The 42,396-nt window shown below is 63.3% G+C and carries 39 protein-coding genes and 1 pseudogene; 18 read left to right on the top strand and 22 right to left on the bottom strand.

All coding sequences use genetic code 11. The features are described from left to right. Nucleotides 1-174: 174 nt before the first annotated feature. Together QZY07_RS25750 and QZY07_RS25745 are read right to left on the bottom strand one after the other, a co-directional pair. The gene (locus QZY07_RS25750; RefSeq protein ID WP_295409016.1) at nt 175-1,434 is read right to left on the bottom strand and encodes a VWA-like domain-containing protein; all 1,260 of its coding nucleotides are present in this window, start codon (nt 1,432-1,434) and stop codon (nt 175-177) included. 8 nt (nt 1,435-1,442) lie between these two features. Beyond that, a complete protein-coding gene (locus QZY07_RS25745; protein WP_295409014.1) occupies nt 1,443-2,486 on the bottom strand; it encodes a MoxR family ATPase in 1,044 nt (347 codons plus the stop codon). A 369-nt stretch (nt 2,487-2,855) separates the two neighbouring features. Here QZY07_RS25745 and QZY07_RS25740 point away from each other — a divergent pair, with 369 nt between their 5' ends. Beyond that, nucleotides 2,856-3,053 (top strand): hypothetical protein, encoded by a 198-nt coding sequence (locus QZY07_RS25740; protein WP_014779424.1) that lies wholly within the window; start codon nt 2,856-2,858, stop codon nt 3,051-3,053. A gap of 55 nt (nt 3,054-3,108) precedes the next feature. On the opposite strand, the gene QZY07_RS27610 is transcribed toward QZY07_RS25740, so the two are convergent. The 5 genes and pseudogenes from QZY07_RS27610 to QZY07_RS25720 form a co-directional block, all read right to left on the bottom strand. Then, entirely contained in the window at nt 3,109-3,384 is a 276-nt protein-coding gene (locus tag QZY07_RS27610) for a DUF4351 domain-containing protein (protein WP_363184874.1), read from the bottom strand. A 244-nt stretch (nt 3,385-3,628) separates the two neighbouring features. After that, nucleotides 3,629-3,913, bottom strand: a pseudogene (locus tag QZY07_RS27605) (Rpn family recombination-promoting nuclease/putative transposase); the annotation flags it as partial. A 29-nt stretch (nt 3,914-3,942) separates the two neighbouring features. Next, complete coding sequence (locus tag QZY07_RS25730; RefSeq protein ID WP_295409011.1) at nt 3,943-6,438, bottom strand: FtsX-like permease family protein; 2,496 nt, start codon at nt 6,436-6,438, stop codon at nt 3,943-3,945. A gap of 30 nt (nt 6,439-6,468) precedes the next feature. Beyond that, a complete protein-coding gene (locus QZY07_RS25725; protein WP_295409009.1) occupies nt 6,469-6,930 on the bottom strand; it encodes a DUF29 domain-containing protein in 462 nt (153 codons plus the stop codon). Between the two features lie 98 nt (nt 6,931-7,028). Further along, complete coding sequence (locus tag QZY07_RS25720) at nt 7,029-7,715, bottom strand: ABC transporter ATP-binding protein (protein WP_295409007.1); 687 nt, start codon at nt 7,713-7,715, stop codon at nt 7,029-7,031. Here QZY07_RS25720 and QZY07_RS25715 point away from each other — a divergent pair. The 3 genes from QZY07_RS25715 to QZY07_RS25705 all read left to right on the top strand — a co-directional run bounded on the left by QZY07_RS25715 (nt 7,714) and on the right by QZY07_RS25705 (nt 10,456). Then, nucleotides 7,714-8,340 carry an arylesterase gene (locus QZY07_RS25715; protein ID WP_295409006.1) on the top strand — a complete coding sequence of 209 codons (627 nt, stop codon included), beginning with the start codon at nt 7,714-7,716 and terminating at the stop codon, nt 8,338-8,340. The two genes, QZY07_RS25720 and QZY07_RS25715, sit on opposite strands and share 2 nt — an antisense overlap. 73 nt (nt 8,341-8,413) lie before the next feature. Next, nucleotides 8,414-9,253, top strand: coding sequence for a DUF3782 domain-containing protein (locus tag QZY07_RS25710; protein ID WP_295409004.1), 840 nt, complete (start codon nt 8,414-8,416; stop codon nt 9,251-9,253). 75 nt (nt 9,254-9,328) lie between these two features. Beyond that, entirely contained in the window at nt 9,329-10,456 is a 1,128-nt protein-coding gene (locus tag QZY07_RS25705) for an FAD/NAD(P)-binding oxidoreductase (RefSeq protein ID WP_295409003.1), read from the top strand. Nucleotides 10,457-10,653: 197 nt separating this feature from the next. On the opposite strand, the gene secF is transcribed toward QZY07_RS25705, so the two are convergent. From secF to QZY07_RS25655, 10 genes are all read right to left on the bottom strand, one after another. Then, nucleotides 10,654-11,586 (bottom strand): protein translocase subunit SecF, encoded by a 933-nt coding sequence (gene secF / locus QZY07_RS25700; protein ID WP_295409001.1) that lies wholly within the window; start codon nt 11,584-11,586, stop codon nt 10,654-10,656. Nucleotides 11,587-11,598: 12 nt separating this feature from the next. Continuing rightward, entirely contained in the window at nt 11,599-13,455 is a 1,857-nt protein-coding gene (secD, locus tag QZY07_RS25695; RefSeq protein WP_295408999.1) for a protein translocase subunit SecD, read from the bottom strand. Between the two features lie 162 nt (nt 13,456-13,617). Next, complete coding sequence (gene yajC, locus QZY07_RS25690) at nt 13,618-13,950, bottom strand: preprotein translocase subunit YajC (RefSeq protein WP_295408997.1); 333 nt, start codon at nt 13,948-13,950, stop codon at nt 13,618-13,620. 143 nt (nt 13,951-14,093) lie between these two features. Beyond that, the gene (locus QZY07_RS25685; RefSeq protein WP_295408995.1) at nt 14,094-15,230 is read right to left on the bottom strand and encodes a RuBisCO large subunit C-terminal-like domain-containing protein; all 1,137 of its coding nucleotides are present in this window, start codon (nt 15,228-15,230) and stop codon (nt 14,094-14,096) included. A 15-nt stretch (nt 15,231-15,245) separates the two neighbouring features. Continuing rightward, nucleotides 15,246-15,818 carry a Uma2 family endonuclease gene (locus QZY07_RS25680; protein WP_295408993.1) on the bottom strand — a complete coding sequence of 191 codons (573 nt, stop codon included), beginning with the start codon at nt 15,816-15,818 and terminating at the stop codon, nt 15,246-15,248. Nucleotides 15,819-15,921: 103 nt separating this feature from the next. Further along, nucleotides 15,922-16,929: a transketolase C-terminal domain-containing protein gene (locus QZY07_RS25675; RefSeq protein ID WP_295408990.1), complete on the bottom strand. Its 1,008-nt coding sequence runs from the start codon at nt 16,927-16,929 to the stop codon at nt 15,922-15,924. Beyond that, the gene (locus QZY07_RS25670) at nt 16,929-17,873 is read right to left on the bottom strand and encodes a 1-deoxy-D-xylulose-5-phosphate synthase N-terminal domain-containing protein (RefSeq protein ID WP_295408988.1); all 945 of its coding nucleotides are present in this window, start codon (nt 17,871-17,873) and stop codon (nt 16,929-16,931) included. The genes QZY07_RS25675 and QZY07_RS25670 overlap by 1 nt, the downstream gene beginning before the upstream one ends. A 43-nt stretch (nt 17,874-17,916) precedes the next feature. Further along, nucleotides 17,917-18,330, bottom strand: coding sequence for a flagellar assembly protein FliW (locus tag QZY07_RS25665; RefSeq protein WP_295408986.1), 414 nt, complete (start codon nt 18,328-18,330; stop codon nt 17,917-17,919). A 199-nt stretch (nt 18,331-18,529) separates the two neighbouring features. Beyond that, the gene (locus QZY07_RS25660; RefSeq protein ID WP_363184868.1) at nt 18,530-21,430 is read right to left on the bottom strand and encodes a ribonucleoside-diphosphate reductase subunit alpha; all 2,901 of its coding nucleotides are present in this window, start codon (nt 21,428-21,430) and stop codon (nt 18,530-18,532) included. A 286-nt stretch (nt 21,431-21,716) separates the two neighbouring features. After that, entirely contained in the window at nt 21,717-21,923 is a 207-nt protein-coding gene (locus QZY07_RS25655; RefSeq protein ID WP_295408984.1) for a CopG family transcriptional regulator, read from the bottom strand. A 134-nt stretch (nt 21,924-22,057) separates the two neighbouring features. On the opposite strand from QZY07_RS25655, the gene QZY07_RS25650 reads away from it, so the two are divergent. The 9 genes from QZY07_RS25650 (at nt 22,058) to QZY07_RS25610 (ending at nt 31,787) form a co-directional block, all read left to right on the top strand. Continuing rightward, nucleotides 22,058-22,939 (top strand): spermidine synthase, encoded by an 882-nt coding sequence (locus tag QZY07_RS25650; protein ID WP_295408982.1) that lies wholly within the window; start codon nt 22,058-22,060, stop codon nt 22,937-22,939. Between the two features lie 36 nt (nt 22,940-22,975). Then, entirely contained in the window at nt 22,976-23,233 is a 258-nt protein-coding gene (locus QZY07_RS25645) for an ArsR family transcriptional regulator (RefSeq protein ID WP_295408980.1), read from the top strand. Nucleotides 23,234-23,254: 21 nt separating this feature from the next. After that, nucleotides 23,255-25,267 (top strand): hydrogenase 4 subunit B, encoded by a 2,013-nt coding sequence (hyfB, locus tag QZY07_RS25640; RefSeq protein ID WP_295409019.1) that lies wholly within the window; start codon nt 23,255-23,257, stop codon nt 25,265-25,267. After that, the gene (locus QZY07_RS25635; protein ID WP_295409017.1) at nt 25,267-26,232 is read left to right on the top strand and encodes an NADH-quinone oxidoreductase subunit H; all 966 of its coding nucleotides are present in this window, start codon (nt 25,267-25,269) and stop codon (nt 26,230-26,232) included. Before hyfB ends, QZY07_RS25635 begins: the two co-directional genes overlap by 1 nt. Further along, nucleotides 26,229-26,951, top strand: a complete 723-nt coding sequence (locus QZY07_RS25630; protein ID WP_295408978.1) for a formate hydrogenlyase — start codon at nt 26,229-26,231, stop codon at nt 26,949-26,951. The genes QZY07_RS25635 and QZY07_RS25630 overlap by 4 nt, the downstream gene beginning before the upstream one ends. After that, nucleotides 26,948-28,420 (top strand): hydrogenase 4 subunit F, encoded by a 1,473-nt coding sequence (locus QZY07_RS25625; protein ID WP_295408976.1) that lies wholly within the window; start codon nt 26,948-26,950, stop codon nt 28,418-28,420. The genes QZY07_RS25630 and QZY07_RS25625 overlap by 4 nt, the downstream gene beginning before the upstream one ends. After that, a complete protein-coding gene (locus QZY07_RS25620; RefSeq protein WP_295408974.1) occupies nt 28,417-30,177 on the top strand; it encodes an NADH-quinone oxidoreductase subunit C in 1,761 nt (586 codons plus the stop codon). Before QZY07_RS25625 ends, QZY07_RS25620 begins: the two co-directional genes overlap by 4 nt. 83 nt (nt 30,178-30,260) lie before the next feature. Beyond that, nucleotides 30,261-30,773 (top strand): NADH-quinone oxidoreductase subunit B family protein, encoded by a 513-nt coding sequence (locus tag QZY07_RS25615; protein ID WP_295408971.1) that lies wholly within the window; start codon nt 30,261-30,263, stop codon nt 30,771-30,773. A 174-nt stretch (nt 30,774-30,947) separates the two neighbouring features. After that, nucleotides 30,948-31,787, top strand: coding sequence for a c-type cytochrome (locus QZY07_RS25610; RefSeq protein WP_295408969.1), 840 nt, complete (start codon nt 30,948-30,950; stop codon nt 31,785-31,787). Here the strand turns inward: QZY07_RS25610 and QZY07_RS25605 are convergent. From QZY07_RS25605 to QZY07_RS25590, 4 genes are all read right to left on the bottom strand, one after another. Then, nucleotides 31,760-33,607: a diguanylate cyclase gene (locus QZY07_RS25605; RefSeq protein ID WP_295408967.1), complete on the bottom strand. Its 1,848-nt coding sequence runs from the start codon at nt 33,605-33,607 to the stop codon at nt 31,760-31,762. The two genes, QZY07_RS25610 and QZY07_RS25605, sit on opposite strands and share 28 nt — an antisense overlap. A 129-nt stretch (nt 33,608-33,736) precedes the next feature. Next, on the bottom strand, nt 33,737-34,345 hold the full coding sequence (locus tag QZY07_RS25600; RefSeq protein ID WP_295408965.1) for a hypothetical protein: 609 nt from the start codon (nt 34,343-34,345) through the stop codon (nt 33,737-33,739). Next, nucleotides 34,342-34,692: a S24 family peptidase gene (locus QZY07_RS25595; RefSeq protein WP_295408963.1), complete on the bottom strand. Its 351-nt coding sequence runs from the start codon at nt 34,690-34,692 to the stop codon at nt 34,342-34,344. Before QZY07_RS25595 ends, QZY07_RS25600 begins: the two co-directional genes overlap by 4 nt. A 99-nt stretch (nt 34,693-34,791) precedes the next feature. Continuing rightward, nucleotides 34,792-35,097, bottom strand: coding sequence for a hypothetical protein (locus QZY07_RS25590; RefSeq protein ID WP_295408961.1), 306 nt, complete (start codon nt 35,095-35,097; stop codon nt 34,792-34,794). Nucleotides 35,098-35,311: 214 nt separating this feature from the next. On the opposite strand from QZY07_RS25590, the gene QZY07_RS25585 reads away from it, so the two are divergent. From QZY07_RS25585 to QZY07_RS25570, 4 genes are all read left to right on the top strand, one after another. Beyond that, the gene (locus QZY07_RS25585) at nt 35,312-37,144 is read left to right on the top strand and encodes an ABC transporter ATP-binding protein/permease (protein ID WP_295408959.1); all 1,833 of its coding nucleotides are present in this window, start codon (nt 35,312-35,314) and stop codon (nt 37,142-37,144) included. 166 nt (nt 37,145-37,310) lie between these two features. Continuing rightward, on the top strand, nt 37,311-37,826 hold the full coding sequence (locus QZY07_RS25580) for an SCP2 sterol-binding domain-containing protein (RefSeq protein ID WP_295408957.1): 516 nt from the start codon (nt 37,311-37,313) through the stop codon (nt 37,824-37,826). Between the two features lie 191 nt (nt 37,827-38,017). Beyond that, nucleotides 38,018-39,643, top strand: a complete 1,626-nt coding sequence (locus QZY07_RS25575) for a histidine kinase (protein ID WP_295408955.1) — start codon at nt 38,018-38,020, stop codon at nt 39,641-39,643. Beyond that, nucleotides 39,631-40,284 carry a response regulator transcription factor gene (locus QZY07_RS25570; RefSeq protein WP_295408953.1) on the top strand — a complete coding sequence of 218 codons (654 nt, stop codon included), beginning with the start codon at nt 39,631-39,633 and terminating at the stop codon, nt 40,282-40,284. Before QZY07_RS25575 ends, QZY07_RS25570 begins: the two co-directional genes overlap by 13 nt. Before the next feature lie 65 nt (nt 40,285-40,349). Here the strand turns inward: QZY07_RS25570 and QZY07_RS25565 are convergent, their stop codons facing one another. Beyond that, entirely contained in the window at nt 40,350-41,588 is a 1,239-nt protein-coding gene (locus QZY07_RS25565; protein ID WP_295408952.1) for a hypothetical protein, read from the bottom strand. A gap of 165 nt (nt 41,589-41,753) precedes the next feature. Here QZY07_RS25565 and QZY07_RS25560 point away from each other — a divergent pair, with 165 nt between their 5' ends. Continuing rightward, on the top strand, nt 41,754-42,203 hold the full coding sequence (locus QZY07_RS25560) for an IS3 family transposase (RefSeq protein ID WP_295408951.1): 450 nt from the start codon (nt 41,754-41,756) through the stop codon (nt 42,201-42,203). The last annotated feature ends 193 nt before the right edge of the window (nt 42,204-42,396 follow it).

Genomic DNA, 42,396 nt, shown 5'->3' with positions numbered 1-42,396 from the left:
TGCCGCAAGCTCGGGATTTCCTTCTGGGACTACCTCAATGACCGCATCGGGCAAATCGGAGACATCCCGCCCTTGCCGGAAATCGTGCGCGAACGGATCTTGGCCGCTCAGGCTGTGCCGTGAGTTATTGAGAAGTTACCATGGGAGTTGATGATCTGTCCCAGAGTTCCTGCATTAATTGAGTTGAATTCGCTGGCCCCAAGGCACCCCGGCGCGTCCCTTCACCAGCCAGATGACTGGAAAATGCGGCTCCAGCGCCGGGAACGGGCCATTGGCATCGGTGAAATAGATCAGCAGATCGGGCGGCGCGCCAGTCTGGTCGATCCAGCGAAACACCGGCAGAAAGCTGGTTCCGCCGCCGCCTGCGATCTTTTCCGGGCGCCGAAACTCCTCCCAGGGTTCGTAGCGAAACGGTGCGCCATCGCAGAGATTGACATCGCACGGCAGCAAAGTCACGCGCGCGCGCACCTGGCCTTTGAGCGCGTCGATTTCACCGATGAATTCGTCCAGCTCGGCATCCTTGATGGAGCCGGAGGTATCGATGGCGACCGCCAGATCGAGTTGATGACCGCGCCAACTGGGCAGGATGAAATCGCCCTCGCGGCGGGAGGGCCGCTGATAACTGTAATCGTCGCGCGCGACGGCGGACAGATAGCGCGCCAGCAGCATGCGCCACGGCAGCCGGGGCTGGAGCAGATGATCGACCAGACGCGCCAGTTCGCCGCCGAGCTTACCCGACTGCAATGCCTGCTGGGCCGCGCCGGCCAGACGCTGCTGCCACTGGACCGCGAGCGTTTCCTGTTCGTCCGGGTTCAGCGGACGCGGCGCGGCCGCCGTGCCGCTGGTCCGGTCGTCCCCGTCGGCATTCGCTGACCGCCCCTCGCCCTCCCCGCCGCTGTCCGGTGGAGTCCGCGGGCGCTCGCGCCGGTCGAGATTCGGTTCGGTCATCCCGGACTGGCTGCCGCCGCGCCGGTTGTCGCGATCATAGGCGTGGGTGTCCAGGGTCTCCGAATCATCCTGCTCGTCGAGCAGCGGATAGATTTCCTCGGCGGTCAGCCCCTTGAACTGCGACAGCGACAAGGCGTTGGACGGGGGCGTGAGTCCGTCATCGATCAGCAGCGGGTTGATCGCGTGATCGCAGGCCAGATCCCAGCGATGCCTGACGCGATGCTGACGCCGCGCGAAATGCGAGAGCGCGCAATGCAGCGCCTCGTGCGCCAGCATGAACTGGGTCTGATCCAGGCTCAACGACTGAATGTAATCGGGGTTGTAATAGAAGGCACGGGCATCGGTGGCGGTCGTTGGGCACCAATCGGAATTGGCCGCGCGCAGCGGCAGACGCAGCACCAGCGCGCCCAGAAAGGGCTTGTCCAGGATCAGCCGGGTGCGCGCCGCGGCCAGTTTGGTCTCGATCGCCGTGGGGTGGGGAGCCATGATCGTGGTCACTCGTAGAGCATGACATCCGACACGACCTGCGCCCAGTCGGCGAAGGCCGGTATCTCGAAGAGTCGGTTGCCGACCGCGCGCTGCAGATCGGAGACCAGCATCACGCCCATTTCGCGCTGGGGAAAGCGTCCGGCATAGCGCAGGATATGGCCGATCGTTTCGGGGCCATTGGCGTCGGACTGGGCGCGAATCGCCCGACCGACCAGCGCGGCGGCAACCGCGTACTGGAGATCGATCTCGCGCGGCACCGGCACGGTGTCGCCGCGCGCGATGGCATCCAGGTCCGGCATCTGTTCCAGGCTGTTGACGAAGGCGGTCAGTTCGATCCCCGCCGCCGGTCCGACGCAGGCTTGCAGGGCGCCTTGCAGCAGATCCGGCTGATCCTCGAATTTTCGTAGGCCGCGATGGGCAAACTCCCAGGAGCGCGGCGAGGGGAAGGCGACCGGATGGTGGGCCGGATCGAAGTCGAACAGAAGTTCCGGGCGAAACCGCAGGAAGGCAATGACCCGCTCGTCGATGGCATTGGCATAGGCCCAGGCGACCCAGTCGTCCAGATTGACGTCCAGCTCGAAATGGGAGAACCGATTGGCCAGCGGCGCCGGCATACTGTAGGTCACGCCGCGGTCGCCCTGACGGTTGCCCGCGGCGAAAATGGCCCAATGTTCCGGAACGCGATACTCGCCAAGGCGTCGATCCAGGATCAACTGATAGGCGGCGGCGGAGACCGAGGGCGGCGCCGAGGTGATTTCGTCGAGAAACAGAATCCCGTCCGGACCGTGACGTTGCGTGTCCGGCAACATGGCGGGAATCGCCCACTCCACCCGCTCGCCGTCGCGGAAGGGAATGCCGCGCAGATCGCTCGGTTCCATCTGCGACAGCCGGATATCGATCACGGGGGCATGATGACGCTCGGCGATCCGGACCACGATCTGGGACTTACCGACACCCGGCGGTCCCCACAGCATGACCGGGGTATGATGGCCCTCGGCGGTGCTCGAAAATTCGCGATCCAGGACACGAAGCAACTGGGCTGGACGCATGATGTAACAGGATCCTCGGGGCGATGGGGCGACGACGGAGCATGGTCGTCATTTCCAATGTCAGGACTGTGGGTATCCGCCGGGCGATTCACAAGCGGTTCGCATTGATCATTGTCATGGCAATCTGACCCACAAGGCAATTGCCTAACCTTATTGTCACCTATTAGAAAAACGCTGTATTCTTATACCCCTTCTCGTCACCGTGATCGCACCAGCCATGTGGAGACGATTCGTCCGAGAACCGAGTTTCGCACGATGAGGACTGGCATGGAGCAGGGCCAATGGTTTTGCATCCGTCCAGACAATAATATGACGGCCAAGTCCTAACCGACGATGCCTTCAACAATCGACCTTTCCCGGAGACCGAACATGAACCAGTTTTACTACGATGCCGTCACCAAAATGGAACAACTCGGTGTCGACGACGAATACATCCAAGGCTGGCAATGCGGCTTCCTGCAGAACCCCAAGCGCGAGGAGCAGCGTCTGACCGAAGCCTACGAGGCGGGTTACGGCGATGGCGAAGAAAAAAATACCGACAATTTCGGCGACTGGGTCAAGGGCTAAAACCGCTCCGAGCGGGTCTCGAAAAAAGGCGGCGTGATCGCCTTTTTTGTGCGTGTCACGACTGCGGATTTTCCCCGAACAGTTCATCGAGAGTTTGGACATCGAGAAGACGATCGGCCCAGGTTTCGAGTTGCTCCAGCGTTGCCCGTTCGAACCGGGCCTGGGCCTGTGGCGATAAGGGTCCGAAGCGACGGGGACAGAGGCGCAAGAGCAGCGCGCGCTTCCTGCTGGCGACCCTCCTGACGCCCTTCCTGACGCCCTTCCTGCAAACCCTGCTGAAGGCCCTGCCGCAAGCCTTGCTGCTTCCAGTTTTCGGTCCATTGTTCAACATGTTCGGCGAGCATGGTTTCGATCTCCTGCAAATTCTGCATTTCGGGGAGTTGTTCGCCTGGCAGCAGACGTTTCAAAAGAACGCGCGAAATCCACACCGTCAGCGCCCGACGCAGGCTGTCATGAGCGGGTTGATACAGCCGTTCGACGAGCCGGCCGAGGATTGGACACAAGGCATCCGGACCGGTGTACACCATGATCCGCAGCGCCATCCAGGGATCGACCCGGCTCTGGAACTCAATGAGCAGATAGACGTACATCCAGCCCCCAGCCGTGTGCACCCGTCAGACGCTGTCATCCTCCCGCGCGCGCAGATCGTCGCTCACGTAACTCCCGTTTTGCCGCTCCAGCGTGGAAAAATCGACCGTCGACAGCCAATCCTCATCCACGAAGTCGCGCAGCAGACCCTCGACCATCTCGGGATGGGAGAAAATGTGTTTATAGAAACCGTCGTGCGGCGGATGCGACCGCGCCTGCTTCGCTGGCTTGCGGGGTCGACTGGTTCGGCCGTGACGTGTTTTCTTGCTCATACCCTCTCGCGCGAGTGTTTCATGCGCTTCTACCCTGCTCGCCTGAGCGTCTGTAACGGCGGGCGGATCAGCAGCGGATAGGTGGCGAGCGTGCCCGCCAGTCCAATCGACAGTCCCGAACCGAAGACTCCGATCACCCACAGTGTCGGATTGAAGCTGAATTCCAGTCCGAACAACTGTTCGGCCAGCAGCCAGCCAGTCGCCTCGGCGAAGACCGACGCCAGCAGACCCGCCAAGAGACCGGCGGCGGTGAACTCGACGGCCAGACTGCCCAGCAGCGCGCGGCGTCCGGCGCCCAGGGTGCGCAGAATGCCGTGTTCGACCCGACGATCCTCCAGGCTTGCCTGAATCCCCGCGTACATGACCAGCAGACCTGCGGCCAACGTGAACAGAAATACATATTCCACCGCGAGCACGCCCCGGTCGACTACCTGACGCACCTGCTTGAGGATGGCGTCCACGTCCAACGGGGTGACACTGGGGAAGCGTCGCGCCAGTTCCGGGATGACCGCCTCGCGGTCGGCGGACAGATAAAAGCTGGTGATGAAGGTCGCCGCCTCGCCGCCCAGCAGCGCGGGCGAGGCGGTGACGAAGAAATTGACGTTGAAACTGTCCCACTGCACCTCGCGCAGACTGGTGACGGGACCGCTGACCTCGTGACCGGAGACCCAGAAGGCCAGTTCGTCGCCCAGTTTGATCCCGAGCGTCTCGGCGATCCCCTCTTCGACCGAAAATTGCGGCGGGGCGGTGGCGTCCGTCCACCAGGCTCCGGCGACGATCCGGTTGTCCGGTTGGGGCTTGTCTCCATAGCTCAGATTGAACTCGCGGGTCGCGAGCTGTTCGGCGCGCGGATTCTCATAGTCGGACGGCTTGACCTCGTTCGCATTGATGCGGACCAGACGGCCGCGAATCATGGGGTAGAGTTCCGCCGTTTCGATCCCCGATGCGCTCAGAAATTGCTTGAGCGGCGCGACCTCCTGAGGCTGGATATTGATCAGAAAGGTGTTCGGCGCGCCCGCTGGCAGACTGTCCTGCCAGGTTCGCAGCAGATCCACCCGCACCACGGCGAGCAGCAGAAGGGCCAGGATGCCGATCCCGAAGCCGGAAATCTGCAACACCGCGCCGCTCGGACGCCGCGCCAGGGCGGCCAGTCCGAGCCGCCAGATTCCCCGCGCCCGACCCGCCAGACCGCCGGCCAGACGCACCAGCATGAGCACCACGAGGATCAGGCTCGCCAGAGCGCCGAGCACGCCGACCAGCAGCTTCCAGGCGAGCGCGAAGTCATTGGCCTGCCAGACGATCAGCAGGGACAGCGCCAGTCCAGCCGCCGCGAGGGTGAGCGCGGCGGAGGCGCGGGGTGTCCCCAGATCCCGGCGCAGCGCGCGCAATGGCGGCACCTTGGCGAGCTGGACCAGCGGCGGGAGCGCGAACCCGAGCAATGCGATCATGCCGGTTGCGATCCCGACCGCGACCGGCGCGAGCGACGCTGGAGGCAGATCGGTGGGGAACCAGTCCGAGAGCGCCGCGGCCAATCCCAGTTGTCCAAGCCAGCCGAGCAGACAGCCAAGCAGACTGGTGGCCAGCCCGAACAGCACCAGTCGCAGGACGAAGATCCGGATCAGCAGATGGCGCGGCGCGCCCAGACAACGCATGACGGCCACCGCGTCGGTTTGACGCTCCACCAGCCGATGACTGGCCAGGGCGATGGCCGCACCCGCGACCAACAGGGTGACCAGTGTCGCCAGACGGAGGAAGCGCGAGGCACGGTCGACGGCGGACGCGAATTCGGGCCGCGCGTCGCTGGCGTCGTTGAGCGAGGTGTTGGGCGAACGTCGCGGTTCCGCCCAACGTTTGAAACCGTCCACCGTGACGGCATCGCCGGCCAGCAACAATTTATAGGTGGCGCGGCTGGCGGGCCCGATCAGCCCGGCCGCGTCCAGATCGGCGTGGTTCATCAGCACGCGTGGCGCCAGATTGAAAAGACTGCCGCCCTCGTCGGGCTCGTGGCTCAGGATGGCACCGATGCGCAGCCGCGACTCGCCCAGCCCCAACATGGCGCCGATGTCGACCCCGAGCAGTCGCAGCAGGCGCGATTCGACCCAGATCTCGCCCGCCGGCGGTCCGCCGGGGACGGCGCGCTCCGGGCGGTCGAAGCCATCGCGCAGGCGCAATTGACCGCGCAGCGGATAGGCGGGATCGACCGCCTTGATCTGGACCAGTTGCGGCGCCCGCTCGGCGACCGCCATGCTGCGGAATTCCAGCAGGCGCGCACGGGCAAGCCCGCGTGTCTCGGCCTCGTCCTGGAGGCTCGCGGGTAGCGGCGAGGATGATTCGATGGCAAGGTCGGCGGCGATCAGTTCGCTACCCTGACGCTCCATGGTGGCCTCGACCCGGTCGGTGAAGAACCCCACCGCCGTGATGGCCGCGACCGTCAGGATCAACGCGGCGGACAGCAGATAGAGTTCGCCGCTGCGCCAGTCCCGGCGCAGCAGACGGAGCGAGATGCGCCATGCGTTCGTTGCCATATCAGCTGTCAGGTTCCAGTTGTCAGGTGATTAAACCGCGTCTGCTCCGAGGAAAAACGCATCGTCAAGCAGTTGCTCGACGGTCAATGGACAGTCGACGGGAAATGTCTCGATGGCTAGCCCCGTCTCCAGGGCTGCGTGTCGACGTGCATTGGCGTAGCGCACCTGGACCAAATCAGGCAATTGCGCGCGCAAGCTGGGGCTGTCGGACAGGCGTCGGGTGAGCGCGTCGCGCGCATTCGCGATGGAAAGCTCCCAACTCGCGCCTCGCCGCTCCGGTTGATAACACCATTTAAGTAGATGAACGATCAATACTTTGAGGTAACTCTCGATGGCTCGCCGTTCGCTTTTTCCCATGTCCTCAAGCTCCTCGGCGAGATGGACCGTGTCGAGGTGGTGGAGACGACCCTCGCGCAAGAGTTCGGCGCTTTCCATCAGCCAGGCGTAATAGTCCTGCTCGTAGTCGGTGGATTCGGCTGTGATGGCGGACATGCGACCAACCCCATTGCTGGAAAAATGTTCAGAAACCATTGAATCCTGATTATAAAACCCAGGATTGCGCCACGCTGATATCTGACAACCGACAACGATCAAAAAGGCATCAGACGCCCGTTGTCCATGCGCAACCGGCGGTCACAGCGTTCGGCGAGTCGCAGATCATGGGTGACCAGCACCAGCGCCGCGCCGGCGGCCTGTCGGAGGTCGAGCAGCAGGTCGATGATGTGCTCGCCGGTGACCTGATCCAGATTGCCCGTGGGTTCGTCGGCAAAAAGCACGGTGGGACGCGGCGCGTAGGCGCGGGCGATGGCAACCCGCTGTTGCTCGCCGCCGGAGAGCTGGCGCGGGTAGTGCCTGGCGCGCGCGGTCAGACCGACCCGCTCCAGCGCCTCGTCGGCCCGCTGCGCGGCCTGTGCATCGCCCGTCAGCTCCAGCGGCAGCAGGATGTTTTCGCGCGCGGTCAGGGTCGGCAGAAGCTGGAAGTTCTGGAACACGAAACCGACCCGACCGCTGCGCAACTCCGCGCGTCCATCCTCGTCTAAGTCTCCAATGCGCTGGCCGCACAGCCAGACCTCGCCCGAGGTGGCGTCGTCCAGACCCGCCAGCAGACCCAGCAGGGTCGATTTGCCCGACCCGGACGCGCCCAGAATGGCCACCGCCTCGCCGGCCCCGATCTCCAGATCCAATCCCGCGAGGATGGTCAAGCCACCGACCGGACCGTTAACATGCTTGCCCAACCCCATCGCACTGGAGACGGCTTGAGCCGATTGCACTGACATGATCCGACGACTCCTGATGATTGTCCTGTTGCTACCCGCGGTCGTTCTCGCGCAAGCCTCGGTCGTCCTCTTGCTCGGCGACAGTCTGAGCGCCGGCTACGGGCTCGACCGCGAGGACGGCTGGGTCTGGCTGCTCGACCAGCGTCTGAGACAAGCCGGTCTCCCGCATCAGGTGGTCAACGCGAGCGTTTCCGGGGACACGACGGCTGGCGGCTTGACGCGGTTGACCTCGCTGCTGGAACGGCATCGCCCGGCGGTCACGGTCATCGAGTTGGGCGCCAATGACGGTCTGCGCGGTCTCGATGTCCAATTGATTCGCGACAATCTGAGCGCGCTGATCCTCCAGGCTCGGGCCGTCGACAGCCGAATTTTGCTGGTCGGCGTGCGGTTGCCGCCCAACTACGGTGCGGCTTATACCAATGAGTTTCAAGGCGTGTTCCAAACGGTCGGCGAGACCGAAGGCGTGGCGCTCGTTCCCGATCTGCTCCAGAACGTGGCCGAGCACTGGGATCTCATGCAGCCCGACGGGATTCACCCCACGGACGAGGCCCAGGGGCGGATTCTGGAGAACGTCTGGCCGGCGCTTGAGCCACTGGTGCGCGCGACCTCGGGAAGCGGCTCATGAACGTCGCATTTCTTCCCGGATGCCCCGATATTACTCTTGGATTCACGGGACTCCTCAGACTGGAGAATGACGGATGAATACGGAAACCTTGAAAGAAACCATCAAGCGCGAACTGCCGGGACTGGTGCGGGACGACCCCGCCCTGCGCGCCTTCATTCTGGACATCACGCGACCGGAATATGCCGGGCGGGCGGAAACCCAGGATCGTTTTTACGACATCCTGGCCGAATTGCGCCGCGACCGGGAGGAACAGGCCCGTCAATGGGACGAGCAGAAACGGGAAGATAAACGCAAGTGGGATGAACAGAAACAGGAAGATAAACGCAAGTGGGATGAACAGAAACAGGAAGATAAACGCAAGTGGGATGAACAGAAACAGGAAGATAAACGCAAGTGGGATGAACAAAACAGTAAATGGGACGAGCATAAGCAGGAATCGGATCGCAAGTGGGAAGAAAGTCGGCGGGAATTCCAGCAGGTCCATGAAGAAATCATGGCCCAGGCAAAAAAATTCGATCGCTCGATCGGCGCCTTGGGCGCTCGCTGGGGTTTGCAGTCCGAAAAGGCGTTTCGCGACGCGCTGGCCGGGATACTGGAAGAGAATTTTGGCGTTCAGGTCATCAACGTCAATGACTATGACGATGCTGGCGAAGTCTTTGGCCGGCCGGACCAGGTGGAGTTGGACGTGATCATCCAGAACGGACTGCTTTTGATCTGCGAGTTGAAATCCTCGATCGATAAGGCGGGGATGTATATCTTCGAGCGCAAGGCGCGCTTTTACGAGCGGCGGCATGGGCGCACGGCCAACCGGCTGATCGTGATTTCACCCATGATCGACGCCCGCGCCGCCAAGGTCGCCGAACGGCTGGGGATTGAAACTTACGGCGATTCGGTCGAGGTGAACGCCCTGTAACCAGCCGCTCGCCAGCGTCGACCCAAGTGCCCGCATGACTGAACTGAACACTTCCTCGATCGATTGGAGTCTTACATGCATCGTGTCACTATCGTCGGATCCGGCTTCGCCGCCCTGACCGCCATCCAAAGCCTGCGCCAGACCAAGGCCGATCTCGACATTACCGTGGTCAGTTCGAAGGCGGAGTTCATCTACTACCCTGGACTGATCTGGGTTCCCTGCGGACTGCGCACGGGCGATGACCTGCGGATCGACCTGAAGCCGTTTTTCGAGCGGATGAAGATCCGGCATCTGTCCGCCGAGGCGACCGGCCTGAGCCAGGATGGGCGCATCCTGGAAACGACCGGCGGGCCAATCGAAAATGACGGTCTCATCATCGCCAGCGGTGGACGCTTCATCAAGAAACTACCTGGGATCGAACACGCCATTACGCCCTGCGAGGGCATCGCCGCCGCCGAGGCCATTCGCGACCGCGTCCGAGCCATGGACGGCGGACATATCGCCATGGGGTTCGCGAGCAACCCGAACGAACAAAGTTCGATGCGTGGGGGCCCCATCTTCGAATTTCTGTTCGGGATGGACAATCAACTGCGCAAGGAGAAACGGCGCGACCAATTCAGCCTGATCTTCTTCACGCCCGCCGAGCGCCCCGGCAACCGGCTCGGACCCAAGGCCGTGGGCGGGCTCCTGGCCGAGATGAAGCGGCGCAACATCGCGACCCATCTGGGGCACAAGCTCAAGGGCTTTTCGGCCAGCAAGGTGACGACCGAGGGTGGCGAGTTCGACGCCGATCTCATCCTTTTCATGCCTGGCATGACAGGGAACGCCTGGTTCGACAACACCGAACTGCCGCGTTCATCGGGCGGTTTGCTTCAGGGGGATGCGCAGTGCCGGGTGCCCGGCCTGGAGCGGGTTTACGTAGCGGGCGATTCGGGTAGTTTTCCGGGGCCGGACTGGATGCCCAAGCAGGCCCACATGGCGGATCTTCAGGCGCGCGCCGCAGCGCGCAATCTGGCCGCCGAGTTCGCGGGGCGCGAACCCAGGGAGACTTTCAAGGTGGAACTCATCTGTATCGTCGATACGAACGATAGCGGCATGTTGGTGGCGCGCACCGAAAACTATAATCTGGTGCTGCCCTCGATGCGCGTCTTCCACTGGCTGAAGCGCTTCTTCGAGTGGTTGTATCTGCGACGTTTCCGTTAAGCCGCTTCATCCGCGTCCGGTGTGGCAGGCGTGGTTCGTGCTTCCGTTCAGCCTCGTCCGAACCAACCGACGTCAGCGCGGATGCGTTTTAAATATTGAATCTTTTCAATTATTTAAATCGCGTTAGCGATGACAGTCACGGGTGAGCGTCAATCTGGTCGATCACTCAAAACAACGTAGATCATGACGGACGCGGTTTAGGGGCGACCGTCTGCCTCGGCTTCCTTAGGCGTCCGCAACAGATCGGCGCGGCTCACGCCAAGCATGACGGCTGCGGCACTGGCGATATAGATGGTGGAGTAGGTGCCAGAGACAACGCCGATGATCAGCGCCAGCGAGAAGCCGCGCAGGCTTTCCCCGCCGAAGAGATAGAGCGCCACCACGACTAGGAACACGGTGCCGGCGGTGATGATGGTGCGCGACATGGTCTCGTTGACCGACTGGTTCATGATCTCCAGCACCGTGCCCTTGCGCACCTTGCGGAAATTCTCGCGCACCCGGTCGAACAGCACGATGGTGTCGTTCAATGAGTAGCCAATGACGGTCAGTACCGCTGCCAGCACATTCAAATCGAAGTCGATCTGGAACAGCGAAAACACCCCCATGGTCACGATCGCATCATGCAATGTAGCTACGACCGCGCCGACCGAGAAGCGCCACTCGAAGCGCATCGCGACATAGATGAGGATCCCGATGACCGAGAAGAGCACCGCCAGACCGCTCTGTTCGGCCAGTTCCTTGCCGACCTGAGGACCGACGAACTCGACCCGGCGCAACTCGACCTGATCGGGGGCCGCCTGGTTCAAGGCATGCAGGACGCGCTGACTGAGTTCGGCGTCGTTCACCTCGCCCACCGGCGGGATGCGCAGCAGCACGTCACGGGTGGTGCCGAACTGCTGGACCATGACGTTGCCGAATCCGCCCTCGCTCAGCGCCGCGCGGACCTCCGCGAGATCCGTCGGGGCTTTGTAACCGACCTCGATCAGAGTGCCGCCGGTGAAGTCCAGTCCGCGATTGAGCCCCAGCACCGCCAGCGAGAGCAGACTGACGCCGATGAGCACGCCGGAAAAAACCAGCGCGCGATGACGCTGGGACAGAAAATCCAGATTGGGGAGCTTGATGGCGATCATGGCGTGATGTCCTTAAACGGGCAGGGTCTTCAACCGCTTATTGCCGTAGAGCAGATTGATCGCGGCGCGGCTGCAGGTGATGGCGGTAAACATGGAGGTGATCAGACCGATCGTCAGCGTCACCGCGAAACCCTTGACGGGTCCGGTGCCGAAACTGAACAGCATGATTGCAGCGATGAGGGTCGTGACATTGGCATCGATGATGCTTGACAGCGCCTTGTTATAACCTGTGGCGATACTCGCCTGGGGCGAGTTGCCGATGCGGACCTCCTCGCGGATACGCTCGAAGATCAGGACGTTGGCATCCACCGCCATGCCGATCGTCAGCACCATGCCGGCGATCCCCGGCATGGTCAGGGTTGCGCCCAGCGCGCCCAGCACCGCGACGATCATCACCAGATTCAGGATCAGAACCAGATTCGCGATCACGCCGAAGACGCGGTAGTAAAGCCCCATGAAGACCACGACCAGACCCAAGCCGATCACCACCGAAAAGAGCCCCTGATTGATGTTGTCCTGACCCAGGCTGGGTCCGATGGTGCGTTCCTCGACAATCTGGATGGGCGCCGCCAGCGCACCCGAGCGCAGCAGCAGGGCCGTGTTGTGGGCCTCGTTGCTGCTGTCGAGCCCCGTGGTCTGAAAGCGCGAGCCGAAGGGTTCGCGGATGTTGGCAACACTGAAGACCTCTTCCACCTTGCGGGTCGTCTTGACCGGCTTGCCGTCCACGGTTTCGGTGGTGGTGCGGTTTTCGATGAAGACCACCGCCATCGGCTTGCCGACATTCTCGGTGGTGACATCGCGCATCCGGCGCGCGCCCTGGCCGTCGAGGTTGACAAAGACCGCTGGCGAACCGCTCTGGCCGTCGAATCCGGCCGAGGCGTCGGTGATCTGGTCGCCGGTGACGATGACCCGGCGCTTGAGCAGGATCGGTTTCCCGTCGCGCTCGTAATACAGCTTGCTGCCCACCGGAACCCGTCCAGCAACGGCGTCAGCAACACTGCCCTCGGTATCGACCAACCGATACTCCAGGGTCGCGGTGGCGCCGAGGATTTCCTTCAGTCGACCGGGATCCTGAGCGCCCGGCAACTGCACCACGATCCGCCGCTCGCCCTGACGGGCGATGCTGGGCTCGGCGATGCCGAGCGCATTCACCCGATTGCGCAGCGTCGTGATGTTCTGCTCCAGCGCGAAATCCTTGATCTGTTGCTGCTCGGCTTCCGGCAGGCTGGCCTGGACCAGATACTGATCGCCTTCCTGGCTCGTCTGGACCGTCAGATCCTGAAACTCCCGGCTCAATGCTTTCGAGCCCGCATCGCGGGACTCGGCGTCGTTGAACTTGATCAGGATGTGCGCGCCCTCGCGGGTCACGGTCAGGTAGCGAATCTTTTTGTCGCGCAACTGGGTGCGGACATCTCCGAGATTGCGCTCCAGCGCCTGATCCAACGCCGCGTCCATGTCGACATCGATGACGACATGGATACCGCCGCGCAGATCCAGACCCAGATTCATCGGCTTGAGCCCAATCGCCCGCATCCAGCCAGGCAGATCGGCCGAGAGAGTCAGCGCCGTGCGGTAACGCTTCGAGAGCGATCGATCGATGGCTTCCTGGCCCTTCAACTGATCGCTGGACGCCGCGAAGCGGACCAGCAGTTTTCCGCCCTCGCGCGTTTCGATGCCCTTGACGGGGACGCCGGCATTTTCAAGCGCGGCGCGTACCTCGCCGACACTGGCCTCGGTGACTTCGGCGCCGCGCGCGGCGGTGATCTCGATCGACGGATCCTGAGAGTAGAGGTTCGGCCAGGCCAGCAGCAGGCTGGCCAGGATCACGCCCAGGATCAGCAGATTCTTCCACAGGGGATATCGGTTCATTGCAGTTTGATCTCTACATCGCTGGTCGCAACGGCACGCGGGGCAGGTGCGAGGGGAGACGCCGGTCGCGCTGTCAGCCAGAGACGCACGCGACCAAATCCGCACGGAAAGACGCGGGCGCTAGAGCGTCCGCGGCCTCTCGATGCGGATGCAGTGGGAAGTTTAGAGTTCCTTCAGCGTGCCCTTCGGCAGCACGGATTCGATGGTCGCGCGGCGCACCTTGACCTGAACGCCATCGGCGATCTCGACCAGGATGAAGTTTTCGCCGATCTCGTTGATGCGACCGGCGATGCCGCCAACGGTAATGATCTCGTCGCCCTTCGCCAGTGACTCGACCATTTTTTGATGTTCTTTCTGACGCTTGGCCTGGGGACGAATCAGGAGAAAATAAAAGACCACCGCGAACAACACCAGCGGCAGCAGCGCGATGAACGAATCGCCGGCGGAGGCGGCGGCCTCGCCCTGGGCGAGCGCGTCGGAGATTAAAAAGCTCATAATCGACTCCCGATCGGTACGCGGATCCGCAAGCGGGATCCAGTGACGTGAAGCGGTCCGTGTCGGTCAATCCCGAGACGGCCAAGGAAATGCTGGCGCCGGATTATCGCACAGCGGCGGAGAAGATACAGCGCGGAGGCGGTTTAGGCCGTCAGTTCCGCGAAGCGACGGCAATTTTCGACCAGATCCGTCCCCTGGGCATGCAGATCGCCGCCAATCAACAGGATACAGTCGCGGCCATAGAAGTCACGAAGCTCAGCGACCCGATCCAGCCGCATCCCGCCGCCCGGCACGGGAAAGATTGTTCGCAGCTCGCCCATGGGACGGGTTGCCCCCGCGACCAGATCGCGGCATTCCGCTTGAGTGAACGCAAAACGCCCGCCCCAGCTCGGGAAGATGGTCGCGTCGGCGCCCGCCAGCCGGTTGAGTTGACCATAAAGCACGCCGTGCGAGAGCCCCGCGTCGGGATGCACGCAGAACGTCCCCTGAAAGGCCGGATGGCTCAGGATTGGCAGGGCCAGTTCGTCGTCATCGGCCAGGGCGCGCATGGCGTCGAATCCAGCGAGTCCGGGACAGAATAGCAGGCCGCCCGCGCCGGCATCTTTCGCAAGGCGTGCGCGACTCGCGATCTCCCCCGCTGGAGCAGTGACGTTGGGCAGATAAAGACAGCGCTGGCCGGTCTCGCGATTGGCGCGCTCGACCGCCTCGGCACAGCGTCGGACGCGCTCCTCGTAGCGGCAGAAGGTCTGATCGCTGAGACCGTGATCGTCCTTGATCAGATGGATGCCGCCCAGCGCCAGTCGATAGGCCAGATCCGCCAGCGCCACGGGCGAGAGACCCATGGGCTTGATGGCGGTGCAGAGCAATGGCCGGTCATGGACATCGACCAGCGCCCGTAGCCCGGACTGACCGAAACGCGGACCGCGATACTGGCGCGCCAGCGATTCGGGCAACTCGAAACCGATTAGCCGCACGCCCGGCTTGATGCTGATATTGCCGAAGAGCACGTTGATGAGCTGGGTCAGCTCGCGTCCCGCCGCCTCGACCGGATAGCCGATCAGTGCCTCGAAACGATCCTCGCCGACCGCTTGCAGCGACAGCACCCGACCGATGACTTGGTCGCGGATCGACGCATCCGTGACCAATGCCTCGGGAAACTCGATGGTCTGCTCCACGCAGATGTCGCGGGCGCGCGCCTCGGCCTCGGCTGGCTTGCAGACGATGCGGTAGACGGCGGTGAAACGCTCGCCGCTCAACGAAAGTATTTGGTCTCGCGTCATTCGGTACCTTGCGCGTCAGTCAGGCGTCTCGTCCCACTGGATCGCCACCTCGGGCAGGATGCCAACCTTGGTCGTCCCGGTGAGTTCCTGAACGTCCGGCCTGCCATAAACGCCCTGTTCGAGACGATAGATCATCAGGAGGCGATCCTCGGGATGGACCAGCCAATATTCGCGCACCCCGGCGGCTTCATAGATCCGTCGCTTAGCGATATGGTCGCGCGAGGCGCTGCCCGGCGACAGCACCTCGACCACCCAATCGGGCGCGCCCCGAATGGCGTGAGGTTCGATTTTAGAGGGATCGCAGACCACGAAGACATCCGGCTGGAGGACGGTTTGCACAGCGTCATCCTGCTCGTTCATGCGCGGAAAGAGGACATCGACCGGCGCGATGAAGGGTTGGCAGGGTTTGCCTTGGAGCGCGGTCCGCGCTTGAGCGGCAAGACTCAACACCATGCGCTGATGATTGATACTCGGTGCCGGAGCCATCGCATACGCCATGCCCTCGATCAGTTCGTCGCGCCGCTCGTTCGGCCAGGTCCGGTAATCGGCATAGGTCGATAATTCGGGCTGAGTCTGCGTTTGTGCCATGCTGGAACCCCTCATCGGTCTCGATCCTCGAAGTATAGCCCTCTGTCCGGCTCGCCCTGGCGGAGAGGAGCCGACGGCACGTCGGCGATTCCAAGGGTGCCCGTCACAGATCCTCGGTTTTTTCCAACGGGCGCATGGTCTCCAGACGAACCTCGGCCAGCGCCGCCTCGCTCAGGCCGAGCCGCTCGCCGCTCAAGGTCTCGACCGCCCGCACCAGCGCCATGGCATCCAGATCGTATTCGCGCATCAGATACCGCCGGCTCGCGCCATGGGCATAGGTGTCGCGCAGCCCGATGCGGATCAGTCGTTTGCCCAACCCCTGTTCGGCCATCAACTCGGCGACGGCGGAACCCAGCCCGCCGACGATGCCGTGATTTTCCATTGTCACGACGCCGAGTCTGGCACCGTCGATCGCCTCGATCACCCGCGGATCGTCAAAGGGCTTGAGGGTCGAGACGTGCAGATGGGCGATGGAAAAGCCACGCTCGCGCAGTACCTGAGTCGCGCGCATCGCCCCCTCGGTACAGATGCCGCTGGACAGCACCGCCAGGTCGCTGCCCTCGCACAACACGCGCGACCGACCGAGCGCCATGGGTTCGGCGGGATCGAATAACCGTGGCACCTCGCCGCGCAGCATGCGGACATAGACCGGCCCCGCGACGGCCTGGGCGACCTCCAGCACCGATTCCACGTCGGTCGCGTCGCCGCATTCGAGCACGGTCATATTGGGCAGCAGACGCATCAGGGCAACATCGTCGATGGCTTGATGGGTCACGCCGCCGGCGGTCGTGATGCCGGGCAGAAAGCCGATCAAGCGCACCGGCAAATTCGGATAGGCGATCGACATGGCGACCTGATCGAAGGGCCGTCGGCAGATGAAGACCGCGAAGGTGTGAACGAAAGGCGTGAAGCCCTCGCGCGCCAGACCGGCGGCAAAGCCCATCATGTTCTGCTCCGCCATGCCCATCGAAAAGAAACGCTCGGGATAGGCGTCGCGGAAGCCGTCGGCCTCGCAGGATGCCGTGAGATCCGCCGAAAGCACCAGCACCTCGGGACGATCCTTGGCCCAGCGGATCAGGTTGCCGTGATGGGGTCGCTGGATCGTCTCCATCACTTCGCCCCCTCGCGCAGATCGGCCAGCAGGGCCTGATAGGTATTGAATTCCTGACCATTTTTGAAGCGGACATAGTGCAGTTTGGGCGCGCGTTCGCGCAGCCGTTCGATGCCGCGACAGGGATCGGTGCGGGCGAGGACCACCAGCGGGCGCTCGCGCGGCGCGGTCGACTCGGCGGGCGCGGCCAGGGCATTGGGATCGTGCCCGTCCACCTCATGCACCTCCGCGCCGAAGGCCCGCAGGCGCTCGGCCAGCGGCTCGACGGTCATGACCGACGCCATAGGACCGTCGCACTGCTGGGCGTTGGCGTCGACATAGACGCCGAGATTGCCGATCCGATGATGGGCCAAGGCGGCGAACGCCTCCCAGGTTTGGCCCTCCTGAAACTCGCCATCGGACATGAAGACCCAGACCCGCCCGGTCTCGCCGCGCAGCCGGCGCGCCAGCGCGATGCCGCCGGCCTGACTGATCGCTTGGGCCAGCGAACCGGCGGTGACCTCGTGTCCCGGCGAATGCTCGGCACCGATCAGTTCGACCGTGCTGCCATCCTGGTTGAACTCGTCCAGCGCATCCGGCCCGAGCCGCCCCAGTTCGATCAGCAGCGAATAGAGCACCAGCGCATAGTGGACCGGCGAGAAGATGAAGCGGTCTAGCTCCGGCGCCCTAGGGCCGTTGTAATCGGCGCCGGTGAAGGCGCGCGGATTGGTTGCGGACGGAACGCCGGCGAAGGGACGCGGCACCAGCGGGGCGGTGCTCGGACCGAGCCGCATCACCCGCAGATAGAGCGTCGCCAGGATCTCGGCCGAGGAGCAGGCCTGACTCAGATAGCCGCCGTTGTTGGTCAGCGTATGTTCCAGCACGCGCCGACGGATCGCGTCGGCGACCTGTCGCACCGGGTCGCGCGCGGGCGCTTCGTTGCATTGCAGGGAGGCTTGCGGCATGGATCGTGTCTCGGCTGGAAGGAGATCGGGGCTCAATTCGGCATCATTCGAAGATATTCATCGCGACCTTCGGCGTGGTCAGAATCTTCTGCATGCCGAGGCGCTTTTCCACATTGATCAGGATCGGCCCCCCAAGATTGGCATTGAGCCCAGGTTGCGCCTCCTGGCCGTCGGTTTCCCGTTTCCACAGCATCAGAAACACCGCCACGTCATCCGAGGAGTCGGCCTGAAGCAGGGTTTGCTCCTCGTCGGTCAGCTCAAGCATGTAATTCAGGCCATACAGCGTTGGGTCCACCAGCGTAAAGGTGACTTCCGGACAGTCGCGGGACTCCATCCAATAGACCCGTCCGGACTCGGTATCCGAGTGGAACAAGGCATAGTTGGTCTGGTTCTCGAAACCGGGGATGCCTTTCGGGAAAACCAAAAGATTCGACGAAGCGGCGGTCGTGTCGGTCATGATGCAATCCTCAGTCTAATGAACGCGGAAAACCGCAGCTGAAAATCGCATGGAAATGACTCAGGGGCAAGCGTTACGAGCATCGCAAACCTGCGGGACCGGCTTGCTCGCGCGGCAAGTGGCCGACATGAAGCGACGGCCTGCAACTCGGCAATGCCGGGAAACCCGGCTGGTTTCGACCCAGCCGGCGGTTTCGCGCCTATTGGCAAGCCTCGCACTCGGGATCCAGGATCGAACAGGCGCTCGGCGCCGCCGTTCCATTCGCCTGCCCGCTCTCCGCCGACAGATAACTGCCGCCCACCGCGCTCAACCGATTGGCCCGGCCGCTCTCCGCCATGGTGGACTTCTCGACATGGGTCGCGCCCATCGAACGCAGGTAATAGGTGGTCTTCAATCCCCTCACCCAAGCCAGCTTATAAAGGTTATCGAGCTTTTTGCCGTTGGGCTCGCGCAGATACAGGTTGAGACTCTGGGCCTGATCGAGCCATTTCTGACGGCGGCTGCCGGCCTCGATCAGCCAGCGGGCGTCGACCTCGAAGGCGGTGGCGTAGAGTTGCTTGAGCTCGTCCGGGATGCGCTCGATCTGCTGCACCGAGCCGTCGAAATATTTGAGGTCGTTGACCATGACCGAGTCCCAGAGTCCGCGTTCCTTGAGATCGTCGACCAGAGAAGGATTGACGACGGTGAACTCGCCGGAGAGGTTGGATTTGACGAAAAGATTCTGATACGTCGGCTCGATCGACTGGCTGACGCCGACGATGTTGCTGATGGTGGCGGTGGGCGCGATGGCCATGCAGTTGGAGTTGCGCATGCCGACGCTCTTGACCCGCTCGCGCAGGCTGTCCCAGTCGAGCGTTTGGCTTGAGTCCATCTGAAGATAGCCGCCGCGCCCTTCCTCCAGGAGGCGGATACTGTCGATGGGCAGGATGCCCTGGCTCCACAGCGAGCCCGCGAAGCTCTGATAACGCCCGCGCTCGGCGGCCAGGTCGGCGCTGGCCTGAATGGCGTAATAGCTCAGGTACTCCATGCTGTGGTCGGCGAATTGCACAGCCTCGGGGCTGGCGTAGGGGATCCGCACCTGATAGAGGGCATCCTGAAAGCCCATGATGCCAAGCCCCACCGGGCGGTGACGCAGATTGGATTGACGTGCCTGGGGGACTGTGTAGAAGTTGTAGTCGATGACGTTGTCCAGCATGCGCATGGCGGTGCGGACGGTCTTCTGCAACCGCTTGGCGTCCAGACCCTTGTCGGTCACATGGGCGGCGAGGTTAACCGAGCCTAGGTTGCAGACAGCGATCTCCCGATCATTGGTGTGCAGGCATATTTCAGTGCAGAGGTTGGAGGAGTGCACAACGCCGACATGCTGGTTGGAATAGCGCAGATTGCAGGGATCCTTGAAGGCGATCCAGGGATGGCCGGTCTCGAACAGCATGGCCAACATCTTGCGCCAGAGATCGACCGCCTTGAGCCGCTTGCTGACCCGCATTTCGCCGCGCTCGGCGCGCGCCTCGTAGGTCAGATAGGCGTGCTCGAAGGCTTGACCGGTGAGGTCGTGCAGGTCCGGGGTCTCGTCGGGCGAGAAAAGCGTCCACGGCTGATCCTCGGCGACGCGCTTCATGAAGAGATCCGGCACCCAGTTGGCGGTATTCATATCATGCGTGCGCCGGCGGTCATCGCCGGTGTTCTTGCGCAGATCGAGGAATTCCTCGATGTCGATATGCCAGGTTTCGAGATAACCACAGACTGCTCCTCGCCTTTTTCCACCCTGATTCACGGCTACAGCCGTATCGTTGGCGACTTTCATGAAAGGCACCACCCCCTGACTCTTCCCGTTGGTCCCCTTGATATGCGCGCCCATGCCGCGCACGCGGGTCCAGTCGTTGCCGAGTCCGCCGGCGAATTTGGACAGCAGTGCATTGTCCTTGATAGCGCTGTAGATGCCATCCAGATCGTCTGGGACCGTGGTCAGAAAACAGGAACTGAGCTGCGGGCGCAGGGTGCCGGAATTAAACAGCGTCGGGGTCGAGCACATGAAATCGAAGCTGGACAACAGTTCGTAGAACTCGATGGCACGCTCTTCGCGTTCGATTTCGTTGATGGCGAGCCCCATGGCGACACGCATGAAAAACGCCTGCGGCAGCTCGAAGCGGATGCCATTGGCGGTATGGATGAAATAGCGGTCGTAGAGCGTCTGCAACCCGAGATAGTTGAACTGAAGGTCGCGCTCGGGCCGCAGCGCGGCGCCGAGCCGTTTGAGATCGAAGCGCCCAAGCTGATGGTCGAGGTGTTCGAGGTCGCCGGCACGCTTGATGTAGGCGGAGAAATAGTCGCTATAACGTTCGGCCAGATCGGCCTGGGTCTCGACCCCGTCGGCGAGACCGAGAAAGCCGAGCGCTTCGCGGCGCAGCAGATCGAGCAGCAGCCGGGCGGCGACCTGGCTGTATTGGGGTTCCTGTTCGATCAGGGTACGGGCGGACATCACCAGCGCCTGACCCACATCGGCCTCGCGCACGCCGTCGAACAGGTTGCGCAGCGTCTCGGTCAGAATCGCGTGGGCATCGACCGCGTCCAGATCGCGGCAGGCTTCGTCCACCAACCGGGTCATGCGCGCAACATCCAGCGGTCGGGTCGAACCGTCCGCCAGAGTGACGTTGAGTGGGTGGCTCTCGCGGATTTCGGTGTTGGCGGCGGCCTTCGCGGCGCGCTCGCGGGCGCGCGCCTCGCGGTAGAGCACATAGTCGCGGGCGACCTTGTGCTCGCCGGCGCGCATCAGCGCCAGTTCCACCTGATCCTGGATATCCTCGATGTGGACGCTGCCGCCGCCGGGCAGGCGTCGGGTCAGCGCGGCGCTGACCTGTTCGACGAGCTCGCGCACCCGGTCATGGACGCGGCTGGAGGTTGCCGCCGAACCGCCTTCGACCGCCAGAAAGGCTTTGGTCATGGCGACCATGATCTTGCTGGGATCGAACTGGGTGACCTGGCCGTTGCGCCGGATCACCTGCACCTTGCCGGGAATGTGGGCGTCGCTCTTGACGACGGGCGCGGCGCGGGCGTCCTGGGCGGAGATCGGATGCAAATGTGACGGGCGGTTGGCGGACATGGCTCCTCCGATAGTCTGATTCTGGTCTGTCTAAGGTCGATCAGGGCTGGCCAAAAAGGTGGCTGACGACAGGACTGGCTTGCGAGGAAGATCAATATAAACGATCCTTGCTTTCGGTCAACCACAATATATTGTGTAAAGCCGCTTTGAAAGCGATCAACGTCAGGATGACGAATCGTCTCTAAAACACTGCGCGACCGGCATGGCGGCGGACACAAAACAGACCGTTTCCGACGTTCCCTCCCGCGTCGACTCCGCGTCCGGCAGAACTGGCGGCGCTTGTCTGTTAAGCCGCTCCTTCTTCCGCCTTGACCGCACTCCCGCTCAGCCACTCGGGCAACTCGCGCGACCCGGCGTGCTCGATGATGTACTGGCGTATCAGCCTGCGGATCACCTGCGACGAGGTGAGATCCTGCTGGGCGCAGATCTCCTCGAAAATTTGCTTTTTGATCGGATCGATCAGAAACGTCATGCGTGCGGTGCGCTTTTCCATGGAACGCTCTCGATGTGCATATAATGTAATTTACATGATAATTGCATTATTATTGAAGCGCCATATACTGTATAGAATTGAAACAAGCAGAAAAGTCCCGCACGCGAGGCCACACCGGTTTGACCAGGATACCGATGAACCATGAGGCCGGGCTTGAGCGTCGCACTCTTCTGGAACTGCCCGGAGCAGGGGTTGGCGAGCGCGGCCGTCTGCGCCTGCTCGAATCGGCGCCGTGCGATCCGCAACAGATTTACACGCGGATTCTGAGCGAGCGTTACGGCAAGCCGTTCATCGTCGACGATGGGCGGACGCGGCGGCTCTATTTCAGTCTGCGCTTTGTCCAGAGTTCCATGCGCGTCGACGATCCGGTCGCGCTCGATTTCGCCTATACGCGCAAGATGATGGCCTTTCTGCTGTTCGTCCCGGATCCCCGCGAGGTGCTGATGGTGGGGTTGGGCGGTGGTTCGCTGGCCAAGTTCTGTCACCGCTATCTGCCCAACACAGACTTGACCGTGATCGAGATCAATCCCGACGTCATCGCCCTGCGCGGCGAATTCGGCGTTCCCGAGGACGCGCGCATCGTGATCGTTCAAGCTGACGCCGCCGCGTATCTGCCGAGCGCCGAGGGCGATACCGAGGTGCTGCTGCTGGACGGCTTCGACGCCGATGGCATCGCTCCGGTGTTTCTCCGGCGCGGCTTTTACGAGGCGGCACGCCGTCGACTGCGGCCAGGAGGGCTGCTCGTCGCCAATTTCTGCGGCCCGCCGCAGCGCTGGCATCGGCACTTTCGGTTGCTTGATGACGCCTTCGAGGGGCGCGTCCACCTGGGGCCCGTGACCTACGCCGATAACCACATTGCCTTCGCCTTTGCCGACACCGGTTTTCCGCTCGACTGGGCGCGCCTGGCGAAACGGGCGCGGGTGCTGGCGGATCGGATTCCGCTCGATTTTCCCGAGTTTGTGGACAAGCTCCGCGCCGGGGCGGGTCTGCGACGGGAATTACGCCGATTGCAGTGAATGCAATCGTTCTCTCAACCGGAAGGAGTGCCGACGTTGCAGGAAATTGTCGACTGTCTCAAAAACCTTGGTCAGCAACTCGATTCGGAGATTGCCGCCGCGACCGGAATCCCGCTCGCCGAGGTGCGCCGCTGTCTCTTGGAACTCTCGAAAAAAGGCGGCATCATGACCTGCCACGCCATACGTTTCATCGATGGCCAGAAAATCGAAGGGATGCTGTGTCGGGCGATTGGACCCGCCTCTTCGCTCAATCCCGTCCGAGCCTCGAAACTGAAGAACAATCGCCATGGTTAACACCGCTTGGCCGTCGTACCGATGGAGATGAATCCAGTCCTGCCGCTGGCTGGACTGGCGGTGGCCCTGGCCCTGGCCTCGTCCGCCGTGTCGCTGCTTGCGAGCCGCGAGCCGCGGGTGTTGCGATGGTTCGCCATGCCGCTGATCGGCCTGGCCGGTCTCGCGGCGCTGGCGGCGGGCTTGTGGGCCCTGCTCGCGGGCGGCAGCGCTAACGCGACCCTGCCGCTCGGGTTACCCTGGCAACCCTGGCGAGTGCGGGCGGATGCGCTGTCCGGGCTCTTCCTGATGATCATCGGTCTGGTGACCGTCGCGGTCGGCATCTATGGCCGTTCCTATGTCCGTGGCTACGAACGCGGTCGCGATTCGCTGACGGCGCTCGGCGGTTTCACCGGTCTCTTCCTGACCGGGATGCTGCTGGTGACGCTGGCCGACGACGCCTTTCTCTTCATGGTGGCCTGGGAAGTCATGTCCCTGTCCTCCTATTTTCTGGTGGCCTTCCAGCACGAATACGCCGCCAACCGGCGCGCCGCCTTTCTTTATCTGCTCATGGCCCATGTCGGCGGGCTCGCCATCCTGCTCGGCTTCGGGGTGCTGGCGGCCTTCGGTCACGGGTTCGAGTTCGCGGCCATGCGCGAGGCGGTGCTCTCGCCCGGCTGGGCGAGCGTCGCCTTCGGCCTGGTCTTCGTCGGCTTCGGCATGAAGGCGGGTCTGATGCCGCTGCATGCCTGGCTGCCGGAGGCCCATCCGGTCGCGCCTTCCTATATCTCGGCGCTGATGTCCGGGGTCATGCTGAAGATGGCGGTCTACGGTTTCGTCCGCGTGGTGTTCGACCTCATCGGTCAGGTCCAGTGGCAGTGGGGCGTGATCGCGCTCGCGGTCGGCTGCGTGTCGGCGCTGATGGGCGTACTGTTCGCGTTGATGCAGACCGATTTGAAGCGGCTGCTGGCCTATTCGTCGGTCGAGAATCTCGGCATCGTTTTTATCGCGCTGGGGCTGTCGCTGGTGTTTCTCGGCACCGGTCATCTCCTGCTGGGTTCGCTCGCCCTGGTCGCCGCGCTCTATCACGCCATCAATCACGCGCTCTTCAAGGGGCTGTTGTTCCTGGGCGCGGGCGCTATCCTGCACGGCACGCACGAACGCGATCTGGAGCAGATGGGCGGTCTGCTGCGGCGCATGCCCTGGACCGGCGCCTTCTTCCTGATCGGCTGTCTGTCCATCTCGGCGTTGCCGCCTTTCAATGGCTTCGTCTCCGAATGGCTGATTTTCCAGTCGGCCCTGCAGGCCTGGCAACTTGAAAGCGGGGTGCTGCGCAGCATCATTCCGATCGCCTCGGCGGTGCTGGCGCTGACCGGCGCGCTGGTGGCGGCGACCTTCGTCAAGGTCTACGGCATCGCCTTTCTCGGTCAGGCGCGCTCGCGTCATGTGCGACACGCCCGCCAGGGCGCGGTCGGCATGCGGGTCGGGATGGGTCTGCTGGCGGGGTTGTGCGTGCTGTTCGGCGTCCTGCCGACCCAGGTTATCGCCCTGATCGAGCCGGTATCGGTGCAGTTATTGGGTGGCGGATTGCCCGAGTCGGGCGCCCAGGGCTGGCTGTGGCTGACGCCGATCTCCTCGGACACGGCGAGCTACAGCGCGCCGCTGACCATCCTGCTGCTGGCGCTGATCGCCGGGGTGGCCTTCTGGTGGTTTCTGCGCGGGGTGCCGCGACGCATCCGCCGCAGCGATCCCTGGGACTGCGGATTCGCGCCGCCCTCGCCCCGGATGCAATACACGGCGGCGTCATTCGCGCAGCCGATCCGGCGGGTGTTCGGGCTGCTGTTCGCGATCGACGAATCCCGGCCCGCGTTCGATGATCCGGCACCGCGTTATCGGCTCAAACTGACCGACCGCGCCTGGGCGCTCTTCTATCTCCCGGTGGCGCGCGCCGTCGAAGCGGCCTCGCGGCGGGTGGTGCGTCTGCAATCGGGGAACGTGCGGGTCTATCTCGGCTGGACGCTGGGGACACTGCTGGTGCTGCTATGGGTCATCTCGTGATGCCGGACGGCTTGGTCCTCGCGGCCTGGCTCATCGCCTTCGCGCAGGCGCTGCTCTACGTGGCGCTCGCGCCGCTGCTCGTCGGCTGGGTGCGCAAGGTCAAGGCGCGGCTGCAGAACCGACGCGGCGCGTCGCTCTTTCAGCCCTATGCGGATCTACGCAAGCTGCTGATCAAGGAGACGCGGGTCCCGCATACCGCCTCGCCGCTGTTTCGCATGGCGCCCTACATCGTCTTCGTCGCGACCTGGCTGGCGGCGGCAACCGTCCCGTTGGTGGCGCTCGATCTGCCGGTCGCGCGGATCGCCGACATCATCGTGCTGGTCGGTCTGCTGGCGCTGGCCCGCTTCTTTCTGGCGCTGGCCGGGATGGACGTGGGCACCGCCTTCGGCGGCATGGGCGCCTCGCGCGAGATGCTGATCTCCTCGCTGGCCGAGCCCGCCATGCTGATGGCCGTCTTCACCCTGGCCATGACCGCCCACAGCACCAGTCTGGAGAGCGTCATGAGCCATCATCTGGCCGATGGCTTCGTGCTGCGGCCCTCCTACCTGTTCGCCCTGGGCGCCCTGCTGCTGGTCGCGCTCGCCGAGTGCGGGCGCATTCCGGTAGACAATCCAGCGACCCATCTGGAACTGACCATGATCCATGAGGCCATGCTGCTGGAATATTCCGGCCGGCATCTGGCGCTGATGGAATGGGCAGCGCAGGTAAAGCTGCTGCTCTATGGCGTGCTGATCGCCAACGTCTTTTTCCCCTGGGGCGTGGGCCGGGAGTTCACGCCGCTGGCGCTCGGTCTGGGTCTGCTCGCGGTGCTGGCCAAGCTCGCGCTCCTGGGTGCCGCCCTGGCGACCGCCGAGCACGTGATGGCCAAGATGCGTCTGTTCCGTGCCCCGGCCTTCCTGAATCTGGCGCTGCTGCTGGCCCTGCTCGGTCTGTTGAGCCATGTCATCCTGGAGATCGGCGCATGACGCTCGCCCTCTTGCCGTTGCTGCAACAGTTCGTGCTCTTGCTGGCGGCCCTGGTGATGTTCCTGTCCTTCGTCCTGCTGGCGCAGGCACGCCTCATCTCCGCCATCCATAGCTTCGCCTGGCAGGGCGCGCTGGTGGCGGCGGTCACCCTGACGGTCGCGGTCGCCGGAGAGACGCACCATCTCTATTTCTCGGCCATCCTGACCCTGGCGCTCAAGGCGCTGCTGATTCCCTGGATGTTGCATCGTCTGACCCGCCGGCTGGGACTGGAGCGTCATACCGAGGATCTGCACTGGCCCACCCTGGCGATCATGGCTGCGGTCGTGCTGGTGATCTTCAGCTACTGGCTGGTCACGCCGATGGTGGCGCAGGGTCTCGCCTTCACCCGCAACATCATCGCGGTCAGTCTGGCGGTGGTGCTGATCGGGCTGTTGATGATGGTCGTCCGTCAGCAGGCCGTGGCCCAGGTGCTCGGCTTCATGTCGATGGAGAACGGGCTCTTTCTCGCCGCCGTCTCGGCCACCGCCGGCATGCCGCTGGTGGTGGAACTGGGCGTGGCCTTTGACGTGCTGGTGGCGATGGTGCTGTTCGGGGTTTTCTTCTTTCAGATCCGCGAGAGCATCGACTCACTCGACGTGGACCGGCTCAACCGGCTGACCGAGACCGCCGACCCGGTCGGCGCCAATCCCTTCGCCACGACCGATGAGGTGAGCCAGTGACGCCGCTGTTGCTCACCCTGCTCGCGCCGCTCGTCGGGGGGGTGGCGCTCGCCCTGTTGCGTCCACTGGCCCTGGCCGGCTGGCTGAATCTCGCGGTCTCCGCGCTCACCCTGGGCGGCGCGGTCTGGCTGGCCTGGTCGGTGGCGGTCACTGGCGTCATCGAAGAGATGAGCTTCCGGGTGGACGCCTTCAATGTCTATCTGGTGGTCCTGACCGCCTTCGTTGGCCTGACCACGTCGATCTTCTCGCGGCCCTACATGCGCTATGTCTGTTCGACCGGCAAGCTCGGCACGGGCAGCATGCGGGTCTATCACAGCATGTATCAGGCGTTCATGCTGACCATGCTGGTGGCGCTGACCACCGACAATCTGGGCGTGCTCTGGGTCGCGATCGAGGGGGCGACCCTGGCAACCGTGCTGCTGGTGTCGCTGTATCGCACCCCGGAGGCGGTGGAGGCGGCCTGGAAATATTTCATCCTCTGCGGTGTCGGCATCGCGCTGGCCCTATTCGGGACCGTGTTGACCTATTTCGCCGCCCAGCATGTCGTGGCCGATCCGGGCGCGGGCCTGACCTGGAGCGCGCTTTATGAACGCGCCGACGAACTCAATCCCACGGTGATGCGGATCGCCTTCGTCTTCCTGCTGGTCGGCTATGGCACCAAGGTCGGTCTGGTGCCCATGCATCAGTGGCTGCCGGACGCGCATTCCGAAGGCCCGACGCCCATGTCCGCCGTGCTCTCCGGTTTGCTGCTCAATGTCGCGCTCTATGCCGTGGTGCGGCTCAAGATGCTGGTGGACGGGTCGCTCGCCGGGACCGCGACGCCGCATCTGGCCGGAGCAATGCTGATGGGCTTCGGGCTGGTCTCCTTCACGGTGGCCGGGCTGTTCCTGCATCGCCAGCGCGACATCAAGCGTATGTTCAGTTATTCGTCGATCGAGCACATGGGGCTGATGACCTTCGCCTTCGGACTCGGCGGGCCGCTCGCCACCTTCGGCGCGCTGCTGCACATGCTGGTGCATTCGCTGACCAAGTCGGCCATCTTCGTCACCGTCGGTCACGCCACGCATATCGCCGGCACTCAGGCGATCGATGGCATTCGCGGACTCATCCGCACCCAACCGGCGGTCGGCTGGTCGCTGCTGCTCGGGGTCGTCGCCATCGCCGGCTTTCCGCCCTTCGGCGTCTTCACCAGCGAATTCCTGCTGCTGACCGCCACCATGCAATCGCAGCCCTGGTTCACCTTCGCCCTGGTGAGCGGTCTGGCCATCGCCTTCGCGGGGCTGTTCCGGCATCTGCATCCGATGGTCTATGGCCCCGCGCCCGAGGGTCAGTTGCCGGTTCAGGCCAACATGCTGCCGGTGCTGCTCCATCTGGGTCTGGTGCTGTGGCTGGGATTGTCCATCCCGGATTTTCTCGCCGTCTGGCTGGACCGGGCGACCCAGTTGATTACGGGGACGCATCTGCTATGACCCAATCAGACGGTAGAAGCCCGCTTGCGGGCGACAGTCCTCCGCTGGATCCCGCCGGCTCGTCCGCCAATCGCCCGCAAGCGGGCTCCGACGAACCGTCGGCTCGGATCCGCCGCTTCGACTGGCTGTCCGAGTATCTGGCCCGGCTGGAGGATGAGCATGTCATCGCGCATCGCGGCGATGCGCGGATCCTGGCTCCGGCGCATCGACTGGTGCTGGACCCCGAGGATTGGGCGGTCGCCGCCAAACTGGCGGCGGCGATGGGGATGCGTCACGCCGGACTCTGGGCCGATCCGCTGGATGACGGTCTGAAGGAAACGGACGGGGCCGAGGTGGACGGCGAACCCTGTATCCGCGTCCGTGCCTGTCTGGAGCAGACCGGCGACTATCTGGTGATAGAGACCGATATCCCGCTGAATCGCCCGCTGCTTGACTCCCAGGCCCACATCTATCCAGGCCTGGATCGGCTGGAGCGTCATGCCCATGATCTGACCGGCGTCGTGTTCACGAACCCCTTCGACTCTGCTCAGGGCAAACCGAATACGCGCCGCTGGACCCGTCATCAAGCCTGGCCCGCCGAGCGCTTTCCGCTGCGTCATGATTTCCCGCTGAGCGGCGAGACCGCCCGGCGCACCCCCGCCGACGTGGATTATCCCTTCGTGCGGGTCCAGGGCGCCGGCGTCTACGAGATCCCGGTCGGACCCGTCCACGCCGGCATCATCGAACCGGGTCATTTCCGCTTCCATGCCATGGGCGAGGAGGTGCTGCGTCTGGAACAACGGCTTGGCTACGTCCACAAGGGCATCGAAAAACTCGCGGTGGGGCGCGATCCGGCCGGACTGATTCGGCTCGCCGGGCGGGTCTCCGGCGATTCCACCGTCGCCCATGCCTGGGCCGCCTGCCAGGCCATCGAGCGCGCCAGCGGTTGCGCGGTGCCGCCACGCGCCCTGACCCTGCGCGCGGTCATGGCCGAGCGCGAGCGCATCGCCAATCATCTCGGCGACATCGGCGCCATCTGTAACGATGTCGGCTTTGCCTTCGCCCATGTCCAGTGCGCCCGACTGCGCGAACAATGGCAACGGCGCTCGCGCGAGCTGTTCGGGCATCGTCTCATGATGGACGCGCTCGTCCCTGGCGGCGTCGTCCATGACCTGTCCGCCGACGCCTTTCTGGCGCTGCGCCAGGATCACGCCGCGCTGCATCGCGCCGTCGAGCCGCTGTTCGATGTCGTCGACGATCATCCTTCCCTGGACGACCGGCTCATCAGTACCGGCATCCTGTCGGCGTCGGACGCCCGCGCGCTGGGCTGCACCGGCTATGTCGGCAAGGCCAGCGGGCTCCGATTCGATGTCCGCCGCGACAATCCCTATCCGCCCTACGATGGCGTGCGCGTGGAGGAGTCCGTGGAGACCGAGGGCGATGTGGCCGCGCGGGTGCGGGTGCGCATGGCGGAGGTACGCGGCAGTCTCTGGATGCTCGACCGCCTGCTCGATGCCCTGCCGGAGGGCGAAATCGTCGCGCCCCTCCCCACACCCGCGCCAGGGGCGCAGGGTTTAGGGTTGATCGAGGGCTGGCGCGGCGAGATCCTCTGCTTCGTGCGCTTCGACGCCGCGGGACGCATCGCCCGCTACTTCCCCCGCGACCCAAGCTGGTTCACCTGGCCCGCGCTGGAGCGCCTGATCCTCGGCAACATCGTCCCCGACTTCCCGGTCTGCAACAAATCGGTCAACGGGTCCTATGCCGGGCAGGATCTGTAACATGGTTCGCGCACAGCAAAATCCATCGAACCCCGGACACCCTGGCAATCGCTTGGATCGCCGCCCTCGGAGCCCCGACTCACATGTTTCGAATTCTCAAGCAATCCCTGCGCATCGGCCGCGTCGCCGAGCCGGCACCGGAGCACACAGACATTGAACTCGAACGCATCGGGATTGAGCTGAACCGCCTGATCGACAAACGCTTCCGGTGCAGTTTCGCTATCCGCCAGGTCGATGCCGGATCCTGCAACGGCTGCGAGCTGGAAATTCATGCCCTCAACAACCCTTATCATGATGTGGAGCGCTTTGGCATCCATTTCGTCGCCTCGCCACGCCATGCCGACGCCCTGCTGGTGACGGGTCCGGTGTCGCGCCACATGGAGACAGCGCTGCGCCGGACCTGGCGTGCCATGCCCTCGCCCAAATTCGTGATCGCCGCGGGCGAGTGCGCTTGCAGTGGGGGCGAGTTCGGCGTCTCCTATGCGAGCTGCGGCGCGGTGGAAAACGTGCTGCCGGTCGATATCAAAATCCCCGGCTGCCCACCGATGCCGCTCGATCTGCTCAAGGGTCTGCTCGGGGCGCTGCGGACAACCTGATACCCCGGCACCGCGCTGGTATCCCAACGCGCCGCCAGGTTGGTGCCTTCGCGTCGATGAAGGTGCATCGCTCGCACGAGCGCGGCCATCGGTGCCGCGGCAAATGAAGGGGATTGCGCGCGCGATGAGGTTCCAAGCCGAAATCTTGATACGGTTTAACCGATGGAGGTTTTCATGTCACTTTCGAGCGTTGCACGCTTTGCCGTGCCAGTACTGTTCGGCGCACTGCTCTCGCCCGCGGTCGCCGACGATACATTCTCGATCGCCCAAGCGGAGTACGATCAGGCGCTCGCCCTGTCGCCGGACCTGGAGAACGGTCGCCGGACCTATCTCACCTGTGCCGTCTGCCACCGTCCCGAGGGCTGGGGAACGGTCGATGGCGCCTACCCGCAGATCGCTGGCCAGTCGCGCACCGTCATCGTCAAGCAATTGGCCGACATCCGCGCGCGCAACCGGGACAACCCCTTGATGTATCCCTTCTCCCTGCCGCGCATTCTGGGAGGCCCGCAACAGATTGCCGATGTTGCCGCCTATGTCGCCCAATTGCCGATGACCGCCCACAACGGCCAAGGTCCGGGTGTCGATCTGGAACTCGGCGGACAGCTCTATGTCGAGCATTGCGCCAGTTGCCACGGCGCACGCGGCGAGGGGAACGCGGCCGAGCGCATCCCGGCGGTCGCCGGTCAGCATTACCCCTATACGATGCGGCAGTTCGACGCCATCCGCGAGGGACGGCGAAACAACGCCGACCCGCAAATGCTCAAGCAGACTCATGGCTTCATCGCGCGCGAACAGGCGGCGATCCTGGATTATGCCTCGCGCCTGCCCGTGCCCCCGGAGAAGCTGGCGGCGGAGGGCTGGATGAACCCGGATTTCCCCGCCGATCTCCGCGGCCCCATGGATTTCCCTCCGCTGCCGCCCATGCCGCGCATGCCGCTAGCGCCGCCAGGAATGCTGGAGATGCCTCCCCCGCCCGCGCTCCCGGCTTACCCGGCATCGCCGCCAGAACCTTGAGTCATTGCGATCTCACAGCGATTGCGCCCCGCCTGCTTGGCCCGGTACAGGGCCTCGTCGGCGCGCAGGATCAGTGAATCCAGGGACTCGAACGGGTTGCGGAAGGCGAGTCCCAAGCTGACGGTGATCGGGATCGGCGCTGCACGGTTGACCGCGAAGGCATGCGTTGCGATGGCGGAACGGATGCGCTCGGCATAGCGGCCGGCATCCGTCCGCGTGGTTCCCACCAGAAAGAGCACGAATTCCTCGCCGCCGAACCGCACCGGGATATCCGAGTCGCGGATCACCTGCCGCATGACGGTCGCGACCTGTCTCAGCACCTCGTCACCCGCGGGATGACCATAGGTATCGTTGACGGCCTTGAAATGATCCACGTCGATCATCAGGGCCGACACCAGCGCGTTCTCGTCGCGATCATGAAGACTGCACTGGCGCTCCATCACATCCTGCATATAGACGCGGGTAAACAACCCGGTCAGCGGATCGCGGATGGAGCGTTGATACGCCTCCTTGCGCTTGCTTTCGATGGAGCGGTAGATCATCTCCCGTTCCAGCGCCACCTGGAGCGGCATTGCGATCTGCTGAATGACCTGCTCCTCCTCCGGCGAAACGCCGGTCTCGCGATGAAGATAGATCAAGGCAGCGGCCTCGATGCATTGGCTTTGCGGCGAAAACAGCGGCAGGGTAACCACCAGATCGCCATCCTCGGTGTGGCGACTACAGAAAGTTCCCGCATGCAGCGTGTGGCCCTGGATCGCCGGATCCACGCCTGCGTGGGCCTCGGCCCACTGCGCCTGGGTTTTGCCAAGAAGAGCCAGCACCTCCGGCGGGGCGTCGCCAACCACTCCCGAGAAACGGGTTTCGTGGGAGAGCGTCAACAGGGTGCCATCTTCCAGCCTGGCGTAATAATCGATCCTTGCGACGGGCAGATTGCGGTTGACGACATGGAACAAACGTTCGGCGATATCGCGGAAATCGCGGTACAGCAGCATGGTCTGGGTGATCTCGCGCAGGGTCTGATTGAGATGCGAGAGCCGCTGGATGTCGGTGTTGCCCTGGGCGAAGAGATAGATGCCGCAATCGAGATGTTTCAGCTTGTCCGTCAGATAGGGCACCAGCCGCTCGGGGATGACGGAGCCATGCTGGGCGGCGATGATCTTGACCGGATATTGCTCGATCCGGCTCAACGCATAGTTCAGGATGTCGCGGCTCGGCATGTAGTGTTCGTGAAACGGGCGCAGCGCCTCGAAGTGCGATTCGTCCTGGGCCACCAGCGTGGGACGCGCGGTGAAACCGCCGTAGAGGTCGCTCGAAAAGAGCACCCCGGTGCTCGGATCGAAGGTGCAGAAGGCGCCGGGGAAATGGGCGTAGGGGGTGAAGACGAACCGCAGTTCGCGATCGTCCAGGGTCAGGCGCCAGTCGTGCTGATCCACCAGCCAGAACGGCATCCTGAGTCCATAGTGCTTGAGCAGCGTCTCCGCGCGCCAATGGGTGACGATCACCGCATCCGGGCGTTCCGTCATCTCGTCGATCAATGGGAGCGCGGCGGTGATATCCGGATCCTGATGATGACAGACGAAATAACGGATCCGGGTGAAGGGAATCACCTCCTCGATCTTGCGCAGGGTGCCCGGAAAGGTCAGCCGCGAACCGGGATCGAACAGCACCGATTGGTCGCCCTGTTCGAGCAGATAGACATGGCACTGGAAGACATCGTCGTCGAGCACATGGCCGACCCACCAGACGCGGGGGGCGATCTCCAGTGCGTGCCCGGTATCGGCCTGGTCCAGGTGGGTGAGTTCGGAATTCATCGTCGTCATTGGTCGCGACCGCCTTGAACCGGTGGAAAAGCAAAAAATCACGACCCTGTGACTGACTGTCTGGCCTTGAGCGAATCGTCGTGGCGCTCCAGACAAGTTTCAAATCGGGCGCGGCCGGTTGCCGCCGGACTATCCGCCCGCCAGTTCCGTGGCGGCGGATTCGATCACCCGCGGTTCGGTGAGCGGGTAGGCGGGGATCTTCAGGCTTTGCAGACGTGCCTGATAGGCGGTGCAGTATTCATGATGAAAGGTCAGAAAGAGCGGATGCGCGGCGATCTCCAGAACCTCGGCGATGAAGCGCAGATAGTTGCTCGACTGGCCCATATGATAGGCGGATGGGGCCTCTTGCAAACGCAGTCGCTCGACGCGCGGATCCCACAGCGGAAACACGGCGGGATTGGCGAGATGCAGCACCTTCGCGGCCCCGACAAGCGAACCGAGACAGCCCGCGATCGCGTCGATGGATGCCGCCGGGAGGATCGGCGGCGCGCCCCGCGCGACGTCCAGCGCGCGCGCCGCCGCGGCCAGATGGGCGGTCTCCAGGCGCAGTGCCCGCGGCATCCAGGCATAGGCCAGACTGGCGAGGCGCAGAAAGTCGTCGACCGGGTTGGGCGCGGGAAGCCGGGCGACCGACAGCAGCACCGGATAGGTCCGCAGCAAGGTCGCTTCCCTGGAATGGCTCTCGAAACGACTCCCGCGCACCCGATCGATGGCGTGATAGAGCAATTCGAGATTCATGGGCGGCGATCGTCCCGGCGATCATAGTGTTTGATCTGGCGGCGGACATTGCGCTGAATGATGACGCCCAGGATCGACCATTCCAGACCACTGAGTTCGATCTCGGGATACCGCGGATTCACCGCGATCAGACGTTCGGCACCGCTGTCGTCCTTGAGGTATTGGCGAAACCAGCGCACCCCCTCCACCTCCACGAAGACATAGCTGCGATTCGTGCAGGTATCCGCGGGCTCCACGATCACGATGCAGCGATCCGGAAACTCCGGCGCCATCTCGTCGCCCAGCACTTGCAGCGCATAGGGCTCGTGCAGACTGCAACCCGTGCCGCCAAGATTAGGATCCGCCATGATGAAACCTCATTGATCATTTGAAACCGCATGGGCAAGGATGCGGAGAGATTCAGTCCGAGCCAATGCACCGATCGCGCGGAGCAGGCTGGACGCGACTCAGTACACGAGTGTCGAGCCCGGCAGCAGAATCTCGAACCCCTCGAAGGCTTGCAGGCTGCTCTCCCGCGGCAACTCCAGCAAGGCGTCCGGCTCCAGCGACCAGCGCTCGGACAACGCCTTCAGCGTGTCCGAGGCGTCGACGTTCGCCGCCTCGTCAAGGTCGCTCGCCGTCGCCCTCAGCTGACGCGCGACCCGTTCGGCGACCTGCGGGATCTCGGCCTCGGCGACGACGCTGTCGAGTTGTTTCCGCTCGACGAGCCGCGGCACCTCCCGATACGCATCGGCGCATTGGCTGAAGAACATCAGCCGGCCCAGACCGTGCCGCAGACCCGCCGGAAACGGTCGGTTGCGCGGACCAGGGATTCAGGCGTCATGGCGAATTCTCTCCCCCTCGTTGCGGCGTTGGCGTATTGTCCTGGCGATAAAATAATGGATCGTCGGCGTCTTGGCTGGAATTTTTCGGCAACCTGGCCATCGGGTGCCCGCGCGCGCGATCCTGTTAGAGCTCAAATAGTCCATGATGAAACGAATCATTGCCACCGAAAAGATCCATGGAGATCGGCGCGACTGGCGCAATCTGCGCGACATGCTGCCCTATCTCTGGGAGTTCCGGGGTCGCGCCAGCCTGGCGATCGCCTGTCTGGTGCTGGCCAAGGTCGCCAATGTTGGCGTGCCGCTGGTGCTCAAGGGCATCGTCGACGCCTTCCAGGCGCCCGCGACCCAGACGCTGATCCTGCCGTTTACCCTGCTGCTCGCTTACGGACTGCTCAAACTCAGCTCATCCCTATTCAACGAACTGCGCGACGTGGTGTTCGCGCGGGTGCGCTACCGCGCCATGCGGCGCCTGTCGACGCGGGTGCTGGAACACCTGCACCGCCTCTCGCTGCGCTATCACCTGGAGCGCCAGAGCGGCGCCATCAGCCGCGATCTGGAGCGCGGCACCCGCTCGGTTTCGACCATCCTCAACTATGTCGTCTTCAGCGTGCTGCCGGTGCTGGTCGAATTCGCGCTGGTCTCTGCCATCCTGCTGGGACGTTATGCCCCGTCATTCATGCTGGTCACCTTCGGCACGGTCGCGGTCTATTTCGCCTTCACCTTCGCGATCACCGAATGGCGCATGGACTACCGCCATCGGATGAACCGGCTCGACTCGGAGGCCAACCATCAGGCGTTCGACAGCCTCATCAACTACGAGACGGTCAAGTATTTCGGCAACGAGCGTCTGGAACTGGATCGCTACGACGGCACGCTCGCCCAATGGGAAGAGATGGCGGTCGCCAGCCAGACCTCGATGTCGCTGCTCAATTTCGGTCAGGGCGCCATCATCGCCGTCGGCGTCACGCTGATCATGATCCTCGCGGCCCAGGGTGTGGTCGCCGGTCAGATGAGCGTCGGCGATCTGGTGTTGGTCAATGCGCTGCTGCTGCAACTCTTCATCCCGCTCGGGTTTCTCGGCATCGTCTACCGTCAGATCAAATACGCCATCGCGGACATGGATCTGGTGTTCAAACTCCTGGAGCGCAAGCCCGAAATCGAGAACCGACCGATCGCCCGGCCGCTGGCGCTCCGTCAGGGCGGCATCCGTTTCGAGCGGGTGGATTTTCATTATCAGCCGGAGCGCGCCATTCTGCGCGGCCTGGATTTCAGCATCGAGCCCGGCCAGAAGCTCGCCGTGGTCGGACATAGCGGGGCCGGTAAATCGACCCTGGCGCGGCTGCTGTTTCGCTTCTACGACGTGACCGGCGGGCGCATCCTGATCGACGGTCAGGATCTGCGCGATCTCACCCAGGACAGCCTGCGCGCGGCGATCGGCATCGTCCCTCAGGATACGGTGCTCTTCAACGACAGCCTCTATTACAACCTGGCCTATGGGCGCACCGGCGCGACCCGCGCGGAGATCGAGCGCGCCGCCGACATGGCCCATATCCGCGCCTTCATCGAAAGCCTGCCCGACGGCTGGGAGACGGTGGTCGGCGAGCGCGGGCTGAAACTGTCCGGCGGCGAGAAACAGCGGGTCGCCATCGCCCGCGCCATGTTGAAACGCCCGCGCATCCTCATCTTCGACGAAGCCACCTCCTCGCTCGACAGTCACACCGAGCAGGCGATCCAGCAGACCATGATCGAGGTGGCCGAGAACCGCACCACGCTGGTCATCGCGCACCGACTCTCGACCGTCGTGGACGCCGACCGGATTCTGGTGATGGAACAGGGCCGTATCCGCGAACAGGGCACGCATCGCGAGTTGCTGGAGGCAGGTGGACAGTACGCGTCGATGTGGGAGTTGCAGCAACGCGAAGGGAGCGATGCGGTGGTCTTGCCCGACGCACCTGGCGAGACCATGTCGTCATGAAAGAATTCCGCCAACCGTGCCAGGTCGCACATCCCGTCAGGCCGACCCGCGGCGCGCCACGCGACCATGGGCTTGTGCTCGACGGTTGCGCGCGACTACCATCAGGCCCGCATCGCCATTCACAGAAGACCGCCTTCAGCGGCTCAGCCACCATGAGGATAGACCCATGATTCCACGCATCACCGCCACCCTGGCGGCCCTGGCCTGCTCGTCAGCCGTCTCCGCCGCCACCTTTATGGACGTCGACTGGGCGTCCGCCGCCTGCGCCGCCTGGAATAGCACCCCGGCTCTCACCAATGAACTCGGGGGCGCGGCCTGGGCGGCGAACGACGCCGGGCGGGGCTTCAAGATCATTCAACTCTACCGGAGCAAGTGTGGTGCCGCCTCCAGGGTCGAGCTTGAGATCAGCAACCAGGACGGCAAGGCCCACTGCGCGCGGGGCGGCGCGGTCAAGCACAGTACGCTCGACCCCAAGGTCGACTATCTGATGTATGCCTCCGACGAGGATTGGGCCTGCATGGGCCAGGGCAGCTTTGGCTGCGGCGCCATGGGCGCCATGATGACCGGCAAGCTCAAATTTCAGGGCCCCAAGGCCGAGGCCATGGGCGTGATAGGCCCCTTCGACAGCTTCCTGCTCCTGGCCGGCAAGGTTCCGGGCGACACCTCCTCCTGTCCGAAATAGACCAGGCCCCGCGGATTTCCAGCGGCCACCTCGCGCGGGCCTGACTCTCTGTCACGGTCCGCGCCCGGCTCTCTTCGATTCGCCGAGCCGCCGGGTACAGCGGTTCATCTCCCAAGGCAACTGGATCGGCGGCCTGGCGATGACCAAATTCTTCCGACATCACCTCAACGGTACGACATGCCGCCATCGCGATGACCCCGAACACCACCCGCAGCGACTCCCATCCGCCACTTGACGCTTCCCGTGTCCATGCCATCCTCCGGGCAACGCAGCTCGCGATCCCGCTGCTGACGGTAGCGATCGCGCTGACAGCGGCCCTGATCCTGCTGGCGACCCAGTGGATCTGGCCCGAACTCGTTTGGCGTCCATGGCTTTTACTCGCCGCGTTCCTGCTGACCGGAACGCTTGGCCTGACCGTCGCCTGGATGCGCCTGCGCCGCCAGTTGCTGATCCCGCTGGCGCGGCTGGAACATTCGTTAAGCCGGGTCTGCCAGGGCGAGCAGGGGGCCAGCGAGGCGCTGCGCGAAACCGGCGTGCTCGGGCGCATCGCCCAGGATATTCGCAGCCTGAACGAGGAATTGACCGATCTCTACGAGGACATGGACAACCGGGTCGCGCGCCAGACCATGCGCCTCGCGCAAAAGACCGCCTCGCTCAAGATCCTCTACGACGTGGCCGCCGGTATTCAGCAAACCGAGAGCGTCGAGGAATTGCTGCTACGTTTTCTGCGGGTGCTCAAAGAGATGATCAACGGGCGGGCGGCGACCGTGCGGCTGGTCATGGCCGACGGCTCGCGGCGTCTGATCGGCTCCATCGGCCTGAACGACGATCTGGTGCGCGAGCAGGATATGGCCCCGGTGGATCTCTGTCTGTGCGGCACGGCGCTCACGCCCGGCGACATCGTTTGCGACAAGGATGCCCGCTATTGTTCGCGCATCTATGGCCGGCGCATGTTCAAAAGCTCCGAGATCGAGGTGGTCACGGTACCGCTGGAGCATCGCGACGAACTGCTCGGCGTCTACAGCATCTTCGTCGACCGGCCGGGCGTGACGGCGCGCGAGGACATCATGGATCTGCTCTTCACCGTCGGTCACCACCTGGGCGTCGCCATCGCCAAGCAGCGCTCCGATGCCGAGACGCGCCGACTCTCCATCGTCGAGGAACGCAACTCGCTGGCCCACGAACTGCATGACTCGCTGGCCCAAACCCTGGCGAGTCTGCGCTTTCAGTGCCGGATGCTGAACGATTCGCTGGGCGACACCCCCATCTCCGAGGCGGCCCGCAACGATCTGGCGCGCATCCGTAACGGACTCGACGAGGCCCATACCGAGCTGCGCGAACTGCTCGCCAGTTTCCGGGCACCGCTCGACCGGCGCGGTCTGGTGCCCGCGCTGGCGAAACTCACCAACCGACTCGGCCGCGAGACCGGCGCCCATGTGCTCTTTCAGAACGATTGCCGGCCCTTTGAACTCTCCGCCAGCGATGAACTTCAGCTCCTGCGCATCGCCCAGGAGTCGCTCGCCAACATCCGCAAGCATGCGCGGGCGCACACCATTAGAGTATTGCTGACGCGCGAGCCCGATGGCCGGCATGTCCTGCTGATCGAGGACGACGGGGTTGGATTCAGCACCCCGTCCGATGGCGCCCGTCCTGGCGAATGCATCGGTCTGTCGATCCTGGAGGAGCGCGCGCGCCGCATCGGCGCGGAGCTGTCCATCGAGAGCGATCCGGGGGAAGGCACCCGCGTCGAGGTCATCTTCGAGGTCAACCGGCGCGCCGCGCGCCCTGTGCTGGAGCCGGTCCGATGCGCGTCTTGATGATTGACGATCACGCCCTTTTTCGCTTCGGACTTCAGGAATTGCTGGAGCGACGCGGCATCGAGGTCATCGCGGTCGGGGACGCCTCGGCCGGTCTGCGGCGGGTCGCCGAGACCAGTCCCGATGTCATCCTGCTAGACATGCGCATGCCGCAACTCTCCGGTCTGGAGTTGCTACGTCAGATCCGCGCGGTCCATCAGCGCATGCCGATCGCCATGCTGACCACCAGCGCCGAGGAGCGCGACGTGATCGACTCGTTGCAAAGCGGCGCGCAGGGCTATCTGCTCAAGGACATGGAACCGGATGCCCTGATCGCCGCCCTGGGCGAGATCGTGCGCGGACGCACCGTGGTCGCGCCGGAGCTTGCCAGCGTGCTCGCCCGGGCGGTCCAGGGCGAGGCGCGGGTCGCGCGGGCCGAGAGCGGCATCGCCGACCTCACCCCGCGCGAGCAGGAAATCCTCTGCCATCTCGCCGAGGGACAGAGCAACAAGAGCATCGCGCGCCGGCTCGGGATCTCCGATGGCACCGTCAAGCTGCATGTGAAGGCGATCCTGCGCAAACTAGAGGTCCATTCGCGGGTCGAGGCGGCGGTGATCGCAGTCGAGCGGGGGTTATGCGAAAGAGAACCCGGGCGTTTGTGACACGGTTTTCCCGAAATCACTGACGCACTTCAACAAATACTGTTGACCATGATCGCTTGCGCGGACTATCGATTTTGCTTGGAAGGTAGCGGCAAACGCCCAAAGACACGACGAATATTTTTCCTCACCAACCGCATCGCAAAGATGGCGGAGGGCCAGAGATCGTCGACAGCAAAATGTGCAAACTCGGACACGCCCCGCAATGAGCCGAGCCAGGCGCCCAGCGAGAGAGATCCTTTCCGTCGGTGGGCGCGCATGGCATCGAGATCCTTGTCCTCGACCAGCCAGCGACGCCCCCAGAAGGGTTCGACGGACGGAAGACTCTGACCCGTCAGGTCCAGGTACAGTGCCCTGACAACATCAAAACCATGTTGATCGACAAATAGCCGGAAAGTGGCACCGATGCGTGGATTGACATCCAACAATTTCCAAAGTCCATCTCGATTGTCGTAGCAAAAGTCAGTGTCAACGACACCCTGGTAGCCAGTTGCCGCCACGACTCGGGAGATACTGTCAATCATGGCTTGACTGGGCGCGCAAACACCAAGCGTTGTCACGCCGCCATCAATGGGAAGCTGGCGCAACTTGTGGCCAGTGATTGCGAATCGACAGTCCCCGACTCTATCGAAGTAGGCATTCAGCATCCAGGTGTCTTGAGTATCCCCGGGAATAAACTCTTGCAGAGCAAGATTCTTGATCCCTGGCTCATCTAATTCCGCGTAAGCGTCCCTCAATTCGGATAGCTGGTGCACGACTGCCATGCGTCGCCCGGTGCGGTGCATCAGTCGATCAGGATCGATCGCTTTGACAATCAACGGGAACTGGAGACCAGGCCCCTCGCGCAGCGCCTCCTCAACGGAATCCGGAAAGAGCGTCTCGGGCGTGGGAACATCTTCGGTTTTGCAGAGGCGATACAGAGATTCCTTACTGTAGAGGCGAGGTACCGCCCCAGGCGCGGGCTGCGGAAACAGAAACCACTGCGACAGCAAATCCCGATATTGCTCAACGAAAAGGCTGCGCGTATCGAAGGTTGGTAACAAGATCGATTTTTGGCCAATCTTGCGCCCCACGCCAATGAGGAATTGCGCGGAGTCATCCGGGGGACTTGACTCGAAGTCCCATGCGAATCGTCCCGCGCAATACCGCGACTTCATGGCAAGGGCATCGGGTTCATGATCAATACAAAAAACCTGAACCCCCATGCGCCCCAGCGTGCGTACAATCGCCAGCGAACAATAACTTTCCGCACGAAAGACAACCACCGGGGTGGCTGCGGAAAAGTTTGACATTGGTTTATGTGCCATTGCGGATGCCTTGGTTGCTAGAGTGAACCACCTTGGTTGCGGATGAATCACAAGTCAGATCCGCCCCGCGTCCTGTCAATGTAAGCGGTTGGGAAACTACACCATCCGCATGGACTCAAACTCTTACCGACTGATGCGTCAGTTGCGAGTCTCGAACGTGCCACCATGTCTCCAATCGTCGCATATTTTGGAGCGGGAATGGCGATCTGTCAGCCTGGCCACGCGCTCCAGGACCAACTCCGAGCGGACGGCATGATCGGCTCGATGAGCCGCAAGGGCAACTGCTGGGACAATGCTCCGACCGAGAGCGGGTTCAACAGCTTCAAGTACGAGCGGGTCTTCGGGGAGCGCATCTCCACTAGGGAGACGATGAAGGCGATCGCCTCCGAGTCCATCGAGGTATTTTACAACCGCAAGCGTCTGCACTCCACCTTCGTGTACACCTCACCGGTTCAGTTCCTGAAAGACTCGATCGGCACTCAGCGGGGAAAAACTGGTCGCATGAGCACACCCCTTTGGAAGACGAAAAACCGAGGGAACCTCAATCCGCCTACTCAACCCCCTTTCTGTGCGGTAGATCGCGTTCATTACGAATGTTTTAAGCCACAATATTGATGAATGAATAAAGGCATAAAAAACAATCGCCAGAACTCTTTTATTTACGCCGAACTAGGGCGTGTCATCAATTGTAGTTGTGTGGGAATATTGTCGCCCGACCACTTCAAAATGAACGAGGAGCCCGGATGACTCAGCGTCGCTATGCCCTGCGTGACGATCAATGGGAGCGGATCAAGAACCTCCTGCCTGG

Source organism: uncultured Thiocystis sp. (assembly GCF_903866365.1).
In the GTDB taxonomy this organism is placed as follows: domain Bacteria; phylum Pseudomonadota; class Gammaproteobacteria; order Chromatiales; family Chromatiaceae; genus Chromatium.
The sequence above is the reverse complement of the archived record's forward strand: the minus strand, read 5'-3'. Positions and strand labels throughout refer to the sequence as shown.

Excerpts from the sequence above, each read along its gene's own strand:
- QZY07_RS25710 (WP_295409004.1), top strand. The coding sequence starts at position 8,414 with ATGAATACGGAAACCTTGAAAGAAACCATCAAGCGCGAACTGCCGGGA.
- QZY07_RS25650 (WP_295408982.1), top strand. The coding sequence starts at position 22,058 with ATGAACCATGAGGCCGGGCTTGAGCGTCGCACTCTTCTGGAACTGCCC.
- QZY07_RS25750 (WP_295409016.1), bottom strand. The coding sequence starts at position 1,434 with ATGGCTCCCCACCCCACGGCGATCGAGACCAAACTGGCCGCGGCGCGC.
- QZY07_RS25620 (WP_295408974.1), top strand. The coding sequence starts at position 28,417 with ATGACCCAATCAGACGGTAGAAGCCCGCTTGCGGGCGACAGTCCTCCG.
- QZY07_RS25590 (WP_295408961.1), bottom strand. The coding sequence starts at position 35,097 with ATGTTCTTCAGCCAATGCGCCGATGCGTATCGGGAGGTGCCGCGGCTC.
- secF (WP_295409001.1), bottom strand. The coding sequence starts at position 11,586 with ATGATCGCCATCAAGCTCCCCAATCTGGATTTTCTGTCCCAGCGTCAT.
- QZY07_RS25580 (WP_295408957.1), top strand. The coding sequence starts at position 37,311 with ATGATTCCACGCATCACCGCCACCCTGGCGGCCCTGGCCTGCTCGTCA.
- QZY07_RS25675 (WP_295408990.1), bottom strand. The coding sequence starts at position 16,929 with ATGGAGACGATCCAGCGACCCCATCACGGCAACCTGATCCGCTGGGCC.
- QZY07_RS25635 (WP_295409017.1), top strand. The coding sequence starts at position 25,267 with ATGCCGGACGGCTTGGTCCTCGCGGCCTGGCTCATCGCCTTCGCGCAG.
- QZY07_RS25565 (WP_295408952.1), bottom strand. The coding sequence starts at position 41,588 with ATGGCACATAAACCAATGTCAAACTTTTCCGCAGCCACCCCGGTGGTT.
- QZY07_RS25610 (WP_295408969.1), top strand. The coding sequence starts at position 30,948 with ATGTCACTTTCGAGCGTTGCACGCTTTGCCGTGCCAGTACTGTTCGGC.
- QZY07_RS25685 (WP_295408995.1), bottom strand. The coding sequence starts at position 15,230 with ATGACGCGAGACCAAATACTTTCGTTGAGCGGCGAGCGTTTCACCGCC.
- QZY07_RS25730 (WP_295409011.1), bottom strand. The coding sequence starts at position 6,438 with ATGGCAACGAACGCATGGCGCATCTCGCTCCGTCTGCTGCGCCGGGAC.
- QZY07_RS25615 (WP_295408971.1), top strand. The coding sequence starts at position 30,261 with ATGTTTCGAATTCTCAAGCAATCCCTGCGCATCGGCCGCGTCGCCGAG.
- QZY07_RS25600 (WP_295408965.1), bottom strand. The coding sequence starts at position 34,345 with ATGAATCTCGAATTGCTCTATCACGCCATCGATCGGGTGCGCGGGAGT.
- QZY07_RS25570 (WP_295408953.1), top strand. The coding sequence starts at position 39,631 with ATGCGCGTCTTGATGATTGACGATCACGCCCTTTTTCGCTTCGGACTT.
- QZY07_RS25660 (WP_363184868.1), bottom strand. The coding sequence starts at position 21,430 with ATGTCCGCCAACCGCCCGTCACATTTGCATCCGATCTCCGCCCAGGAC.
- QZY07_RS27610 (WP_363184874.1), bottom strand. The coding sequence starts at position 3,384 with ATGTTGAACAATGGACCGAAAACTGGAAGCAGCAAGGCTTGCGGCAGG.
- secD (WP_295408999.1), bottom strand. The coding sequence starts at position 13,455 with ATGAACCGATATCCCCTGTGGAAGAATCTGCTGATCCTGGGCGTGATC.
- yajC (WP_295408997.1), bottom strand. The coding sequence starts at position 13,950 with ATGAGCTTTTTAATCTCCGACGCGCTCGCCCAGGGCGAGGCCGCCGCC.
- QZY07_RS25715 (WP_295409006.1), top strand. The coding sequence starts at position 7,714 with ATGATCCGACGACTCCTGATGATTGTCCTGTTGCTACCCGCGGTCGTT.
- QZY07_RS25630 (WP_295408978.1), top strand. The coding sequence starts at position 26,229 with ATGACGCTCGCCCTCTTGCCGTTGCTGCAACAGTTCGTGCTCTTGCTG.
- hyfB (WP_295409019.1), top strand. The coding sequence starts at position 23,255 with ATGGAGATGAATCCAGTCCTGCCGCTGGCTGGACTGGCGGTGGCCCTG.
- QZY07_RS25575 (WP_295408955.1), top strand. The coding sequence starts at position 38,018 with ATGACCCCGAACACCACCCGCAGCGACTCCCATCCGCCACTTGACGCT.
- QZY07_RS25725 (WP_295409009.1), bottom strand. The coding sequence starts at position 6,930 with ATGTCCGCCATCACAGCCGAATCCACCGACTACGAGCAGGACTATTAC.
- QZY07_RS25605 (WP_295408967.1), bottom strand. The coding sequence starts at position 33,607 with ATGACGACGATGAATTCCGAACTCACCCACCTGGACCAGGCCGATACC.
- QZY07_RS25740 (WP_014779424.1), top strand. The coding sequence starts at position 2,856 with ATGAACCAGTTTTACTACGATGCCGTCACCAAAATGGAACAACTCGGT.
- QZY07_RS25665 (WP_295408986.1), bottom strand. The coding sequence starts at position 18,330 with ATGACCGACACGACCGCCGCTTCGTCGAATCTTTTGGTTTTCCCGAAA.
- QZY07_RS25585 (WP_295408959.1), top strand. The coding sequence starts at position 35,312 with ATGATGAAACGAATCATTGCCACCGAAAAGATCCATGGAGATCGGCGC.
- QZY07_RS25745 (WP_295409014.1), bottom strand. The coding sequence starts at position 2,486 with ATGCGTCCAGCCCAGTTGCTTCGTGTCCTGGATCGCGAATTTTCGAGC.
- QZY07_RS25680 (WP_295408993.1), bottom strand. The coding sequence starts at position 15,818 with ATGGCACAAACGCAGACTCAGCCCGAATTATCGACCTATGCCGATTAC.
- QZY07_RS25670 (WP_295408988.1), bottom strand. The coding sequence starts at position 17,873 with ATGCCGCAAGCCTCCCTGCAATGCAACGAAGCGCCCGCGCGCGACCCG.
- QZY07_RS25560 (WP_295408951.1), top strand. The coding sequence starts at position 41,754 with ATGTCTCCAATCGTCGCATATTTTGGAGCGGGAATGGCGATCTGTCAG.
- QZY07_RS25655 (WP_295408984.1), bottom strand. The coding sequence starts at position 21,923 with ATGGAAAAGCGCACCGCACGCATGACGTTTCTGATCGATCCGATCAAA.
- QZY07_RS25595 (WP_295408963.1), bottom strand. The coding sequence starts at position 34,692 with ATGGCGGATCCTAATCTTGGCGGCACGGGTTGCAGTCTGCACGAGCCC.
- QZY07_RS25705 (WP_295409003.1), top strand. The coding sequence starts at position 9,329 with ATGCATCGTGTCACTATCGTCGGATCCGGCTTCGCCGCCCTGACCGCC.
- QZY07_RS25720 (WP_295409007.1), bottom strand. The coding sequence starts at position 7,715 with ATGTCAGTGCAATCGGCTCAAGCCGTCTCCAGTGCGATGGGGTTGGGC.